The 57,671-nt window shown below is 63.1% G+C and carries 52 protein-coding genes (2 of these 52 running past the window's edge); 15 read left to right on the forward strand and 37 right to left on the reverse strand.

Features of this window, described 5'->3' with window-relative positions:
- The 8 genes from PYR64_RS09240 to PYR64_RS09275 all read right to left on the reverse strand — a co-directional run.
- A protein-coding gene (locus tag PYR64_RS09240; protein ID WP_018777740.1) for a shikimate dehydrogenase crosses the window boundary here: on the reverse strand, positions 1–753 show its 5' portion. Its footprint begins 102 nt before the window's first position; only the first 753 of its 855 coding nucleotides appear in the window; the start codon lies at positions 751–753; its stop codon lies off the left edge, out of view.
- On the reverse strand, positions 750–2,567 hold the full coding sequence (gene mltG, locus PYR64_RS09245; protein WP_275779533.1) for an endolytic transglycosylase MltG: 1,818 nt from the start codon (positions 2,565–2,567) through the stop codon (positions 750–752). Before mltG ends, PYR64_RS09240 begins: the two co-directional genes overlap by 4 nt.
- Positions 2,564–3,154 carry a Holliday junction resolvase RuvX gene (ruvX, locus tag PYR64_RS09250; RefSeq protein WP_275779534.1) on the reverse strand — a complete coding sequence of 197 codons (591 nt, stop codon included), beginning with the start codon at positions 3,152–3,154 and terminating at the stop codon, positions 2,564–2,566. Before ruvX ends, mltG begins: the two co-directional genes overlap by 4 nt.
- A gap of 2 nt (positions 3,155–3,156) precedes the next feature.
- Complete coding sequence (gene alaS / locus PYR64_RS09255) at positions 3,157–5,835, reverse strand: alanine--tRNA ligase (RefSeq protein ID WP_018777743.1); 2,679 nt, start codon at positions 5,833–5,835, stop codon at positions 3,157–3,159.
- 114 nt (positions 5,836–5,949) lie between these two features.
- Positions 5,950–6,180, reverse strand: a complete 231-nt coding sequence (locus PYR64_RS09260) for a hypothetical protein (RefSeq protein WP_026267164.1) — start codon at positions 6,178–6,180, stop codon at positions 5,950–5,952.
- Positions 6,181–6,202: 22 nt separating this feature from the next.
- A complete protein-coding gene (locus tag PYR64_RS09265) occupies positions 6,203–6,577 on the reverse strand; it encodes a DUF948 domain-containing protein (protein WP_018777745.1) in 375 nt (124 codons plus the stop codon).
- 158 nt (positions 6,578–6,735) lie between these two features.
- On the reverse strand, positions 6,736–7,356 hold the full coding sequence (gene rpsD / locus PYR64_RS09270) for a 30S ribosomal protein S4 (RefSeq protein ID WP_018777746.1): 621 nt from the start codon (positions 7,354–7,356) through the stop codon (positions 6,736–6,738).
- Positions 7,357–7,546: 190 nt separating this feature from the next.
- Positions 7,547–8,989 (reverse strand): replication-associated recombination protein A, encoded by a 1,443-nt coding sequence (locus PYR64_RS09275; protein ID WP_275779535.1) that lies wholly within the window; start codon positions 8,987–8,989, stop codon positions 7,547–7,549.
- A gap of 41 nt (positions 8,990–9,030) precedes the next feature.
- Here PYR64_RS09275 and PYR64_RS09280 point away from each other — a divergent pair, with 41 nt between their 5' ends.
- On the forward strand, positions 9,031–9,675 hold the full coding sequence (locus tag PYR64_RS09280) for a Vms1/Ankzf1 family peptidyl-tRNA hydrolase (RefSeq protein ID WP_275779537.1): 645 nt from the start codon (positions 9,031–9,033) through the stop codon (positions 9,673–9,675).
- On the opposite strand, the gene PYR64_RS09285 is transcribed toward PYR64_RS09280, so the two are convergent.
- From PYR64_RS09285 to hisS, 3 genes are all read right to left on the reverse strand, one after another.
- Positions 9,639–10,415: a GNAT family N-acetyltransferase gene (locus PYR64_RS09285; RefSeq protein WP_275779539.1), complete on the reverse strand. Its 777-nt coding sequence runs from the start codon at positions 10,413–10,415 to the stop codon at positions 9,639–9,641. The two genes, PYR64_RS09280 and PYR64_RS09285, sit on opposite strands and share 37 nt — an antisense overlap.
- A gap of 86 nt (positions 10,416–10,501) precedes the next feature.
- Entirely contained in the window at positions 10,502–12,295 is a 1,794-nt protein-coding gene (gene aspS, locus PYR64_RS09290; RefSeq protein ID WP_018777750.1) for an aspartate--tRNA ligase, read from the reverse strand.
- 110 nt (positions 12,296–12,405) lie between these two features.
- A complete protein-coding gene (gene hisS, locus PYR64_RS09295) occupies positions 12,406–13,761 on the reverse strand; it encodes a histidine--tRNA ligase (RefSeq protein WP_018777751.1) in 1,356 nt (451 codons plus the stop codon).
- Positions 13,762–13,967: 206 nt separating this feature from the next.
- Here hisS and PYR64_RS09300 point away from each other — a divergent pair, with 206 nt between their 5' ends.
- The 3 genes from PYR64_RS09300 (at position 13,968) to PYR64_RS09310 (ending at position 17,021) form a co-directional block, all read left to right on the forward strand.
- Positions 13,968–14,762, forward strand: coding sequence for a peptidylprolyl isomerase (locus tag PYR64_RS09300; protein ID WP_275779543.1), 795 nt, complete (start codon positions 13,968–13,970; stop codon positions 14,760–14,762).
- A 66-nt stretch (positions 14,763–14,828) separates the two neighbouring features.
- Positions 14,829–16,316, forward strand: a complete 1,488-nt coding sequence (locus tag PYR64_RS09305; protein WP_055975953.1) for a DUF349 domain-containing protein — start codon at positions 14,829–14,831, stop codon at positions 16,314–16,316.
- Positions 16,317–16,409: 93 nt separating this feature from the next.
- Positions 16,410–17,021 carry a hypothetical protein gene (locus PYR64_RS09310; RefSeq protein WP_110504694.1) on the forward strand — a complete coding sequence of 204 codons (612 nt, stop codon included), beginning with the start codon at positions 16,410–16,412 and terminating at the stop codon, positions 17,019–17,021.
- A 10-nt stretch (positions 17,022–17,031) separates the two neighbouring features.
- Here PYR64_RS09310 and PYR64_RS09315 read toward each other — a convergent pair whose 3' ends face one another.
- The 9 genes from PYR64_RS09315 to pdxT form a co-directional block, all read right to left on the reverse strand.
- On the reverse strand, positions 17,032–19,425 hold the full coding sequence (locus tag PYR64_RS09315) for a bifunctional (p)ppGpp synthetase/guanosine-3',5'-bis(diphosphate) 3'-pyrophosphohydrolase (RefSeq protein WP_018777755.1): 2,394 nt from the start codon (positions 19,423–19,425) through the stop codon (positions 17,032–17,034).
- A gap of 162 nt (positions 19,426–19,587) precedes the next feature.
- Complete coding sequence (secF, locus tag PYR64_RS09320; protein WP_018777756.1) at positions 19,588–20,577, reverse strand: protein translocase subunit SecF; 990 nt, start codon at positions 20,575–20,577, stop codon at positions 19,588–19,590.
- Positions 20,577–22,328, reverse strand: a complete 1,752-nt coding sequence (gene secD, locus PYR64_RS09325) for a protein translocase subunit SecD (RefSeq protein ID WP_275779545.1) — start codon at positions 22,326–22,328, stop codon at positions 20,577–20,579. Before secD ends, secF begins: the two co-directional genes overlap by 1 nt.
- A 114-nt stretch (positions 22,329–22,442) precedes the next feature.
- The gene (yajC, locus tag PYR64_RS09330; protein WP_018777758.1) at positions 22,443–22,826 is read right to left on the reverse strand and encodes a preprotein translocase subunit YajC; all 384 of its coding nucleotides are present in this window, start codon (positions 22,824–22,826) and stop codon (positions 22,443–22,445) included.
- 145 nt (positions 22,827–22,971) lie between these two features.
- Positions 22,972–24,048, reverse strand: a complete 1,077-nt coding sequence (ruvB, locus tag PYR64_RS09335) for a Holliday junction branch migration DNA helicase RuvB (protein ID WP_018777759.1) — start codon at positions 24,046–24,048, stop codon at positions 22,972–22,974.
- On the reverse strand, positions 24,041–24,685 hold the full coding sequence (gene ruvA, locus PYR64_RS09340; RefSeq protein ID WP_110504696.1) for a Holliday junction branch migration protein RuvA: 645 nt from the start codon (positions 24,683–24,685) through the stop codon (positions 24,041–24,043). Before ruvA ends, ruvB begins: the two co-directional genes overlap by 8 nt.
- A gap of 90 nt (positions 24,686–24,775) precedes the next feature.
- Positions 24,776–25,345, reverse strand: coding sequence for a crossover junction endodeoxyribonuclease RuvC (gene ruvC / locus PYR64_RS09345; protein ID WP_275779926.1), 570 nt, complete (start codon positions 25,343–25,345; stop codon positions 24,776–24,778).
- Positions 25,346–25,389: 44 nt separating this feature from the next.
- Positions 25,390–26,145 (reverse strand): YebC/PmpR family DNA-binding transcriptional regulator, encoded by a 756-nt coding sequence (locus PYR64_RS09350; protein ID WP_018777762.1) that lies wholly within the window; start codon positions 26,143–26,145, stop codon positions 25,390–25,392.
- 3 nt (positions 26,146–26,148) lie between these two features.
- Positions 26,149–26,850: a pyridoxal 5'-phosphate synthase glutaminase subunit PdxT gene (pdxT, locus tag PYR64_RS09355; RefSeq protein ID WP_275779548.1), complete on the reverse strand. Its 702-nt coding sequence runs from the start codon at positions 26,848–26,850 to the stop codon at positions 26,149–26,151.
- 102 nt (positions 26,851–26,952) lie between these two features.
- On the opposite strand from pdxT, the gene PYR64_RS09360 reads away from it, so the two are divergent.
- A complete protein-coding gene (locus tag PYR64_RS09360) occupies positions 26,953–28,281 on the forward strand; it encodes a Mur ligase family protein (RefSeq protein ID WP_275779550.1) in 1,329 nt (442 codons plus the stop codon).
- Positions 28,278–29,051, forward strand: a complete 774-nt coding sequence (locus PYR64_RS09365; RefSeq protein WP_039241699.1) for a glutamine amidotransferase — start codon at positions 28,278–28,280, stop codon at positions 29,049–29,051. The genes PYR64_RS09360 and PYR64_RS09365 overlap by 4 nt, the downstream gene beginning before the upstream one ends.
- Before the next feature lie 3 nt (positions 29,052–29,054).
- Here the strand turns inward: PYR64_RS09365 and PYR64_RS09370 are convergent, their stop codons facing one another.
- The gene (locus PYR64_RS09370; protein WP_275779552.1) at positions 29,055–30,320 is read right to left on the reverse strand and encodes a CapA family protein; all 1,266 of its coding nucleotides are present in this window, start codon (positions 30,318–30,320) and stop codon (positions 29,055–29,057) included.
- A gap of 72 nt (positions 30,321–30,392) precedes the next feature.
- On the opposite strand from PYR64_RS09370, the gene PYR64_RS09375 reads away from it, so the two are divergent.
- Positions 30,393–32,405, forward strand: coding sequence for a M3 family metallopeptidase (locus PYR64_RS09375; RefSeq protein WP_275779554.1), 2,013 nt, complete (start codon positions 30,393–30,395; stop codon positions 32,403–32,405).
- A gap of 58 nt (positions 32,406–32,463) precedes the next feature.
- On the opposite strand, the gene pdxS is transcribed toward PYR64_RS09375, so the two are convergent.
- The 7 genes from pdxS to PYR64_RS09410 all read right to left on the reverse strand — a co-directional run bounded on the left by pdxS (position 32,464) and on the right by PYR64_RS09410 (position 41,943).
- A complete protein-coding gene (gene pdxS / locus PYR64_RS09380) occupies positions 32,464–33,390 on the reverse strand; it encodes a pyridoxal 5'-phosphate synthase lyase subunit PdxS (RefSeq protein WP_020608520.1) in 927 nt (308 codons plus the stop codon).
- A gap of 213 nt (positions 33,391–33,603) precedes the next feature.
- A complete protein-coding gene (pgsA, locus tag PYR64_RS09385) occupies positions 33,604–34,230 on the reverse strand; it encodes a phosphatidylinositol phosphate synthase (RefSeq protein ID WP_275779557.1) in 627 nt (208 codons plus the stop codon).
- Complete coding sequence (locus PYR64_RS09390; protein WP_026267169.1) at positions 34,220–34,813, reverse strand: HIT domain-containing protein; 594 nt, start codon at positions 34,811–34,813, stop codon at positions 34,220–34,222. Before PYR64_RS09390 ends, pgsA begins: the two co-directional genes overlap by 11 nt.
- Before the next feature lie 18 nt (positions 34,814–34,831).
- The gene (thrS, locus tag PYR64_RS09395) at positions 34,832–36,841 is read right to left on the reverse strand and encodes a threonine--tRNA ligase (RefSeq protein ID WP_018777771.1); all 2,010 of its coding nucleotides are present in this window, start codon (positions 36,839–36,841) and stop codon (positions 34,832–34,834) included.
- A 128-nt stretch (positions 36,842–36,969) separates the two neighbouring features.
- On the reverse strand, positions 36,970–40,470 hold the full coding sequence (dnaE, locus tag PYR64_RS09400; RefSeq protein WP_275779560.1) for a DNA polymerase III subunit alpha: 3,501 nt from the start codon (positions 40,468–40,470) through the stop codon (positions 36,970–36,972).
- Between the two features lie 3 nt (positions 40,471–40,473).
- Positions 40,474–40,806: a DUF6504 family protein gene (locus PYR64_RS09405; RefSeq protein WP_275779562.1), complete on the reverse strand. Its 333-nt coding sequence runs from the start codon at positions 40,804–40,806 to the stop codon at positions 40,474–40,476.
- Between the two features lie 81 nt (positions 40,807–40,887).
- The gene (locus PYR64_RS09410; RefSeq protein WP_275779564.1) at positions 40,888–41,943 is read right to left on the reverse strand and encodes an FAD-dependent monooxygenase; all 1,056 of its coding nucleotides are present in this window, start codon (positions 41,941–41,943) and stop codon (positions 40,888–40,890) included.
- Positions 41,944–42,001: 58 nt separating this feature from the next.
- On the opposite strand from PYR64_RS09410, the gene PYR64_RS09415 reads away from it, so the two are divergent.
- Positions 42,002–42,538, forward strand: coding sequence for a TetR family transcriptional regulator (locus PYR64_RS09415; RefSeq protein ID WP_275779566.1), 537 nt, complete (start codon positions 42,002–42,004; stop codon positions 42,536–42,538).
- A gap of 59 nt (positions 42,539–42,597) precedes the next feature.
- Positions 42,598–42,987: a hypothetical protein gene (locus PYR64_RS09420; RefSeq protein ID WP_018777776.1), complete on the forward strand. Its 390-nt coding sequence runs from the start codon at positions 42,598–42,600 to the stop codon at positions 42,985–42,987.
- Between the two features lie 3 nt (positions 42,988–42,990).
- On the opposite strand, the gene PYR64_RS09425 is transcribed toward PYR64_RS09420, so the two are convergent.
- Complete coding sequence (locus PYR64_RS09425) at positions 42,991–43,737, reverse strand: SOS response-associated peptidase (RefSeq protein ID WP_018777777.1); 747 nt, start codon at positions 43,735–43,737, stop codon at positions 42,991–42,993.
- A gap of 168 nt (positions 43,738–43,905) precedes the next feature.
- On the opposite strand from PYR64_RS09425, the gene PYR64_RS09430 reads away from it, so the two are divergent.
- The 3 genes from PYR64_RS09430 to PYR64_RS09440 all read left to right on the forward strand — a co-directional run bounded on the left by PYR64_RS09430 (position 43,906) and on the right by PYR64_RS09440 (position 46,026).
- Positions 43,906–44,163 (forward strand): mycoredoxin, encoded by a 258-nt coding sequence (locus tag PYR64_RS09430; protein ID WP_018777778.1) that lies wholly within the window; start codon positions 43,906–43,908, stop codon positions 44,161–44,163.
- A gap of 142 nt (positions 44,164–44,305) precedes the next feature.
- Positions 44,306–45,391: an S-(hydroxymethyl)mycothiol dehydrogenase gene (locus PYR64_RS09435; protein ID WP_018777779.1), complete on the forward strand. Its 1,086-nt coding sequence runs from the start codon at positions 44,306–44,308 to the stop codon at positions 45,389–45,391.
- Complete coding sequence (locus PYR64_RS09440; protein ID WP_275779569.1) at positions 45,388–46,026, forward strand: MBL fold metallo-hydrolase; 639 nt, start codon at positions 45,388–45,390, stop codon at positions 46,024–46,026. The genes PYR64_RS09435 and PYR64_RS09440 overlap by 4 nt, the downstream gene beginning before the upstream one ends.
- A gap of 9 nt (positions 46,027–46,035) precedes the next feature.
- Here PYR64_RS09440 and PYR64_RS09445 read toward each other — a convergent pair whose 3' ends face one another.
- The 4 genes from PYR64_RS09445 to PYR64_RS09460 form a co-directional block, all read right to left on the reverse strand.
- Positions 46,036–48,363 carry an FdhF/YdeP family oxidoreductase gene (locus PYR64_RS09445; protein WP_189075499.1) on the reverse strand — a complete coding sequence of 776 codons (2,328 nt, stop codon included), beginning with the start codon at positions 48,361–48,363 and terminating at the stop codon, positions 46,036–46,038.
- Between the two features lie 84 nt (positions 48,364–48,447).
- Entirely contained in the window at positions 48,448–49,197 is a 750-nt protein-coding gene (locus PYR64_RS09450) for a lipoate--protein ligase A (RefSeq protein WP_018777782.1), read from the reverse strand.
- Entirely contained in the window at positions 49,197–50,000 is an 804-nt protein-coding gene (locus tag PYR64_RS09455) for a thioesterase family protein (protein ID WP_189075498.1), read from the reverse strand. The genes PYR64_RS09450 and PYR64_RS09455 overlap by 1 nt, the downstream gene beginning before the upstream one ends.
- Before the next feature lie 31 nt (positions 50,001–50,031).
- On the reverse strand, positions 50,032–50,520 hold the full coding sequence (locus PYR64_RS09460; RefSeq protein ID WP_039241714.1) for a VTT domain-containing protein: 489 nt from the start codon (positions 50,518–50,520) through the stop codon (positions 50,032–50,034).
- 80 nt (positions 50,521–50,600) lie between these two features.
- On the opposite strand from PYR64_RS09460, the gene PYR64_RS09465 reads away from it, so the two are divergent.
- Positions 50,601–51,581 (forward strand): hypothetical protein, encoded by a 981-nt coding sequence (locus PYR64_RS09465; protein ID WP_189075497.1) that lies wholly within the window; start codon positions 50,601–50,603, stop codon positions 51,579–51,581.
- Here PYR64_RS09465 and PYR64_RS09470 read toward each other — a convergent pair.
- The gene (locus PYR64_RS09470; protein WP_189075496.1) at positions 51,578–53,083 is read right to left on the reverse strand and encodes an FAD-dependent oxidoreductase; all 1,506 of its coding nucleotides are present in this window, start codon (positions 53,081–53,083) and stop codon (positions 51,578–51,580) included. The two genes, PYR64_RS09465 and PYR64_RS09470, sit on opposite strands and share 4 nt — an antisense overlap.
- A gap of 67 nt (positions 53,084–53,150) precedes the next feature.
- Positions 53,151–53,642, reverse strand: coding sequence for a DNA alkylation repair protein (locus PYR64_RS09475; RefSeq protein ID WP_039241721.1), 492 nt, complete (start codon positions 53,640–53,642; stop codon positions 53,151–53,153).
- A 60-nt stretch (positions 53,643–53,702) separates the two neighbouring features.
- Here PYR64_RS09475 and PYR64_RS09480 point away from each other — a divergent pair, with 60 nt between their 5' ends.
- Positions 53,703–54,791: a PDDEXK nuclease domain-containing protein gene (locus PYR64_RS09480; protein ID WP_039241723.1), complete on the forward strand. Its 1,089-nt coding sequence runs from the start codon at positions 53,703–53,705 to the stop codon at positions 54,789–54,791.
- Between the two features lie 94 nt (positions 54,792–54,885).
- Positions 54,886–56,178, forward strand: coding sequence for an HNH endonuclease signature motif containing protein (locus tag PYR64_RS09485; protein ID WP_189075758.1), 1,293 nt, complete (start codon positions 54,886–54,888; stop codon positions 56,176–56,178).
- A gap of 5 nt (positions 56,179–56,183) precedes the next feature.
- On the opposite strand, the gene PYR64_RS09490 is transcribed toward PYR64_RS09485, so the two are convergent.
- A complete protein-coding gene (locus PYR64_RS09490; RefSeq protein WP_055976093.1) occupies positions 56,184–57,299 on the reverse strand; it encodes an ABC transporter ATP-binding protein in 1,116 nt (371 codons plus the stop codon).
- Between the two features lie 47 nt (positions 57,300–57,346).
- Positions 57,347–57,671, reverse strand: partial view of an iron ABC transporter permease gene (locus tag PYR64_RS09495; RefSeq protein ID WP_189075494.1) — the 3' end only. It continues 1,274 nt past the right edge of the window; 325 of the gene's 1,599 nt are visible here — the last part of the coding sequence; its start codon lies beyond the right edge, outside the window; its stop codon occupies positions 57,347–57,349.

The raw sequence follows: 57,671 nt of genomic DNA on the forward strand, positions 1-57,671 counted from the left end.
GTACATCAGCATCTCCAGCCCCGGGACTACTGCTCCCCCGTGGCCGCGCCAGGCTTCCGCAATGCGGCTTGGCCAAGGATCGTAGGCGACATCCAGCAGGACACCGGCCCCGGTTCCCGGCAGTGCCGCCAGTTCCCCGGCCAAATCGTCAGCTGCGCGGGGCGGGAAGGTCGATATCACCAGGTCCGTGCCCGCTACAGCCGTGGCGGCCTCCGTCAGCGGCCTGACGGAGAGGGAGATCCCGACGGCGGCCGCGGCGGCTTCGGCGTCACCGGCACGACCGGCGTCGCGGACGAAGACGTCCACGTGGTCCGCGCCAAGTTCATGGACGGCGGCGACCGCAGCAGCGGAAGTACCGCCACCACCGAGGATGGCGGCGTGCGGGGTGGTGGCAACGCCGGCATACCTGACCGACTCCACAATGCCCGCAACGTCGGTGTTGTATCCCGCCCGACGCACCGCGCCGCCGTCGTACTCGAAAACGACTGTGTTGATGACGCCCAACAGGGCGCCGGCGCCCCGGACCTCATCGACTTCACGGACCATGGCCGACTTCAGCGGCATGGTTACGGACAGGCCACACCAGGAGTCTTCTGCACGGAGCGATTCCATGAAGGCCGGAAGGCCGGCAACGGTGACATCGATGGCAGAGTACCCGATGTCCACACCCAGCTTGGCGTAGGCAGCAGTATGCAGCGCCGGAGACTTCGAGTGGGAGATCGGATGGCCAAGGACCGCAGCCCGACGACTCACACACACCGTCCCGCGTTGGCCTGGCACCATGCGTTGTATTGCTCAACATAGGTGTTGTGCTCAGCCAGCGTCTTGGAGAACTTGGTCTCCTTGGTATCCAGGTTGATCGTTACCCAGTACATGTAGTCGTTGGGCGTCGGCTTGGCCGCGGCATCGATCGCGGTCTTGCCCGGAGAACCGATGGGACCCACCGGCAGACCCACATTTGCGTATGTGTTGTACGGGTTGGACTTGTCAGCCTTTTCTTCTTCCGTGACATGGAAGGACTTCCTGCCCAGCCCGTAGGTTACCGTGGCGTCGGATTGGATGAGCCCGCTGGTTTCGACGTTGTTCGGCTTGAGCCTGTTGTAGATGGCGCCCGCGACGTTTCCGTAGTCCGCCTGTCCGCCCTCCGCCTGCACGATGCTGGCGATGGTCACGGTGTCGTACTGCTTGGCGGGATCGGTGATTCCCTGGGCTTTGAGTTCATCCAAAGTGGTGGTGACAAGCTTTTGGATGATGTCCTTGGCGGAAGTGCCGAGTTCAAAGCGATACTCCCCCGGTGCCAGGAAGCCTTCGAGGTTCTTGGCCTTGGCCGGAACGCCGAACTGTCCAGGAGCCTGGTTGAGGGCGTTGAGCTGCTCCATCGGAATGCCTGAGCCCTTGGAAATGGCTTCCAGGGACTCGGTGATACGCAATCCAGCGCTCAACGCGAAGTACATGACCTTGGACGTGTCCTTGTTCACCAGGACCGCAACGGCGTCCGAGTTCTTCATCTCGGTCCGGAACGTAAAGTCACCGGGCGACAACTCGCCGCCCTGGCTCGCGAACTCCTTGACGAACGAATCGGCGTCCGCCACAACATGTTTCTGCACAAGGTCGTTGGCTACAGCTTTGGGTCCAGAGCCTTGGGGCACCGTGACGACGACGGAACCCGTGCCGGGTCCCGGGTAGTCGGTAACCTTGTCCATTCCCAGCAACGGCTTCAGGAACTGCGCGCCAACGGCGATGGCAGCGACGAACACTCCCAGCGTCAGGAGGAGGGCAAGGACACGACGACGGCGGCGCGCCTTCTTCGCGGCGGCTTTGGCCGCCGCGGTGGTCACTGCAGGCGCCAACAACTCGTGGGGATGATCATCGTGGTGGAGTTCATCGTGGTGGAGCTCGTCGTGGTGGAGTTCATCGTGATGGAGCTCATCCGGGTGCAGCCCGTCGTGAAAGCCATCATGGGCTGCTACGCCGTAGTGCGCGTCATGCTCGGCGTACTCATGGGCTTCGAGGGGTAACGCGGAATGCTCAGCGTGGACCAGTTCCCCTTCACCATGCCCGGCATGGGGGTGGTCGAACCCGTCATGGTCGATCGACCCAGGCTCATGGTGCGGCGCAGGCTCGTGGTCCAGTGCAGGCTCGTGGTGCGGCGCGTGTTCTTGGGGCGCAGGGGCTGCTTCGGGGGTGACCGGCGCGTGCGCCACGTCATCATGCTCGACATTCCCGCGCTCATTCTGAAGCTCGGCTACCGGCTTCTGGGCGGGTACCGGCGGGGCGGCAGGTGCTGCCGGCGGGGCGGCTGCAGCCGGAGGGTTGGCGGCAGGCGGGGCTGCAGATGCCGGCGGCGCTTCGGGGACGCGTGGAGCTGGAACAGCAGGAACTGGACGTGGAAGTTCCGCCTCTGTTTCGACCGACAAGGAATCTTCGCCGGGGGTCGCTTCGGGGACGGGTACGACGTTGTGGTTCTGCGTGGCGAGGAATCGTTCCCGCGCCCGCAGCTCTTTGCGGGTCAGCGGCATGCCGCCGCCGGCGGTACCGCTGGAGGGGTCGTTGTTGACCGGGCTCACAGTTGCAGTCCCCTCGTTGAAGTATCGGGTTCACTGCCTGAGGCAGCCTGCAGCGTTGGGGCACTGCTGGGCTTTTCGGACTCCGCCGGTGCCTGCACTCGGCGGCCGATGTCCGTTCCTCTGGCTTTTTGCATGTCGATCGCGTGCTGGAGTATTCCAGCAGCAGCAACCTGATCAACCACTTTACGGTGATTCCTGCTGCTCATGCCAGCTTCGTGCAGGTTGCGGTGTGCCGTAACAGTGGAAAGCCGCTCATCGACGAGGTTCACGGGAATGTCCAGACCGGCGCGGGCCAGCTCTTCCACAAGGAGCAATGCGTACTCGGCAGCCATGGCCGCGGAGCCGCGTTCCTCCCCCTTCATGGTGCGGGGAAGGCCGACAAATATTTGCACCGCAGGCAGCTCAGCGGCGTGTTTGACCACCAAACGGACATCGGAGTTCCTTTTGGCATCGCGCCCTACCGTCTTGAACGGCGTGGCGAGGATGCCGTCAGGATCGCACTGGGCAAGGCCAACCCTGACGGTACCGACGTCTACCCCCAGCTTGATACCCCGGGGGTAGACGTCATCGTTAGTACGGGCGGACACCGTCAGCGCTTGGCAATCGCGTCCACCACCGCTGTGAGGGCCTCAGAGACCTTCGCAGCGTCGGTGCCACCGCCTTGGGCGACGTCGTCCTTGCCGCCACCACCGCCACCGAGGATGCCTGCAGCCAGGCGGACCAGCGCACCGGCCTTCACTCCGGCCTCGCGGGCGGCTTCGTTGGTGGCGATGAGGATGACCGGGCGATCGTTGCTGACCCCGGCAACGGCCACTGCGGCGGCGTCCGAACCGAGACGGCTGCGCAGGTCCAGGGCAAGGTTCCGCAGGTCATCTGCGCCGCCCACCTGGCCGGCGTCGTGGGCAACTACGCGCACGCCGGCTGCGTCCTTTGCCGTTCCGACGAGGTTGGCGGCCGCTGCCGTGAGCTGTTCCTTGCGGAGGCGGTCGAGTTCCTTCTCCGTGGCCTTGAGCTTGTTCAGCGTGCTCGAGATGCGATCGGCAAGCTGGCCGGACGGGACCTTCAAAAGCTCGGTCAGTTCAGTCACCAGTGCGCGCTCCGCGGCAAGGTGACGGAACGCGTCCAGGCCTACGAAGGCCTCGACGCGCCGGTTTCCCGAACCAACGGACTGCTCGCCCAGCAGCGAAAGGCTGCCGATGAGGGAGGTGTTGGATACGTGGGTGCCACCGCACAACTCACGTGACCAGGCGCCGTCGATCTCGACGACCCGTACCTCGCTGCCGTAGTTCTCGCCGAAGAGGGCCATGGCGCCCAGCGCCTTGGCCTCTGCCAGGCCCATCACCTTGGTGTCAACGCGATAGTTGTTCCGGATGGCGATGTTGGAGACTTCTTCAATCTCGGAACGCGTGGCGGGGCTGAGGCCCTCACCCCAGGCGAAGTCGAAGCGCAGATAGCCGGCCTTGTTGTAGGAGCCGCGCTGGGTAGCTTCGGGCCCAAGGATCTGGTGGAGGGCGGCATGGACAATGTGCGTTCCGGTGTGGGCCTGCTCTGCGGCGTGGCGGCGTTCACGGTCGACGGCGGCCCGCACCAGTGCGTCGGAGGCAATCTCACCCTCGCGGACGATGGCCTTGTGGACGCTCAGGCCCTTGATGGGACGCTGGACGTCAAGGACCTCCACCACGAAGCCGTCACCGGTGATGAGGCCGGTGTCTGCTGACTGGCCGCCTGCTTCGGCGTAGAACGGGGTTTCGTTGAGGACAAGCTCAATTTCGTCACCCGTGGAGGCATGTGCGACAGCACGGCCTGCGCTGACGATGCCCCGGACCTTTGCTTCGCCCTCAAGTTCGTCGTAGCCCGTAAAGACGGTCTCACCCTTGCCGAGAAGCTCCTGGTAGGCGCTGAGGTCGGCGTGGCCGCCCTTCTTGCCCTTGGCATCAGCCTGTGCGCGCTGGCGCTGTTCAAGCATGAGCGCGCGGAAGCCTGCCTCATCAACCTTGAGGCCGGCTTCTTCGGCCATTTCCAGGGTCAGGTCGATCGGGAAGCCGTACGTGTCGTGCAGCGCGAAGGCATCGGCGCCGGACAACGGAACTCCTGCAGCTTTCGATTCGGCCACAGCGTCTTCCAGGCGGGCCGTTCCCGAAGCAATGGTGCGGAGGAAGGCCTTCTCCTCGGCGTAAGCAATACGGCTGATGCGCGCGAAGTCGGTTTCCACCACCGGGTAAACGCCCTTCATGGCGTCGCGGGAGGCGGGAAGAAGGTCAGGAAGGCATGCCTTCTCGACACCGAGGAGGCGCATGGCGCGCACAGCCCGGCGGATGAGGCGGCGCAGCACGTAGCCACGGCCTTCGTTGGACGGCGCCACACCATCGGCAATGAGCATCAGGGCGGACCGGATGTGGTCCGCGACGACGCGCATGCGGACGTCATCGGTGTGGTGCGGGTCCTCCGGCGACTCGGCCGAGGTGTACTCGCGGCCGGACAGTTCGGCAGCCTTGTCGATGACCGGGCGGACCTGGTCGGTCTCGTACATGTTCTCGACGCCCTGGAGGATCATCGCCAGGCGCTCCATGCCCAGGCCGGTGTCGATGTTCTTCTTCGGCAGCTCGCCGACGATATCGAAGTCCACCTTGGAACGGACGTTTTCGATCTGGTACTGCATGAACACAAGGTTCCAGATTTCGATGTACCGGGTTTCGTCGGCCAGCGGGCCGCCTTCGATGCCGTACGCCGGGCCGCGGTCGTAGTAGATTTCCGAGCATGGGCCGGCGGGGCCGGGCTGCCCGGTGGACCAGTAGTTGTCAGCCTTGCCCATGCGCTGGATACGCTCAGCCGGGATGCCGGTGTTCTTGAGCCACAGTTCCTTGGCTTCGTCGTCCTCTTCGTAGACCGTCACCCAGAGGCGCTCGGCAGGCAGTCCGTAACCGCCGTCGTCCACGCTGGTGGTGAGCAGTTCGAAGGCGAACTTGATGGCATCTTCCTTGAAGTAATCACCAAAGGAGAAGTTGCCGCACATCTGGAAGAACGTTCCGTGGCGGGCAGTCTTGCCTACCTCCTCGATGTCACCGGTGCGGATGCACTTCTGGACGCTCGTGGCACGGCTGTAGGGCGGCTCTTCGCGGGCGGTCAGGTAGGGAATGAACGGCACCATTCCGGCCACAGTGAAGAGAAGTGACGGGTCGCTGGAAACGAGCGACGCGGAGGGAACGGCGGTGTGGCCCTTGCTGACAAAAAAGTCCACCCAGCGCTTGGTGATCTCCTGCGACTTCATTAGCTGATTACTTACCCTTCTCAATTCACTGCACACGATGTGCGCGGTACCGGCTGGTGCCGTTCCGCAGCTTTCCATTCTGCCCTGTTGAGGGCCTGGGAGCGAACCGCTCCGCTACCGTCCGCCTGCTACGGCGTCGTCAATTCCAAGCGCTGCGCGGAGATCCTCTTCCCGCTGGTGCATGCCGGACCGCACTGCGTCGGCGAAGTCGAACAGCCCGTCAGCCATCCGGCCAACCGCACGGTTCAAACCTTCGGGGCCCAGGTTTGCCTGTGCCTCGGTGATCTTACGGAAGGCGATGACGCCGATTGCGACGCCAATGCCCATCCAAACAATTCTCTTCATCGGCTTATGGTCTCCCGTTGATTCAGCGGCTGCGACGGCCGGAGGAAGGGGTCCTGCGTGCGGCGAAAGCCGAGCGGACTCCGTAGCTGAAAGCAGCCACCTTGATCAGCGGCGACCCAACCGTGGCGGCCACGAGCGAGGACAGCGCGGAGATGTTGGCTGACGCGTCCGAGACGTTGGAGGCGATGCCATCGACCTTCTTCAGCTGCTGGTTGGTGGTAGTGACCGTGGCAGTCACTTCGTCCATCAAAGGCGTGGCGCCGTCGCTGATCGAACGGATGGAGGTGCGGACCTCATCGAAAACGCCGCCCAACTTCAGAATGGGCACAGCCAACAGCAGAACCAGGAGCGCGAAGACTCCTGCTGCGATGAGGCCGGCAATGTCGCCACCAGACATAGAACACTTCTCCTAGGATCGTTGCGCTGCCTTGCACCAGCCGCATCGCGGCTTTGGCCAAGGCCTCCCCCAGTACCTTACCTATAGTGGCCCGGTACCTTATAGACAAAGAAGCCCGCGGCGGTTGCCACGGGCTTCTTTGTCTGTGCTGCTTGAATTTAGCGAGCGTAGAATTCGACGACGAGCTGCTCTTCGCAGATCACGGGGACCTCAGAGCGCTTCGGGCGACGAACCAGGCGTGCCTGCAGGGCGTCGATCTTGACGTCCAGGTATGCGGGCACGTTGTTCAGGACGTGTGCACCGGCAGCGGCGACCTGGAACGGTGCCATGACCTCGGAGCGGCTGTGAACGTGGATGAGCTGGCCTTCGCCAACGCGGAAGGACGGGCGGTCCACGCGGACGCCGTCAACCATGATGTGGCGGTGCACAACGAGCTGGCGTGCCTGTGCGATGGTGCGGGCAAAGCCTGCACGGAGCACGAGGGCGTCCAGACGCATTTCGAGCAGCTCGACCAGGTTTTCACCGGTCAGGCCCTTGGTGCGGCGTGCTTCTTCGAAGGCACGGGTCATCTGGGCTTCGCGGATGCCGTACTGGGCGCGCAGACGCTGCTTTTCGCGCAGACGTACGGCGTAGTCGGAGTCCTGCTTCTTGCGGGCACGGCCGTGCTCACCGGGGCCGTACGGGCGGCGCTCCATGTACTTGGCGGCCTTGGGGGTCAGAGCAATGCCGAGTGCACGAGAAAGGCGTGCGGTACGGCGAGCACGAGTGTTGTTAGCCACTTGTGTCCTTCCAATTACTGCGGTGTATCTGTGTTACTGGCCTCCATCAGGGAGAGCATCGGCCAACCGCTGCCTCTTGCTACTGGCCCGGGCGCGCAGCACCGTTGAAGAAATCTTCAAGGGATTTGGCGTCGGGTCATGCCAGACAAGGATCAATCCTACCACGGGCGTTGGAACCGCCCTGCCTCCGCTACTCGCCGCGGACGATCTTCCGGAGCCGCTCCAACCTGGCCGCAATATCCCGCTCCGCGCCGTTGTTGGTGGGCTGGTAGTAGTCCTTGCCGACGAGGTCGTCCGGCGGGTACTGCTGGGTGGCTATCCCGTGCGGCTCATCGTGGGCATATTTGTAGCTGGTGCCGTGGCCCAGTTGCTTGGCACCGGGATAGTGGGCATCCCGCAAATGCATCGGAATGCCGCCGCCATAGCCTGCACGCACATCCGCCACCGCTTTGTTCAAGCCCATGTAGGCGGCGTTGGATTTAGGCGCCGTTGCAAGGTGCACCACGGCCTCGGCCAGCACAATCCGGCCCTCAGGCATGCCGATCAACTGCACTGCCTGCGCCGCTGCCACGGCGGTCTGCAATGCGGTGGGGTCGGCCATGCCGATGTCCTCGGCGGCGGAGATCACGATCCGTCGAGCCACGAAGCGCGGGTCCTCCCCGGCTTCGAGCATCCGGGCCAGATAGTGCAGTGCCGCATCCACATCCGAGCCGCGGATGGACTTGATGAACGCGCTGGCGACGTCATAGTGCTGGTCCCCCGCGCGGTCATAGCGCACCGCCGCAGCGTCCAAGGCCCGTTCCGTGTGGCGGAGTTCCACCAGCACCGCGGCGTCCGGCACTTCGCCTTCGACGGCGGCCGGGTCGTCGACGGCGGTTGAGTCACCGAAAGCTACCCCGGCAGCGGCTTCCAATGCCGTCAACGCACGCCGGGCGTCGCCTCCGGACAGCCGCACGAGATGATCCAGCGCTTCCGGGCTGAGCTCAACGCGGCCCGCGAGTCCGCGGGCGTCGGACACTGCCCTCTGCAGCAGTCCCGAGATGTCATCGTCAGTCAGCGGCTTCAGCGTCAGCAGCAGCGAACGCGACAACAGGGGCGAGACCACCGAGAAGGACGGGTTTTCCGTGGTTGCTGCCACCAGCACGACCCAGCGGTTCTCAACCCCCGGCAGGAGGGCATCCTGTTGGGCCTTGTTGAAGCGGTGGATCTCGTCCAGGAACAGGACGGTGGTCTTCTTGTACAGGTCACGGGCCGTCAGGGCCTCGTCCATGACCCGGCGTACGTCTTTGACGCCGGCGGTGATCGCAGACAACTCAACAAACTTCCGGCCGGGACCGCGGGCGATCACATGCGCCAGGGTGGTCTTTCCTGTTCCAGGCGGCCCCCAAAGGATCACCGAGCTGGGGCCGGCCGGACCGGCAGCCTCTGCGCCGGCCGCCAGTTGCCGGAGCGGGGAACCATGACCGAGCAGGTGCTGCTGTCCCACAACGTCGTCCAAGGTCCGTGGCCGCATCCGCACTGCCAGCGGACTGCGTTGGGACGCCATCCAGTTGGCGTCCGAGGGTCCCCCTGCGGCAGGCTGCTCCTCCGACTCGTCGTCGTCCACTGCGCCGGCACCAAAGAGATCTTCCACATGGATAGGCTACTCATAGTTCCAGCAAAGGAGACATCGACGTGCACCGCCCAGCATCAGCCCCGCAACGCAGGGGCGGCAGCAGGACCGCCTTAGTGCCCGGGGAAAGGCTGCAAGGGTGGGTGGCCCGGTTCGCCTCAAGCCACGGCCCGGTTGAGGAAGACCTGGACGACGGCGGCTTGCTGCTGCGGGCGGCCGACGGAGGTGAGGCCCTGCTGCGACCGCCGTGGCCGGCTGACGGCAGGCCGGGGCGCGGGGCGACAGAGCTGGACCGGCTCGCCTCACTCGCCACCCAGGAGCGCGGTCTCGGGCTGCTGCTGGTCCGGAGGGGTGGCTACGCCCTGGCTGCTGCCAGCGGTTCCACCATCTTGGCCTCGAAAAGCGGTTCGCGCTTTATCGACGCCAAGACCACGGCGGAACACGCCGCACGGATCTTCTCCGGCCACAGGATTGAGTACATCGTTCCCGGTGGTGACCGGACATTGGTGGACCAGGTCCTCGCCCACGCATCCCTCAAGGCAGTTGCCGCCCGGACAAGGCTCGCCTTCCTGGATGTCCAGGAACCGAAGTCAGCCGTACTGCCAAAAGCTGCAGCTGACGCCTGCTCCGTCCGGATTACGGTGTCGGATGCACCTGTTCAGCAACCGCCTCAGCAGCCGCCGGGCGCTCGTTTCAGCGGCGCCTGACGATAAAGATAGCCACCCTGGTCAGTAAAACCCGCCTGCAAGTAGAGGTCCCGGGCTCCTAGATTGGCCGCGGTAACCAGCAGCCAGAACCCTTCGAGTCGCCGTTGGCTTCCGGCGCGCAACAACGCATCCAGAATCCTTGTAGCGTATCCACGCCTGCGGTGCGCCGGCGATGTCGCCATGCTGTAGATACCGCCCCAGCCGTCCACCAAGGCGAGACGCCCGACGGCGGCGGGAACGCCGTCGTCGTCCCTCAGCAGGGCGTAGAGCGAGGGGCACGCGGCAAGGATTCTGTGGGCGACCGACAGCTCTGCCTCGCCGCCGCGGCCATCCACCGACCACCACAGGTCCAACCATTCCCGGTTGGGATGGTCGTGGAGTTCCACGCCAGGCCCGGGGGCAGCCGCGGATGTCCCGGCAGCGTCCCTGACCATGATCCTGGTTTCTGACTGCCGGGTGAAGCGCTGCTCGTCCAGGACGGTATTGAGGGCTTCGCTGCGGGGATCGTTGAAGACCTGGAAGATCAGGGGAAGCCGCCGGTCCCGGTACCAGCGCGCGGCGGCCTGGACCGACCGGCTGATGCCGTCGTGTCCGGTCTGGTGGGACACCCTGGGCCACACTGAGTTTGCCCGTTGCGTCACTCCCTCCGAAGCGCGCAGCACCCACGCCCCCGTCTCCTCCCGGTCAAGGGCAGGCCAGGCCTTATCCATGAGGTCTTCAAGGAGTGCTTGCTCCATCATCTGCGGCACCTCTCATATGCGGGAAATTATGTGGCACGAACACCAAAAGGCCCCCCACCATGGTGGAGAGCCTTTTGGCCAGGACTTTACTCGGACGCCGTTGCCGGCTTGGCCGCAGGTTTGGCCTCCGGCTTGAAGTCGACGCCTGCCTCCTTGCGCTGCTGCGCCGTGATCGGAGCAGGCGCCGCAGTCAGCGGGTCATAGCCGTTGCCCGACTTCGGGAAGGCGATGACGTCGCGGATGGACTCCACACCGGCGAGCAACGCGACGACGCGGTCCCAGCCGAGCGCCATTCCGCCGTGGGGAGGTGCGCCGTACTTGAAGCCCTCCAGGAGGAAGCCGAACTTCGTCTCAGCGTCTTCCTTGTCCAGGCCCATGAGCTGGAACACCCGTTCCTGCACGGCCCGGTCGTGGATACGGATGGAACCGCCGCCGATTTCGTTGCCGTTGCAGACGATGTCGTAGGCGTAGGACAGGGCCGACTCCGGGTCCTTGTCGAACGTGTCCAGGAATTCGGGCTTGGGCGAGGTGAAGGCGTGGTGCACTGCTGTCCACTGGCCACCGCCAACTGCCACGTCACCGGAAGCGACGGCAGCGGCGGCCGGCTCGAACATCGGGGCGTCCACGATCCATACGAAAGCCCAGTCGTTGGGATCGATGAGGCCGGTACGGTGACCGATCTCAACGCGCGCGGCACCGAGCAGTGCCCGGGCGGCAGACTTCTCGCCGGCTGCGAAGAAGATGCAGTCTCCCGGTTTCGCACCAACAGCGTCCGCCAGGCCTGCACGCTCGGTTTCGGTGAGGTTCTTGGCGACCGGACCGGCCAGTTCGCCGTCTTCCTTGTAGAGCACGTAGGCCAAGCCCTTGTGACCGCGCTGCTTGGCAAATTCCTGCCAGCCGTCCAGTGTACGGCGTGGCTGGGAAGCGCCGCCCGGCATCACGACAGCACCAACGTAAGGGGCCTTGAAGACGCCGAAGTTGGTGTCCTTGAAGAAGTCGGTCAGTTCAGTCAGCTCAACACCGAAACGCAGGTCCGGCTTGTCGGAGCCGTACTTGGCCATGGCGTCCAGGTACGTCATGCGGCGGATCGGCGTAGGGATTTCGACGTCGATCAGCTGCCACAGCGCTTTGACGATTGCCTCGCCGAGTTCAATGACGTCGTCCTGGTCCACGAAGCTGGCTTCGATGTCCAGCTGGGTGAACTCCGGCTGGCGGTCTGCGCGGAAGTCCTCATCGCGGTAACAGCGGGCGATTTGGTAGTACTTCTCGAAGCCACCCACCTGGAGAAGCTGTTTGAAAAGCTGCGGCGACTGCGGGAGGGCGTACCAGGAACCCGGGGCCAAGCGGGCCGGAACAACGAAGTCACGGGCGCCTTCCGGCGTCGAACGCGTCAGCGTGGGCGTTTCGATCTCGACGTAACCACGCTGGTGGAGGAGCTCACGCGCTACGCGGTTGGCTTCCGAACGGAGGCGCATGTTGCGGGCCGGGCCGGGGCGGCGAAGGTCGAGGTAGCGGTGCTTGAGACGTGCTTCCTCGCCAACCTCAACGTGCTCGTCGATCTGGAACGGAAGGGGCTCGGAAGTGTTGAGGATAACCACGTTGTCGGCGATGACCTCAATTTCACCCGTCGCCAGGGCAGGGTTTTCGTTGCCTTCGGGACGCTTGTTGACCGTGCCCGTCACCTGGAGGACGTACTCGTTCCGGAGGCCGTGGAAGACCTCCTCCTCACGGACAACCACCTGGGCAACGCCGGACGCGTCGCGCAGGTCAACGAATGCAACGCCACCGTGATCACGGCGCCGGCCCACCCAGCCGGCAAGGGTAACGGTTTGTCCAATGTGCTCGGAACGAAGTGATCCGAGGTCATGTGTGCGCAGCACAGCATTCCTTTCAGCATGAAATTTAGAAGGACCGCTGCAAAGGCGGTCCCGTCCGAGTTTACCCGCCCCGGCCGCGGCTCCCGCCAAGGGCGGGAGAAGCTATGGTCGGATCAGGCCGTGGTCACCCGGACATGGAGGTCTTCCTCCGGAGGAGTCCAGGTCGTGGGATCGGCATCAACCTGCTCGCCGGAACGGATGTCCTTGACCTGGTGTTTTCCGTCGTCATCGGTGAACCAGACGAAGGGGATGCCGCGCCGGTCGGCGAACTTGATCTGCTTGCCGAACTTCTCGGCCTTGGCTGCGACCTCGGTAGCGATGCCGCGGCCACGCAACTGGGCCGCGATGTCCTGGGCCGCAGACCAGCTGTCGTCGCTATTCAAAGCAACCAGCACTGCAGTCGGCACAGCGCGTGAGGCCGTGGCAAGTTCCTGGCTGAGGATGCGGGACACCAGGCGCGTCACGCCGATCGAAAGCCCGACGCCGGGGAACTTGCGGTTGCCCTTGCTGGCCAGGGCATCGTATCGGCCGCCGGAACAGATCGAACCGAGCTGCTCGTGTCCCACAAGGACGGTCTCGACGACGGTGCCGGTGTAGTAATCCAGGCCGCGGGCAATGCTCAGGTCAGCGACCACCTTGCCCGGGGCACGCTGAACGGCTGCTTCGATAACCTGCTGAAGCTCGCTCAGGCCTTCTTCGAGGAGGTCATCCTTCACCCCGAGTGCGCGGACCTGTTCGACGAAGGAGGTGTCCTCGGTGCGGATCGTGGCGAGTTGCAGGGCCAGGGCCGCCTGCTCATCCGTGGCGCCGAGCTCAGACTTGAGCAAACCAGCTACCTTGTCGGCACCGATTTTTTCCAGTTTGTCGATGCTGCGCAGCACGCCGGCGGTGTCCGTCAGGCCAATGCCGCGATAGAAACCCTCGGCCAGCTTCCTGTTGTTGATCCGGAGCCGGAAGTCCGGAATGGGAAGGGCGCTCAGGGCCTCAGCGATGACCAGCGCAATCTCAACGTCATAGCGGAACGGCAGTTCGCCGTCGCCTACCACATCGATATCAGCCTGGGTGAACTCGCGGGCCCTGCCTTCCTGGGGGCGTTCACCGCGCCACACTTTCTGGATCTGGTAGCGGCGGAACGGGAAAGCCAGATACCCGGCGTTTTCCACGACATAGCGCGCAAACGGAACGGTCAGATCGAAGTGCAGTGCAAGCGCGTTGGGGTCGGACTTATCGGAACTGCCCTGCTTCGCAGCCTCGCCCTCATCATCCTGGAGACGGCTCAGGCCATAGACCTCTTTATCGATCTCGCCCTTGCGGAGCAACTGGCCGACCGTTTCGACCGCGCGTGTCTCAATGGAAGAGAAACCATGCAACTCGAATGTCTTCCGGAGCGTATCCAGCACATGGAGTTCCACCAACCGTTCCTGGGGAAGCCACTCGGGGAATCCGGACAGGGAGGCGGTACGTGCCATGGTGGAATTGTCTCCTCAAAGAAAGCTGACCCGGGCCTCGGCGCCATGCTTTAAACGCCCGTTCGGCGTTTAGAGGGCGGGCGTCCAGCCGGTCATGCATAAACTATGTGCGGCAGCCAGTTTATGCTTTCCGCGCGTGCACATCTAATGCAGCATGCCGGGTTCCTGTCGGCAGCCATCCGAAGCGGACACAATCAGGAGGACTCTTGGCAACAAGGTCGCGGGATGACCGCGAAGCGAAACGTCGCATCAGGCAAATGGAAGCCAAGCGCGCCCTGCGGCAGGAACAGGGAAAGCGCCGCAAACGCGACAACATCATTGCCATCGGCGCCGGTGCTGCCTCCGTGGTCCTTGCCGTGGTGCTCCAGCTGACCGTCTTCAGCTCCAACCCCACGGAAGACGAGTTCGCTGCCGCAGAGGCGGGCCTGAATTCGCCGTCGGCATCCCCAGCAGCGTCCAACGGTGCCGACATTCCCAGCCCGGATACAGCAGCCGGCAAAACGTTCACGGGCGAGCTTGCCTTGAACAGCGGCGTCGTGGGAGTCGAATTGAACGGTACAGCGGCACCACAGGCGGCTGCTGTCCTGAAGTCGCTCGCTGATGCCGGTTACTACACAGGGGCCAACTGCCACCGGCTGACCACCTCCGAGACCTTTGGCCTCCTGCAGTGCGGCGCTAAATCCGAGGACGGCGCAGACGACCCCAACTATCGCTGGGGTCCACTCGAAAACACGCCGGCAGACAACAAGTACCCTGCCGGAACCATCGCCGTCGCCCGTACGGGCAACAATGCCTACGGCAACGGGCACCAGTTCTTCATTGTCTATAAGGACACCACCATCCCGGCCGACACGGCTGGCGGATACACCGCTGTTGGCAAGGTCACCAGCGGGTTGGACGTCGTGACGAAGATCGCCGCTGCCGGCCTCAAAGCCGGCGGAAACAGCAGCGACGGCGCCCCTGTGGCACCTGTCACGATAGACTCGTTTTCTCTGAAGTAACCAGCCCCGGGCCCAGGCCCGGGGTGCATTGCCTTAGCAGTCCCTCCAAGCGAAAGACTTTTAGCGGTGACAGACAGTCAGAAATCCGACGAAACAGCAGCAGTGGCCAACGATGAAGCGGTCGAGGTGATCGAAGCCACGGATGCCGGCGCTTCCCCCGAAGCATCCCCCGCTTCGGCTCCCAATGAACCCGCGGCACCCCGCCCCGCGCCGTCGGCAGCGCCGTCGCCCGCGGCTTTTGCGGCACGCCCCAAGGCACCCGCTGCTGTTGTTCCTGCCGCACCCGCAGTATCTGCCGCGTCGCTGGCAGAAGCAGCAAAGTGGGGACGGGCAGAAGGCGACGGCCACGTCTTCCTCACGCTCGATGGTGAGGAAATCGCCGTCGGACAGTACCCGGGAGTCAGCCCCGACGAAGCCCTGGGCTATTTCGCCCGGAAGTTCGACGACGTCATCGCCCAGGTAGTCCTCCTGGAGCACCGGGTGGAGTCCAAGGCGCCGGCAACAGACATGCAGAAGACGGTCACGCACTTGCGCGAGCAATTGGCCGAGCGCAACATGGTGGGCGATATCCGTTCCGCCGAGGCCCGCCTGGATGCCCTGTCAACGCAGATCGTGGAATTGGAGAAGTCTGAGAAGGCTGCCCACGAGGCCGTTCGGGCCAGTGAGCTTGCCGCGCGGGAGGCCATCGTGGCCGAGGCGGAGACCATTGCCGGTCAGGATCCTGCGCAGATCCAATGGAAGACCTCCAGCGCGCGCATGAACGAGCTGTTCGAATCCTGGAAGTCCGCACAGAAGAGCGGCGTCCGGCTCGGCCGCAGCAACGAGGACGCACTTTGGAAGCGCTTCCGCTCGGCCCGCACCGTTTTCGACCGCCACCGCCGCGCCTACTTCTCCCAGTTGGACAGCAACAATTCTGCTGCCAAGTCTGCCAAAGAGGCCCTGATCGCAGAGGCCGAGGCTCTTTCCTCGTCCACTGACTGGGGCTACGCCGCGGGTGAATACCGCAGGCTGATGGACCAGTGGAAGGCCACCCCGCGCGCCAGCCGCAAGGATGACGACGCCCTGTGGGGCCGCTTCCGTGCCGCCCAGGATGTCTTCTTCAGCAATCGCCAGGCCGCCAATGACCAGATTGACCAGGAATACACAGCGAATCTGGCCGTCAAGGAACAACTCGTGGTCGAGGCCCAGGGCTTGCTGCCCATCAAGGACCTCAACGCCGCCAAGAAGGCCCTCCAGTCCATCCGTGATCGCTGGGAAGATGCCGGCAAGGTCCCGCGTGCTGACATGGGCCGGATCGAGGCAGGCCTTCGCAAGGTGGAGGATGCTGTCCGTGAAGCCGAGGAAGAGAAGTGGCGCCGGAGCAACCCGGAAACCAAGGCACGCACGAACAGTGCCCTGACGCAGCTCGAAGCAGCCATCGCGGGCCTCAAGGACGACCTTGACAAGGCTGAAAAGGCCGGCGACCAGCGACGCATCAAGGCTGCTCGTGAAGCTTTGGAAGCACGCCAGGCCTGGCTCGACCAGATCCAGCGTTCGGCCAGCGACCTCGCATAATTCCTTCTGACGCTGTTGCAGGCTCCGATCCGGTTATCCACATAGCCGGATCGGAGCCTGTACTCGTAGGGGGCCCCACGAAATGATCGGTGGATGGTCCCCGCTCTCACATCCCCGCAATTGCTGGACCCGGTTATTCCGGAGCTCTATGCCCCTGGCCGCATCTTCACGTGGAATGAACTGCAGGGCATGGCGTTCGACGGCATCCTGATGCCCCTCTACGGCAAGAACTATTCCTCCCCTGGTGTGGCCATCACCCACCGGCTGCGCGCCCGCGCAGCCGCACTGAGCGTGCCTGAACGTATCCGCACCAAAGTTGTGGCCGGCAGGCTCACTGCCGCCTGGATCTATGGCTGTGCCAAACCGCCGGAGAAGTTGTCCCTGCTTGTGGATGCCAAGCACCGCATTTCCAGCCTTCGCGGCACCCTGCCCTGCAGCCTCCATGAAGTACGGCTGGGGCAGATGGATGTCGTCAGTCTCGGCGGGATGCTGGTGAGCACCCCGCTGCGTACCGCGGCGGACATTGCGCTCCACGTCGAGTCTGAACGTGCCCTGCCGGTGCTGCGTCGGCTCCTGGACAGACAGGAACTGGGCGTACGGCTAAGACTTCTTGTCCTGGCAGTCGAGGCAGCTCCCCGGGTCCCCCACAAGAAGCGCGCCCTGGCCACCCTGGCACAGTTGATGCCGGCAAATGCTATCGGCTAGCAGCAAACCGCTAGCTCCGGCGGCGGTTACCCGTGGTGCGGTAGACGTCGAAAACACCGTCAATGCGGCGCACAGCATTCAACACGTGGTGAAGGTACTTGGGATCACCCATCTCGAAGGCAAACTTCGAGATCGCCACCCTGTCGCTGGACGTGTGGACCGATGCAGCAAGGATGTTGACGTGGTTCTCCGAGAGGATCCGCGTCACATCCGAAAGGAGCGATTTGCGGTCCAGTGCTTCGACCTGGATCTCCACCAGGAACACGCTGGACTGCGTAGGTGCCCATTCGACGTCGACGATCCTGTCAGGCTGGTCACGCAGCCCCGAGACATTGGTGCAGTCTGTCCGGTGCACGGAGACACCGGAACCGCGCGTCACGAAGCCAAGGATGGGATCCGGAGGCACAGGTGTGCAGCACCGGGCCAGCTTGACCCATACGTCGCCCACGCCCCTGACGATGACGCCAGAGTCCGAGAATTTGGACTTCGCTACCTGGGTCGGGATGCTGACTTCGTCAAGATCCTCATCCGGAGTCTCATGGCCGCCCAACTGCTCCATGAGCTTTTCCATGACTGACTGGGCCGAGGTATGACCGTCACCAACGCCCGCATACAGTCCGGAGATGTCGACGTAGTGGAAATCCTCGGCGACGGAAGACAAAGCATCATGGGTCATGAGCCTTTGCAGGGGAAGGTTCTGCTTCCGCATGGCGCGGGTGAGCATGTCCTTGCCGCGGTCGATCGCTTCTTCGCGACGCTCCTTGGTGAACCACTGCCTGATCTTGTTGCGGGCACGCGCGGATTTGACGAAGTGCTGCCAATCCTGGCTCGGACCGGCACCTTCGGCCTTGGAGGTGAAGATCTCCACCCAGTCGCCATGGTTCAGTTCACTGTTCAGCGGCACCAGTTTGCCGTTAACCCGTGCACCGATGGTGCGGTGTCCCACTTCCGTGTGGACGGCGTACGCAAAGTCCACAGGGGTTGAACCCGCTGGCAGCGCCATGACTTCGCCCTTGGGTGTGAAAACGAAGACTTCGCGGGCGTTGATCTCGTAACGCAGGGAATCCAGGAACTCGCCCGGATCGGAGGTCTCCTGCTGCCAGTCCACCAGGGAACGAAGCCAGCCCATGTCGCCGTCGCGCGGGCTGCCCGGGCCCTGTGCCGTCCGGTTGGGCTGGTCCTTGTACTTCCAGTGGGCGGCCACGCCATACTCTGCGCGGCGGTGCATCTCGTGCGTGCGGATCTGGATCTCAACAGGCTTGCCGCCCGGACCGATCACCGTGGTGTGCAGAGATTGGTACATGTTGAACTTCGGCATCGCGATGTAGTCCTTGAACCTGCCTGGCAGCGGGTTCCAGCGCGAATGCAGGGTGCCAAGGGCCGCGTAACAGTCGCGGACGGAGTCCACCAGCACCCGGACGCCCATGAGGTCGTTGATGTCGTCGAAATCCTTATCCCTGACGATCATCTTCTGGTAGATGGAGTAGTAGTGCTTGGGACGGCCCGTGATGGTCGCTTTGATCCTGGCAGTCCGGAGATCGTCGGCGATCTGGTTCCGGATGACGCTCAGGCTCTTCTCGCGCTCCGGCGTGCGGTCCCCCACCATCCGGACGATTTCCTCGTACACCTTGGGGTAGAGGGCTGCGAACGACAGGTCCTCAAGCTCCCACTTGATGGTGTTCATGCCCAGGCGATGAGCCAGCGGGGCAAAGATCTCCAGCGTTTCACGTGCCTTGCGGGAGGAAGACTCGGCTGAAACGAAGCGCCAAGTGCGTGCATTGTGCAGGCGGTCGGCCAGCTTGATCATGAGGACCCGAATGTCCTTGGCCATGGCCACGACCATTTTGCGGACGGTCTCAGACTGGGCTGCCTCGCCAAAGCTGACCTTGTCCAACTTGGTAACGCCGTCCACCAGCATGGCAACCTCAGGGCCAAAATCCCGTGTCAGGTCCGCCAGGGTGTATGGAGTGTCCTCCACGGTGTCATGGAGGAGGGCAGCGGCCAACGTGGTGCCTGTCATGCCAAGTTCAGCCAGGATGGTCGCCACGGCCACCGGGTGGGTGATGTAAGGATCACCGCTCTTGCGCTTCTGTCCCTGGTGGCTGCGCTCGGCGACTGCGAACGCCCGTTGGATCAGGTCAAAATCTTCTTTGGGGTTGTTGGCCCTGACGGTCCGCAACAGCGGCTCGAGGATCGGAGAGTACGGAGCTACGCCCCGCCCGGTCAGGCGCGCGAGGCGCGAACGCGTGCGTTCCCGCCGGCCCGGAAACGTGGGACGGGCTCCCGGCATGTCCACCGGCACTGCTCCGGAGGCCCGGGCGGGCACGCCCGTTACAGGGACCGCCACAGCTTTGCGGTCGTCTTCCCCGCCCGCCGGTGGTGCCGACGTCGCACGTTCTTCCACAGAAGTACCCCTCACAACCGATTTAATTCTCCCAGTCTATTCCCGGAAGCGAATGCTTCTGCAACTGGACAGCACATGACGATCGGGCCGGCAAGTCAAAGAGCCGGCCACCGCACTGTGGCGGTGACCGGCTCCCTTGGACAAATACAGCTCCGTTGCCGCCTAAACGGTGGCTTCGGCGCGTCGGTGGGCTACCTTCTTGGCCTGCTTGACGAGCTCGGGCTCACCCTGGCGCAGCCAGGCGTAGAGCGGGGCCGCGATGAAGATGGTTGCCGCGGTGCCAATGAGGATACCCACAAACAAGGCCAGCGACAGGTCGCGCAGGGTGCCCGCGCCCAGGAGTCCTGCCCCAATGAAGAGGATCGCGGCCACCGGAAGGACAGCCACCATCATGGTGTTGATGGATCGGACCAGGGTTTGGTTGACGGCCAGGTTGACCTCTTCGCCGAAGGTACGGCGGGTGGACGTTGTGATGTCCGACGTGTTTTCGCGGATCTTGTCGAAGACCACGACGGTGTCGTAGAGCGAGTAGCTCAGGACGGTGAGGAAGCCGATAATCGCCGACGGCGTCACTTCGAAATCGCTCAGGGCGTAGACGCCCGCAGTGGTGAACATCGTGACGAGCATGCCGACGAGGGCCGACAAGGACATCTTCCAGGTCCTGAAATACAGGGCCATGAGGACCGCGGCCAATCCGACGAAGACCACCAGACCGATGAGGGCCTGACGGGTCACATCCTGGCCCCAGGTCGGTCCGACGAAGTTGGAGGTGACTTCGTTCTCCGTCACACCATAGGCGCTTGTGAGCCCGTCCTTGATGCGGTTGGTCTCGTCATCGGTCAGCTGGTCCGTCTGGATGCGCATGGTGTTGCCCGCCACGTTTGCGACACGCGGAATGGCATCAGGCACGACCTCGTGGACTGCCCGCTCCCCCAGCGCTGCGTCTGTGGTGCTCACGTTTGAAACCGTGAACTCCGAACCGCCGCGGAATTCGATACCGAGGTTGAAGCCACCCTTGACCACCGGGATCAGGATGGACAACGCCACGGCGACGGCCGCGATGATGAACCAGATCTTCTTTGAATTGACAAAGTTGTAGGAACGTTTGCCCGTGTAGAGCTCATGGCCGAAGGTTGCGAAGCTCGTAGTCATTACTTCTCCTCCTTGCTGCCGTTGGAAGAACCAGTCAGTTGGCCCTTCGCGGCAAGCCGCCGTTCGGCGATGGTCATGCGTCGTTCCGCTTCAGCGGCCGCCCCGGCGTTGCGGGGGCGGACCGGCGTCGGCTTGTCATCCGGGGTCCGGAGCCGTCCGGCCCCCCGGTACAGCGGTACCGCACCCAGACGGTCGGGCGACAGTCCGGAGAACCGGTGTCCTTCGCCGAAGAACTTGGTACGGGCCAGGACCTGCAGCATCGGGTGCGTGAACATGAACACAACAAGGAGGTCGGCAAGGGCCGTCAGGCCCAAGGTAAAGGCAAAGCCACGGACGTTTCCGACAGCCACGAAGTACAGGACCAGCGCGGCCAGAAGGTTGACGGCTTTGGAAGCCAGGACCGTGCGCTTGGCGCGCTTCCAGCCGTTCTCGACGGCGGACACCAGTCCGCGCCCGTCGCGCAGTTCGTCACGGATACGTTCGAAGTAGACGATGAACGAGTCGGCGGTCTGACCGATAGCCACAATCAGACCTGCGACACCTGCCAGGGACAACCTGTAGTTCTCGGTCCAGCCGAGGATTGCGATGGCAAGGTACGTCAGCAACCCGGCCACTACCAGGGAAGCGATGGTAACGAGTCCCAAAGCCCGGTACTGGAAGAGCGAGTAGACAACCACCAGCAGCAAGCCGATCATGCCGGCAAGCAAGCCAAGACGGAGCTGGTCCCCGCCAAGGGTGGCCGAGATTTGCTCCTGGGACTGGATCTCGAAACTGATCGGGAGGGCACCGTAGCGCAGCTGGTCGGACAGGGCCTTGGCACTGGCTTGGGTGAAGTTGCCGGTGATCTGCGGCTTTCCGTCGGTGATGACGGCAAGGGCACGCGGTGCTGAAATCACTTTGTCATCGAGGACAATGGCGAACTGGGACTTCGGGTCTTCCGTGCCTTGCGCCTGTGCGGCCACATAGAACTGGTTGAGTCGTTCGGTGACTGCCTTGAACTTCGCAGTGGCGTCACCGTTGAAGACGATGTTCACACCCCAGGAGTTGGTCACCGAACCCTGTGCACCCTGAACCTGGGAGAAGGTGGAATCGCTGATGTCCTGGCCCTTGACCTCTACCGGGCCAAGAATGTACTTGACGGCGGGAGTCTTATCCGTGGCAGGCTCACAGGCCACCAGCGGCTTGGCTGGATCGGAGCGGTCGCGCTTCTCCGTGGAGGGATTGACGCAATCCAGCGCTTCGAATTCCTTGACGACATCGCCCGTGACCCAGTTGTTGTCGCTGGCGTTGGCCGGCTCTGCGGTCGGCTTGGGCAGCTTGTCATCCGGTGTCCGCTGTTCTGCGGGAACGGCGGCGGGGTCACCAGCGGCGATAACGGGGCGGAAGTTCATGTCCGCGGATGCCTGGATGAGGTCCCGGGTCTCCTTTGAGGGAGTGCCCGGCAGGCTGACCACCACATTGCGGCCGGACTGCGTGCTGATCTCGGCCTCGGCGACGCCGGAACCGTCAACACGCTGGCGGATGATCGCCACAGCCTGATTCAGCTGCTCCTCATTGATGTCGCTTGCACCCTCCACCCGGGGTGCCAGGATCATCTGGGTTCCACCTTCGAGGTCCAATGCGAGCTTGGGCGCCCAGCTCGCATGGCCGGTCATCACCCCGCCAGCCAGGACAGCGGTGAGTACAACGAAAATTGCTCCAAGCCAGGTCAGCACCCTGCGGGCTGTGTTTTTGGGGCCGGTCCGTGCCATTATCGATCTTCCTGTTATCGCCGGACAGCCGCCGGCAGACGCTGGTAAGCGTCTGCCGGCGGCTCTCCGCTGCCGTAGAAGTTTCCTTGCGCGGTGATGCCGCGACTGACGGTGCTAGTTGTCCTTCTTGTCCTCTTTGTTGAGGCGCGCGATGGTCTCTTCCGGAGTCTCGACTGCCGAAGGGGTTTCAGTACCCGCAACGGTCAAGGAAGAAGCGTCATCAGGAACCACCGGGGCTTCCTCAGGAGCAGCCTCAACCACCTTGGTGACAGCCTGGCGGTGGACTGTGGCCTGGTTGCCCGGCGAAAGCTCGATAACGACCTTGTTTTCCGCTTCGTCGATGGACACGATCCGGCCGAAAAGGCCGAAGCTGGTCATGACGTCGACGCCCGGAGCGAACTTGGACTGCATCTCAGCCTGCTGCTGCTGGGTCTTCTTGTTGCGGCGGAACATCATGAAGACAAAAAGTCCAAGCATGACGAACAGCAATATGGTCATTGGATCCACAGGGAAGTTCCGTTCTGTACTTACGTTTTGGTCCACGGCAACGTCCCTGGCAGATCCCCGAGGCTGGCGCATGGATCAAGGACTCGAACGTGCCGAGCGTCATACCAGTCTAGAGGGAAAAGCTGAACACAGCGTGTTAACCGGCTGTATCGATGCTTTCGGCGTGGTTTTCGTCCTCGTCAAAGAGCGCAAGCGTCTCTTGTCCGAACACGCCGGTCGGTACCGCGTACCCCAGGTGGGTCCAGGCCGAAGCCATGGCGATCCGGCCCCGCGGCGTCCGCCCCAGCAGTCCTTCCCGCACCAGGAACGGCTCCGCCACTGTCTCGACAGTCTCCGGTTCTTCACCAACAGCGATCGCCAAGGTGGACAGTCCCACGGGGCCGCCGTTGAACTTGGTGATCAGGGCTTCCAGGACGGAACGGTCCAAGCGGTCAAGGCCGCGCTGGTCCACCTCATACATATCCAATGCAGCGGACGCTGACCGGGCGTCGATCTGATCAATACCGTGGACCAAAGCCCAGTCGCGGACCCGGCGAAGCAGCCGGTTGGCGATACGCGGTGTACCGCGTGACCTGCCTGCTATTTCCGTGAACCCGGCCGAATTGACCTTGAGGTCCAGCAAACCGGCCGACCGGCGGAGGACAAGCTCAAGTTCAGCCACGGAATAGAACTCGAGGTGCCCGGTGAAACCGAAACGGTCCCTCAACGGGCCGGGGAGAAGCCCGGCCCGCGTGGTGGCACCCACCAGGGTGAAGGGCGGCAGCTCCAGAGGGATGGCGGTAGCGCCGGCACCCTTTCCGACCACGATGTCCACACGAAAATCCTCCATGGCCATGTAGAGCATTTCTTCTGCTGGCCTGGACATACGGTGGATTTCGTCAAGGAACAGCACCTCGCCCTCCGACAATGAGGAAAGGATGGCCGCCAGGTCACCTGCATGCTGAATGGCCGGACCGCTGCTGATACGCAGCGGCGCGTTCATTTCCGCCGCGATGATCATGGCCAAGGTGGTCTTGCCCAGGCCCGGTGGACCGGACATGAGCACGTGATCGGCACTGCGTCCACGCATTTTGGACGCCTCGAGTACCAAGGCAAGTTGTTTGCGGACCCGGTGCTGGCCCACGAAGTCATGCAGGTTCTTCGGACGGAGCGCGGCCTCAATGACCCGCTCTTCCGGCTCCTCTCCCCCGCTGACCAGTGACTGCTCAGCCACGGGAACCTACGCGGTTACCGGCGCGTGCACCGTCCTGGCCAAGCCAACGCAGGGTGGCCCGGAGGATCTGCGCGACGTTGCCGGCCTCCACAAGTTCGGGCGAATCAGCCATGGCTTTGTCGATGCTTCCGGTGGCGTCCTTCTCCGACCATCCCAGGCTGGTCATCGCAGCAACAACCTGCGGCTTCCACTCAGCCTTGATGGCGGTTTCCGGAGCAGCACCACTTCCGGTACCGTGCGGGACCAGCTTCCCGGCAAGTTCAAGGACAATCCTGCCCGCAACCTTGGGTCCGATGCCCGGCACCTTGGTGAAGGCCTTGCTATCGCCGGTATGTGCCGCGACGCGGATGGCTTCGGGCTCGTGCACCGCCAGAACAGCGAGGGCCAAACGCGGGCCGACCCCGCTGACACTAAGCAGGACATCGAAAACTTCGCGTTCGTCGTCGTCCGCGAAGCCGAACAACGTGAGGGAGTCTTCCCGGACGATCATGGAGGTAAAAAGCTTGGCTTCAGTGCCCACGTGGAGGTGGCTCAAGGTCTGTGGTGTGGCGTAGACGCTCATGCCGGCACCGTTGAGGTCAATGACGGCGGTGGACAAACCAACGTGGGCAACGGTTCCACGAAGAAAACTGATCAAGACCCGGCTCCTGAGTTATTGCAGCGTTATTGCGGCTAAAGCGGACTATCCGAACATATCTACGAATACCCTAGCAAGCGCAGCCGACAATCACCGCTTGCGGCGCGCTTTCGCTTCGGCGTCTGCCCAGGCTTTTTGCGCCGGCGTCAGGGATCCGGCGCCGGAGGCAGCACCCATTCCGTTGCCTGCACGCCAGGCATGCGTCAAAGCCAACGCGAGTGCGTCCGCGGCGTCTGCCGGCTTGGGCGGGGCGTCCAGGCGCAGGATCTTGGTCACCAGCTTGGTCACTGCGTCCTTGTTGGCCGTACCGCTGCCGGTCACCGCAGCTTTTACTTCCGACGGGGTGTGCAACGCCACAGGGATGCCGCGGCGGGCCGCGGCGGCAATGACGACCCCGGAGGCCTGCGCAACGCCCATGACAGTGCTGACGTTCATCTGGGAGAAAACCCGTTCGACGGCGACGACGTCCGGCTTGTGCAGGTCAAGCCACTCATCGATGGCGTGGGCTATGACCAGCAGGCGCTTGTCCAGCGTTAGTTCAGCGGACGTACCCACCACTCCGACGGCGACCATGGTGGCCCGCCGGTTCCGCTCGATGTCCACTACACCGATGCCGCAACGGGTAAGGCCCGGATCGACTCCCAATACGCGAAGAGTCAAGTCCGGGCCTTCCTGTTTGTCATCAAAATCGGGTGCTGCCACGCCTACTCGGCGTCGAGGGCAGCCTGCACTTCCTCGCTGAAGTCCGCGTTGCTGTAGACGTTCTGGACATCGTCCAGGTCCTCGAGCGCGTCGACGAGCTTCATGAACTTCTTGGCACCATCGACGTCCAGCTCCACCTGCATGGAGGGAACGAACTCTGCTTCGTCGGTTTCGTAGTCGATCCCGGCTTCCTTGAGGGCATCACGGATGGCCTGGAGGTCCGAGGGTTCGGAATGGATCTCCCAGTTGTCCCCGCTGTCCTTGACCTCCTCCGCACCGGCGTCCAGGACGGCCATCAGGATGTCGTCTTCGCTGAGACCGTTCTTCGGCAGAACCACCACGCCCTTGCGGGCGAACAAGTAGCTGACGGATCCGGGGTCGGCGATGGTCCCGCCGTTGCGCGAGATGGCCAGGCGCACCTCGGAGGCCGCACGGTTCTTGTTGTCGGTAAGGCACTCGATCAACAAGGCCGAGCCCTGCGGTCCGCGGGCTTCGTACATGATCTCGGTGTAGTCGACGACCTCGCCGGTGAGGCCGGCGCCACGCTTGATGGCGCGGTCGATGTTGTCGTTGGGCACCGATGTCTTCTTGGCCTTGGTAACGGCGAGTTCCAGGCCCGGGTTGCCGGCCAGGTCCGGTCCACCCATGCGGGCAGCAACTTCGATGTTCTTGATCAGTTTTGCGAACGACTTTGCACGCCTGCTGTCAATGATGGCTTTTTTGTGCTTGGTGGTCGCCCATTTGGAGTGGCCTGACATGCTTTACGCTTCTCCTCTGATCATTCGAATAAAGAGTTCATGCACACGCTTCTCCCCTGTCACTTCCGGGTGGAAGGAGGTGGCCAGCAAATGGCCGGAGCGCACTGCAACAATTCTAGCCACTCCATGCAAAGCGGCGGTGTGGCTGGCATGGTCAGGATCGACCTGTGCCAGGACGTCTACTCCAGGACCTACCCGCTCAACCCAAGGTCCGCGGATGAACACGGCATGGACAGGTTCCACTCCGTCCTCGTCGGCGCTGAACTCCAGTCCTTTGAAATCGAGGTCCGTTTCGAAGGATTCCCGTTGCCGTCCGAAAGCGTTGCGGCGAACGGTGATATCCAGGCCGCCAAACGTCTGTTGCGGGGTTCCCTGCAAGTCGGTGGCAGGGTCTGCGATCTCTTCGGCCAGCAGAATCATGCCCGCGCAGGAGCCGTAGACCGGAAGGCCGTCGGCTATACGCTTTTGGATGGGATCACGGAGTTCAAAGATCCGGGACAGTTTGTCGATGGTGGTGGATTCGCCACCGGGGATGATCAGGCCGTCGATCCCGTCCAGCTCGGCAGGCCGGCGGATACCCACGCCTACAGCTCCAGCGGACTCGACGGCATGAATGTGCTCACGGAAATCGCCCTGGAGTGCCAGGACGCCGATCCGGAGGCCTGTACCCACGCGTGACGAAGCGTCAGAAAGGGGGTTGGTCATTGGACCATCATAGTGCTCCCGCCCGCACGGCCGGCTTCGGTCAGTGCTCTGCGACCTGAGGCGACCCGGGTTCCATGCCGCGTCTGGGATATATTACAGAGCATGCTTTCCTTCAGCGTTCCCCTCGGCAAGCTGGTCCGCACTCTGTCCCGGCTGCGGGGCGGCGGGTCGGCGTTTCCCGGGCTTGTGGTCGAGAAGATCGACCCCCGGTTCATGCAGCGAACGCTGGCGTCACTGCCGCACGGTGTCGCCGTTGTCAGCGGCACCAATGGCAAGACCACAACTACCAAGATGGTGGTGGAACTCCTCGAAAGCCAGGGCCTGAAGGTCTTCACGAACCGTTCGGGCAGCAACTTCACCCGCGGAGTAGCTGCGTCCCTGCTCGGAGAGGTCGATTGGCGGGGACGGCTTGACGCCGATGTCGCCATTCTTGAACTCGACGAAGCACATGCCGTCCACTTCGTTAACAAGGTTCCTCCCCGTTACAGCCTGCTGCTGAATGTCCTCAGGGATCAGCTGGACCGGTTCGGCGAGATCGACAAAACGGCCCGGCTCCTGGAGCACATTGCATCCAAGACCACCGACACCGTCGTCCTGAACCGGGAAGACCCCCGCGTTGCGCGGATAGCCAACATCGTCAACAGCCTCGATGCCGTTCATCACCCCGAGGTGCGGTACTTCGGTCTGGACGAGTCACTCCGCAGCACCTTCCCGAACGACGACGAAATGCGAACAGGCAGTGGACCCTCACCGTCCGGCACGTCCGTGGCCGCAGCGTCCGGTGAGGCAGTCGACTTGCCGGATGCCGACGTCGTGCTTCGCCGGGTAGGTGCCCAGGACGCAGACTTTGAGTTCGACGGCAAGACCGTGACCACAACCATGAAGCTGCGCGGCGTTTACAACATCTTCAACGCTGCCGCGGCGTTGTCGCTGACCCGCGCAGTTCTGGGAACCGGCCCCATTGACACCCCAAAGCTCGTCAAAGCCCTTGGCGACGTCGCCCCGGCATTCGGACGCGGTGAAAGCCTCACGGTGGATGGCCAACCGCTCGAACTCGTGCTGGTAAAGAATCCCAGCGGTTTCCGGCTCGGCCTGAAGTCGTTCCCGGCCGGCGGCTACGCAACCATGATCGCGATCAACGACAACTATGCCGACGGCAGGGACATGTCGTGGCTGTGGGACGTGGAGTTCGAGTCCCTGCGCGAAGGCGGAGTAGAGGTCCTTACGGGGGTCAGGGCCTACGACATGGCCCTCCGGCTGCAGTACGACGACGTGCCCTTCGGCACCGTGGAGCCGGATATAACAGCAGCACTTCGGACCTTTATCGACGGCTCCCGCGGCAAGCCCAAGCGCATTTTCTGCACGTACACATCAATGCTGGCCATCCGCCGCGAACTCGCCAAAATCACCATAGTTGAGGTGGTCTCATGACCTCGGAAACCCAGCCCACCGCCCATTCACCGGAGGAGCGTGCCCAGTCCACCAAGGGCACTATCCGCGTCCTCCAGCTGTACCCGCGCGAAATGAACATCTACGGCGACTGGGGCAACGCCCTGGTGCTGAAGCAACGGATCAAGTGGCATGGCTACACGCCGGAGCTGCTGGAGTACAACGTGGGAGATGATTTCCCGGACGACGTCGACATCATTGTGGGCGGCGGCGGGCAGGACAGCGGCCAACTTGTCATCCAGGACGACCTTCAGGCGCGCGCGGAGCAGTTGAGGGAGCTGGCCGACAACGGCGCCCCAATGTTGGTGATCTGCGGCCTTTACCAGCTCTTTGGAAAGTTCTTCAAGACCAGCACCGGACCCACTATCCCCGGGATCGGGATTCTGGATGTCGAAACCCAGGGTACGGATGAACGCCTCATCGGCAACGTGATCATGAAGTCCGCCGAGTTCGGCGACATCATGGGCTACGAGAACCACAGCGGTCAGACCACCTTGGGTCCTGGCGTACAACCTCTGGGGACAGTGACCAAAGGTGCGGGCAACAACAGCAAGGACGGCCATGAGGGCGCCAGGTACAACAACGTCGTGGCCAGCTACCTGCACGGTTCATTGCTGCCAAAGAACCCGGCCATCGCCGACTTCCTGATCCGCACCGCTGCGGAGCGCAAGTTCGGCACTTTCGTGCCGGGATCGCCCGACGACGACTACGCCCGCCTCGCGCGGGAACACGCCGCCCGCCGTCCCCGCTAGGGGCTATCTCTCCTTGGTGATCAGCAGTTCATGTGCGCCTGCACTGGCTGCGCCCATGGATTCGACAACGGTTTGGGTCCTCTGGTGGGTTTCGGCGTCGGCCGCGGGTGTGGCACACACGCCTTGCGGGGCATCGCTGGCCACTGAACACCAACGGTAGGGGTCCCGGACAATCACCGAGGGCGCCCACGCGAGGTCGGAGGCAGTCCAGGTGCCTGCAGCGTTTTGGCTGAACTGTGCCCTGACCAGCAGCCCTTCGTTGTTGACCACGTACCACGGTGACAATTCCGTGATGCCGTTGCCTAGCCCGTACACGATCCAGGTGCCTTTGTAGTTCTCGATGGGCAGCACGGAGTGGGTGTGATGCCCGTAAATCATGGTGAACTGCCCGCTGTCCACGAGTGCATGCGCCACATCCTGCTGTTGGGCATTGGGTTCGCTCGCGTATTCGTCACCCGCGTGCATGACTCCCAGGACAATGTCAGCACCGAGGGCCCTGGCTTGGGTTGCCTTGGCAATCATGGTTGCAGGGTCGAGTTCGTCCACAAGCCAAGGGTATTCCGGAATCTGTCCGTTGTGGCCATAGGTTCCCATGATGACCGCGACCTTGGCCGCGTCGGTCTGGAGCATCAGGATTTCCTTGGAGGCAGCCTCCGTCCGGTAGGAGCCGGTGTGCTTCAGCCCTGCGGCATCGAGGGCATCAAGGGTCCTGAGCAGACCCTCCGTGCCGCGGTCAATGGTGTGGTTGCTCGCGGTGGTGCAGGCCTGGTAGCCAATGTCCTTCGAAGCGGTGACAATCTGCGGCGGTACATTGAACGACGGGTAGGCCGAGAAAGGCCCTTCGGGCGTGGCCACCGGAGTCTCCTGGTGGCAGATGGCGAGGTCGCTGCTGTTGACGTAGCGCCGCTGTCCTTCGAGGAGCGGGACGAAGGTGTAACCGGGCAAGCCAGCGGCGGCGGCGTCTGTCCTTGCCTGCTGCCATAACTGGGTGTGGACCAGCATGTCGCCCGTCACGGTGATGGAGGTACAGCGGAGTTCAGGGCAGGCAGGTCCCTTGCCTGGAGTTGGATTCGGAGCGGGAGTACGTGTGGGCATAGGCGACTCCGCCGCGGGAGACGTTGCTGCGGTGCTCCGGTCCGGATCTGTGTTCTCGGCTACGACGCCGCAGGCGCCAAGGGTCATCGCAAGGGCGACCACTATGGCAGGCGCTGCCGATCGGCGAAGCCGGATCCATCTCGTCGCAGATGTGAGATTCCCCATGATTTTCATCCTACGGCGAAGTCGTGCCGAAGCAGGCGTGCCGCTCTTGAGGACACGATTCTTACGTGAAAGAGTCACTTCATGACCAATCCCCTGCTTGACCCCAGCCCCCTGCCGTACGGACTGCCGCCCTTTGCGCACATCTCTGCGGCCCACTATGCCGAGGCAGTGGAGGCCGGGCTGGCAGCTCACCTGGAGGAGATAGACGCGATCACCGGCAATCCGGACCCTGCCACCTTCCTGAACACAGCGGTGGCAATGGAGCGCTCCGGCCTTCTCCTGAACAGGGCAGCAGCGGCCTTCTTCACCCTTGTCTCAGCGGATGCGGGCGATGACATCAAGGCGCTTGAAACTAAACTTTCCCCCAGGTTTTCGGCCCACCAGGACGCCGTATATATGAACCGCGGCCTCTACGAACGCTTCTCTGCCATCGACGTCGACGGCCTCGATGCTGAGTCTGTCCGGCTGGTGCAGGAATACCTCAAGGAGTTCCGCCAATCCGGCATCCAGCTCGATGACGCCGGACAGGACCGGCTCCGTACAGTCAACGCCGAACTCTCCCGGCTGGGCACTGAATTCGGCCAGCGGACCAAGGAAGCCATGAAAGACTCCGCCCTGCTTCTCGACGACCCGGCCGACCTTGCCGGCTTGCCGGATGAGGACGTCGCAGGAGCCGCTGAAGCTGCGAAGGCCGCCGGTCACGACGGCAAGTACCTCCTCACCTTGATCCAACCCAGCAACCAGCCCGCTCTCGCGTCTCTCGAAAACCGGACCATCCGCCGTCGTTTGTTTGAAGCGTCCCTGTCGCGCGGCACTGATGGCAGACCACTGGACGTGCGGGAAATTGTGACGGCGACCGTGCGGTTGCGTGCGGAAAAGGCAGCCCTGCTCGGCTTCGCCAACTTTGCCGAACTGGTGGTGGACCAACAGACCGCGCCGGACTTCAGCGATGTCCAGGCCATGCTGCGCCGGTTGGCACCCGCAGCCGTCCGCAACGCACAAGCCGAGGCCGATGCCCTGGCCGGAACCGCGGGACATCACCTCGAGCCGTGGGACTGGGCCTACTACTCAGCCCGGGTCCGGAAGGAAAAATTCCAGGTGGACGAGCAGGCGATCCGCCCCTACTTCGCCCTGGAAAGCGTGCTGAACGACGGCGTCTTCCACGCTGCGACCCAGTTGTATGGCATTACGTTCCATGAACGCGAAGACCTCGAGGGATACCATCCCGACGTGCGCGTGTGGGAAGTCCGCGACGAAGACGGGACTGGCCTCGGCCTCTTCCTTGGCGACTACTACACCAGGGAGAGCAAACGTGGCGGGGCGTGGATGAACTCCCTCGTTGAACAATCCAGCCTCCTGGGTACGCGCCCCGTGGTGATCAACAACCTCAACATCACCAAGCCCGCTCCAGGCGAGCCCACGCTGTTGTCCCTGGATGAGGTCCGGACAGTGTTCCACGAATTCGGCCATGCACTGCACGGCCTGTTCTCCAGTGTTACGTACCCGCGCTTCTCCGGGACATCCGTGCCTCGGGACTTTGTGGAATACCCTTCGCAGGTCAACGAAATGTGGATCATGTGGCCCGAGGTCCTGGCCAACTACGCCCGGCACCACAGCAGCGGGGAAGCGCTCCCCCAAGTCATCGTGGATAAGCTCAACGACTCATTGTTGTGGGGCGAAGGCTTCGCGACGACAGAATACCTGGGCGCCGCCTTGCTTGACCTTTCCTGGCATGTGCTTTCCCAAGCCGACGTACCCGGGGATGTCCTGGCGTTCGAAGCCAAGGCACTTGCCGAGGCATCCATTGCCCACCCTTTGATCCCGCCGCGTTACCGCAGCGGCTATTTCCAGCACATCTTCGCCGGAGCGGGCTACGCAGCCGGGTACTACTCGTACATCTGGAGTGAGGTCCTCGATGCGGACACGGTGGAATGGTTCAAGGAAAACGGCGGGTTGACCCGCGCCAACGGTGACCGGTTCAGGTCCGAACTGCTCTCCCGGGGCAACAGCCGTGACCCTCTGGAGTCATTCCGCTTGTTCCGCGGACGCGACGCCGAACTGGCACCACTCCTGAAGCGCCGCGGCCTCGACTAGGAACGACGGCGGCCGACCACCCTTGGGGGGTGGCCGGCCGCCGCCGTACGGTTAGCTGTTACCAGCCGCGCTCTGCGAGGCGGTGGGGCTGCGGGATTTCGTCGACGTTGATGCCGACCATCGCTTCGCCCAGGCCGCGGGACACCTTGGCGATGACATCGGGGTCATCGTAGAACGTGGTGGCCTTGACGACGGCGGCGGCACGCTCTGCCGGGTTGCCGGACTTGAAGATACCGGAACCGACGAACACGCCATCGGCGCCGAGCTGCATCATCATCGCAGCATCAGCCGGGGTCGCGATGCCACCGGCAGTGAACAACACCACCGGAAGCTTGCCCGTGGCAGCGATCTCCTTAACCAGCTCATACGGGGCCTGCAGCTCCTTGGCCGCAACATACAGCTCGTCCTCGGGCAGGGCGGCGAGCTTGGCGATCTCCGAACGGATCTTGCGCATGTGACCGGTAGCGTTGGAAACATCCCCGGTACCGGCTTCGCCCTTGGACCGGATCATCGCCGCGCCCTCGTTGATACGGCGCAACGCCTCACCCAGGTTGGTGGCACCACAGACGAACGGGACGGTGAAGTTCCACTTGTCGATGTGGTTGATGTAGTCCGCCGGGGTCAGGACCTCGGACTCATCGATGTAGTCAACACCGAGGGACTGCAGGACCTGGGCTTCGACGAAGTGGCCGATACGGGCCTTGGCCATCACCGGGATGGACACGGCAGCGATGATCTGATCGATCATGTCCGGATCGGACATGCGGGACACGCCACCCTGGGCGCGGATATCAGCCGGGACACGCTCAAGCGCCATCACGGCGACCGCACCGGCATCCTCGGCGATGCGGGCCTGCTCGACGTTAACGACGTCCATGATGACGCCGCCCTTGAGCATCTCAGCCATGCCCCGCTTAACGCGGCTGCTGCCCGTGACGCTGTTCGCGGACGAACCGGCTTCGTTGCTTACATCTGGTGTAGACACAAAAACCCCTATGGGTAGATAAACGACCTTCTTGCCGGAGGCACGCGCAGCACACGACCGCGTTCAGCGCACACCGGGTTTCAGGTCAAGGTGACCAAGTACTAGTAATAGTAGTCGCACGTTGCATGGCGGCAGTACATTCATTACCGCCTTGCAGGGCAACAAACAGGGGTGTGGTAGGACACCTGCACAATCGGCGGGAGCCGACTCTGGTCAGATGCCAGTTCCCTCGGCCTCTGCCATGGCCTGCTTGCGGACCGTAGCCATTCTTTGGACTACCGTGACAACGCTGGCCAGTGCCAGCAGGACCAGGGTTGCAAACAGCACCACGGGTGGAATTCCCAGGCCCGTGAGCCCGGCAATCAACAGGACCGATGCGAGTCGTTCGGCCCGTTCTGCAATCCCAACGCTGGCGTGGTAGCCAAGTGATTCGGCTTTGGCCCTCGCGTAAGAGACAACCATGCCGAGGACAAGGCAGACGACGGCGGCCGTCCCTATTGCGGTGTCCTTGCCTCCGGTGAAGAACCAGATAGTGAGGCCCGCGAAAATGGCGCCGTCGGCCAGGCGGTCCAACGTGGAATCAAGAAAGTTTCCCCAACCGCCGCTTCTGCCTTGCAGCCGGGCCATGATGCCGTCCACGACGTCCGAGAAAGCGAAGAACGCAACCACCACAGAACCCCACCACAAGTGGCCCAAGGGGTAGAGGATGAGTCCGCCCAGGATGACGCCGGCGGTGCCCGCAATAGTGACCGCGTCAGGTGACACGCCGATCCTCAGGAGCCAGCGCGCCAAAGGGGTAAAGAGTGAAGTGAAGAAGCCGCGCGCATGCCTATTGAGCATTCGACTCCCCCGGCCAGGCTTCGGCCACTAGTTTGCGGACCTCGTCCAAGGTCTGCGTGATGGCTTTGGTCTGGGCGATGATGGGAAAGAAATTGCCGTCCCCGCCCCAGCGCGGAACTACGTGCTGGTGAAGATGGGCAGCGATGCCCGCCCCGCCGGTAACACCTTGGTTCATGCCCAGGTTGAAACCGCTGGGATTCGAAACCTTCCGGAGCACACGCATGGCGGTCTGGGTAAGATCAGCGAACTCCGCTGTCTCTTCCACCGTAATATCCGTGTAGTCGGGGACGTGGCGGTAGGGGCAGATCAGCAGGTGGCCCGGGTTGTACGGGAACAGGTTGAGCACGACATAGCAGGTCTTTCCCCGGTGGACGATGAGCGATTCCTCGTCAGAGCGGGTCGGTCCTACACAGAACGGGCAGTCATCCTTGTTCTTGAATTGATCCTGCCCGCCCTTGATGTAGGCCATGCGGTGGGGAGTCCACAGGCGCTGAAACGCATCCGGAACGCCTGCGAGTCCGAAATCATCGGTTACGTCTGCGTCGCCCGGAAGGTCAGCTGCCGCGCCTGTGTTCTCCTGCACCGTCACTTTTCCGTTCCGTCAGCTCTCGCGGTTCTTTACGGCGTCGACTATCCTGCGGACCGCTTCTTCCACGGGAACGCCGTTATCCTGGCTGCCGTCCCTGAACCGGAATGACACGGCGCCCGCTTCGGCATCCTCACCGCCGGCAATCAATACAAAGGGAATCTTGTCCTTGCTGGCTGTACGGATCTTCTTCGGGAAGCGATCCGAGGAAATGTCCACCTCGGCACGGATGCCTGCAGCCTTGAGCTGCCCGACGACGTCAAACATGTAGTCGTTGAATGCCTCGGCCACGGGAATGCCAACTACCTGGACCGGAGCAAGCCAGGCCGGGAAGGCCCCGGCATAGTGTTCGGTGAGCACACCCATGAAGCGTTCAACAGAACCGAAGAGCGCCCGGTGGATCATGACGGGACGCTGGCGCGTTCCGTCGGCCGCCTGGTATTCCAGTTCGAAGCGTTCGGGAAGATTGAAGTCCAGCTGGATGGTGGACATTTGCCAGGTCCGGCCCAGCGCGTCCTTCGCCTGAACCGAAATCTTCGGGCCGTAGAACGCGGCTCCACCCGGATCCGGCACGAGTTCCAGCCCGGAAGCGGCTGCAACCTCGGAAAGAGTACGGGTGGCTTCTTCCCAGGCGGCGTCGTCACCAACGAACTTCTCTTCGTTCTTGGTGGACAGTTCCAGGTAGAAATCGTCCAGGCCGTAGTCCTTGAGCAGGCCGAGGACGAAGTTCAGCGTGGTAGTGAGCTCGTCCTTCATCTGCTCGCGGGTGCAGTAGATGTGGGCATCGTCCTGTGTCATGCCGCGAACACGTGTCAGTCCATGCACAACGCCGGACTTCTCGTACCGGTACACCGAACCGAACTCGAACAGGCGCAACGGAAGTTCACGGTATGACCGGCCGCGAGAGCGGAAGATCAGGTTGTGCATGGGGCAGTTCATCGGCTTCAGGTAGTAGTCCTGGGCCGGCTTGCGCACCGTGCCGTCCTCGTTGAATTCGGCGTCCACCTGCATGGCGGGGAACATGCCGTCCTTGTACCAGTCCAGGTGGCCTGAGACCTCGTACAGGTGACCCTTGGTGATGTGGGGTGTGTAGACAAATTCGTAGCCGGCGTCCACGTGGCGTTGGCGGGAGTAGTCCTCCATCGCCTTGCGGATGATCCCGCCCTTGGGGTGGAACACCGGGAGGCCTGAGCCCAGTTCATCCGGGAAGGAGAACAGATCCAACTCGACACCGAGCTTGCGGTGGTCGCGGCGCTCAGCTTCGGCGATGCGCTCCTGGTAGGCCTTCAGCGCTTCCTTGGTAGGCCACGCGGTTCCGTAGATACGCTGCAATTGCTGGTTGTTCTGGTTGCCCAGCCAGTAGGCGGCCGAAGAACGCGTCAGCGCAAAAGCGTTGGCGATGATCTTGGTGTTCGGAAGGTGCGGACCGCGGCACAGATCGCACCAAACGCTTTCGCCGCTCTTCCTGTCCACGTTGTCGTAGATGGTGATGTCACCGGCGCCGACTTCGACGTTGACGCCTTCAGCGGCGTCGGAGGCGTCGTTCTTCTTGCCGAGCAGTTCGAGCTTGTAGGGTTCGCCGGCCATGGCTTCGCGCGCTTCGTCTTCGGTGACCACGCGGCGGACGAACTTCTGGTTCTGGTTGATGATCTTCTGCATCATCTTTTCCAGCTGGCGCAGGTCTTCCGGAGTGAAGGGCTCGGAGACATCGAAATCGAAATAGAAGCCGTCAGTGATGTACGGGCCGATGCCAAGCTTGGCATCAGGGCGCAGTTGCTGCACGGCCTGGGCCATGACGTGCGCGGTGGAGTGACGGAGGACGTTGAGGCCATCGGGAGATTCGATGGTGACACCTTCGACGTCGGCGTCGGCGGGGAGGACCTGGTCGAGGTCCTTGAGTTCGCCGTTGACACGGGCTACAACGACGTCGCGGCGCTCGAAGAAGAGTTCCGCGCCGGTAGTCCCTTCCGTCACCTTTGTCTCTTCGCCATCGACGATGAGGGTGATCTGTTGGGCATCTGACACGGGTGTCTCCTATTCATAGTTAAGGCTTCATAGCTTGTGGCGTACGGGGACCACAGCCAGCCACCGTCAATCGTATCCGCTCCGGCGAGGGCGGCCAAAGCAGCACGCCGGGCCGGGATTCAGGGTGTTCAGCTTCCCAGCCCGGTAATGGCAAGGTTCCGTGAAATGCCGTGGAGGGGGCCGGGAATCGTGTATTCGTCCGTCGGCACTTCACCGCCGCTGATGATTTCCGGATAAGGAAGCGATTCGGGCCGGCCAAGGTCCCAGGCCTTGCTCGCGCTCAGGCTGATTCCCCTGGGACCTGTCCTCCTGGTGGTTCCCCGGATCAGCAGCAAGCGAGTGCCGAACAGCAACGGTCCCGATTCTTCCTGGGCTTCGTGGAAGAAAACCGAATCCACACATCCAGTGCCGTCATCGATACTGATGAAGACCACCCGCCGCCCACCGCGCATGGGAGGGGTTTGGGTGGCAACGCGCACCCCGGCCACCAAGACCTCCGTTCCGTTGCGCAAGCCAAGGAGTTGGTCGGCCGTCGTCACTCCCAATTTCGCCAGGAGGGGCCGGTGGCTTTCCATCAAGTGTTCGCTGACATCCACGGCCATGAGGTCAAGCTCTGCCCTGACATTTTCAATCATTGTGGTGGGAGGAAGTTCCGGGGCGAGGTTCTTCAGCTCGACATCCCCCAGTGCAAACGACAACTGCCCTTCGATGACACCGTTCGGTTTTTTTGAGGGATTGTTCTGCATGGCTTGGAGATGCTGGACAAGGTCAGCACGGTTCGCCTTTCCACCGGAGTCTTTGTGCAGGGCATCGAAGGCGCCGAGTTGGGCCAGTCTCTTGATGTTTGGCTTGCTCACCCTGGCCCGGGTCCTCAGATCGGCCAAAGAATCGAAGGGCTGCCCGGCAACGATCCTCTTCAGCTCAGCCTTTGAGAGCCCGTAAATACCCGACAGGCTCAACCGGATGCCGAGTTTGCCATGGTCAGGGCCTTCCACGATTTTCTCAACCCTGTACTCAGCCTGGCTCCGGTTGATGTCCAGCGGCAGGATGGGAATACCGAGCCTGCGGGCTTCAGCCACCAATAGCCGCTTGGGGTACATCCCGGGATCATGCTCCCACAGGCCCGCCAGGAAGGCTTCGGGGTGATGGGCTTTCAGCCAGGCCGACTGGTAGGTAGGAACAGCAAAGGCAGCCCCGTGTGCCTTGCAGAACCCAAAGCTGCCAAAGGCCTTGAGCGTGCCCCAGACCTTGTCCACCACTTCAGGGGTGTAGTTCCTGATCGCTTCCCTACGGAAGTACTTCTCCACCTCGGGTTCACGGACTTCATCACCGAGTGCCCGCCGGAATTCATCAGCCCTTGCCAGTCCGCACCCGGTCATGACATCGAAGGTCTTCAGGATCTGCTCATGGAACACCGTCACACCATGGGTTTCTTCCAAAACTGGTTTGAGGTCCTGATGCGGGTACACCTCAGGTGCAAAACCGTGCCTGTGCTCCAGGAAGGGACGCACCATATCCGACTTCATGGGCCCGGGCCGGAACAAAGAAATATCAATGATGAGGTCGTTGAATTCACGCGGGGCCATCTTCCCGATGAGTTCCCGTTGACCCGGCGACTCGATCTGGAAACACCCCAGTGTGTGGGTGCTCCGGATCAGTTCAAACGTTGGCTCGTCGTCGAAAGGAACGGCGTTGAGCTCAATCCTCCCGTCCTCGTCAATGAAGTCCGGCCCTGAGCCTTCCGGTCCTGCCGGGTGCCTTCCAGCAGCAACCACTTCGGCTTTGGAAGGATGCAGCCGGATTACCTCCCTTACGGCGAAGGCCATTGCGCTTTGCATCCGTACACCCAGGACATCCAGTTTGAGCATGCCCATGGGATCCATGTCGTGTTTGTCGAACTGGCTCATGGGCAAGCCAAGGCCGCTGGGCTGGACAGGGGTCCGGTCAAGGAGGGTGGCATCTCCCAGGATGACGCCGCAAGGGTGCATGGAAATGTGCCGGGGCAGCCGGTCCAGCCTTTCAGTCAGGTCCACCAGGAGGTCGAGTTGCTGGTTCTCCTCCATTCCTCCGCGTTCCACCCGGCCGGCAAAGTCACGAAGCTCAGGCTTTTCCACCAGCGCTTCGCGGAATTTCCTTGCGGAGAATCTCCAGAGCTGCTTGGCGATATCGCTGACTTCGCCCTCATCCATCCCCAACGCCATACCGGCATCCCTGACAGCACCACGTGCCCTGTACCCGTTCTGCATGCTCATGAGGGTCACCCGTTCAGACCCGAACCGATCAAAAATCTTCCGGTACACGTTGTGGCGTTCCGCGCTCTCGACGTCGATGTCAATGTCAGGAAGTGTTGACCGGCGTCCGGACAGAAACCGTTCAAAAATGAGGTCGTGGCGGATGGGATCAACCTGGCTGATGTCGATCAGGTAATTGACCAGGCTGGAGGCCCCTGAGCCACGTGCGGCAACCCTGACGCCCATGTCCAGGATCATCTTGGAAACCTCTGCCACGGTAAGGAAATAGGATCCGAAGCCGAGCCTGCCGATGATCCCTAGTTCGTGCTCCAACCGCGAGCGCACCCGGTTCTCCGCTTCTGCACTGATGCCGGGGAAACGTCTGGTGATTCCTGCTTCGCAGCGTTGGGTCAGTTCCACCATGGGGTGGTTGTCGATGCCAATGATGGAGGCCTCGGGCACGACGGGTTGTTTCCATCCCATGTCCGGAACGGGGTCAATACGGCATTTGTCGGCGAGCGCTTCAGTGTTCGCGAGCAGTTTGTTCAGGCCGGCTTGTCCCAGGCCCGCTGCGTTCATGATTTCTTTGCCGAGCTGGAGCATGTGGTGGCGGTTTTTCAGCCAGCCTTGCCCGGTGGGTTGGAGCATGGGTGCGGCGGAGAGCTCGGGGAGGGATTTCAGGGTGCGTGCTGAGTCCAGGACGTCGGCGGTTGCTGCCCCGTCCTGGGCGCAATAGCGCACGGCGTTGCTGAGGATGGCCGGGACGTTGTATTCGAGGGCGAGTTTGAGCATGCGGACGGCATGGGCTGTGCTGAGGGGTTCGCCCGGTGCGCTGAGGTGGGATACGGTTTCGGCGACGATGGTGCCTGGTGGCATGGCGTCGATCCATTGTTTGAAGAGGGTTCTGGGCCTCAGGTATTTTCGTCCGCCCATGGCCCTTCCGACATCGGAGTCCGGTCCGATCATGACCGTGAGGACGGGCTTGAGGGTTGTGGGGTCCAGGGTCCTGGAGGCAAGCTCTCCCCTGGTCACTGCTACGGGGACTGCTCCTCCGGCTTTTCCCGAGGTGCGTGCGTGGGCATCCGATACCAAGCGGCACAGTGCCCGGTATCCGGCACCGTTGTTATGGCCGTGGGCCAGTACGACGACGCGGCCCGCGACCTGGGTGCGGTGGTCGCCGTCGTCGTCGAAGACTGCCAGGTCAACGCCGACGATGGGGTCGATGCCTGCGTCCATGCAGGCTTTGAGGTGTTTGACGGTGCCGTAGAGGCCGTCCCTGTCTGTGCAGGCGAGCGCTGTTGCTCCGTCGGCTGCGGCTGTTTGGGCTAGTTCGTCGGGCCAGGAGACGCCGTAGTGCGCGCTGAAGGCGGTTGAGACGTGCAGGTGGGTAAAGCTCAAGGTTCACGCTGCTTCGTCTGGTTCGACGGATCGGGCCGGGGCGGCGTCGTGGATGCGGAGCAGTCTCCAACGGCCGCTGCCGAGGTGCCGAACCAGGTCCAGTGTGATGGCTTGGCCGCTCTGTTGTGGTTGAAGCTGGACCCGCCAGATCTCGTGGTCGACCAGGCCTGCGCCGGCGCCGATGGGTGCACGGTTTTCTTCGACCCACCATTGGCGGCGTTCGAACCAACGGACGGGCTCGTTGGTGACGGTGTAATCCGTGCCTTTCCATTGAACTTCCTGTGGCTGGCCTGTTTCCGTGCAGATCACTCCGACGGACTCGCTGAACAGCCCCATTTCACACCTCGTTACGCCGGCCCGGTTTGATTCGAAAGTATGTTCGAATAATTCCAGTTTACGCCGACGTACGGGCAAAACCTACTTCGAAGTTCCCGCCTGTGCAGAAGCCTTGGAGACACGCTTTCCAGCCCGCCTCAGCAGGCCATCACGCCACGGTTGCATTCCTTTCGCCAGCGCGACTCTTCCCATAAGGGCCGAGGCGAGCCTTAGCTGCTGGGTGCGGAGGACGCGCTTCCCGCCATAGGCGGCGAGCGCGGAATCCAGGGGTTGTTCGTTGAGCAGGTCCCCTAACGTCACGGCATCGATGAGCGCTTCGCAGGCGCCCCTGCCCAGGTTTGGTGTCATGGCGTGGGCAGCATCCCCCACCAACACCACGTTGCCCCGGGAGTAGCGGGCCAATGGCGGGGTTGTCCAGATGCGCTGGGCCAGGGAGGTTTCCGGTGACGCCTGGGCAAGAACAGCCTTTACGGCCTCCGAGTATCCGGCATAGCGGCGCCGGGTAACGTCCAGGGCTTCGAGGACATCCACCTTGTCCGGCCCAAGATCCGACCGGTAGGAGGCATACCAGTTGGTTCCGCCTACCGCTGGTGCCAGGCCGAAGATCTCTCCCCTGCCCCAGTACTCGCCGACATCACCGGCCTGGGGCGTGCTTGGGACCACTCCCCTGACGGCCAGGTACGGGGTTGGCCTGGCGGCGCTCCGTTGGCCCCAATGGCTTCGCCGGACCACACTGTTGACCCCGTCCGCACCCACGGTCAGCCACGCTCCACCCGGAACACTGTCAACCCTGCCCACCACGCGGCTTACCGATGACGGCACCGCCGTGTTCAACAGCCTCAGCAGCTCGGGCCGGGATATGCCCACCAGCCCTCCCCCTTCCATGGACAGCACCGCTTCTCCTTGGGGGCTGCGCAGGGCTCCGGCTGTGATGACGGATCCCCGGCTCCGCACAGGACCGAGGATTCCGATTTTCGACAAGGCATCCTGGGCTCCGGGCCACATGGCCAGTGTTGTCCCCACGGTTGGCAGCTGGGGCCTTTGTTCGTACACCGTGACGTCGAACGCGCCCGGGTCCAGTCTTGCTGCGAGCGCCAGGCCGGCAATGCCCCCACCGATGATGTTCACCTTTTTCATGCCCACACTGTACTACTACATTTGTAGTAACAACAGGGAGTGAAGCTAGACTTTGGCCATGGCCGACCGACGAACCCAGCTAGCCGACGCCGCGCTCGCCGTCGTCGCCGAGCAGGGCCTCAAAGGACTGACCCACCGTGCCGTCGATGCCCGGGCCGGCGTCGCCCTCGGAACCACGTCGAACTACTTCCGCAACCGCGCCGCCCTGGTGGGTGCCGCCGTCGACCGCGTTGAAGAACTGGACAGCCTCCTGCTGCAAGGTGACCAGAGGGAGCTTCCGACGACGACGACGGCCTTGGCGGAGCAGCTCGCCGCTGCGGTCATGGGACTCACCGATACGAACGCCCCGCTCACCAGGGCGCGATTCGTCTTCGCCCTCGACCAGCCCGAAACAGTGGCCGCCGGTCATGAGCGGCTGGTCTCCGCTTTGGCGCAGCTGCTCGAACGCCTGGGATTATCCGATCCCCGGGCCCGCGCCGAAGCGGTATCCGATTACAGCGACGGCCTGGCCTTGCACCTGCTCACCGCACGCAAGGGCAAAGGCGTCGACAAGGCAGCTGTCGCCAAAAACATCCAACTGCTCCTGGAAGGGTGAGCGGCCCCGGATGACCCGGAGGGGTGGACGGCAGCCGGTCCGCAGAGCAGGATTGTGGCATGAGCACCAATGACGCACTCCTGAAGCAGGTCAACATCTCCGCCGCGGACGACCACCTCGTGGCCCGATTCGAAATTGACGGCAACATACCAGGCTCCGGCGCTTACGTCGTGGGCCTTGTTGCTGCCAGCGAAGACTACTCCTCACAGCGCCGGCTCGGCATCGAGTTCATGAACGGCGAAGCGATTTCGTTCTATTCCTTCAACCACTCGCTCAGCGCGGAGGAAAACTACGACATCAAAGGCGTGGAGCATTCCGGCAACGTCATCACCGGGAACTTCCCCATGTCCGCCATCCACGGACTCAGCAAAGGCCACGTCATGACCGCCTTCAGCGAAGCTGACGGCCGGGAATTCCAGTCCGGCGTGCCGGTGAACGAAGCACTCTGACTCTCAGAAGAGTCCTTCCACCGGTTCGATAAGTTCCGGTGAGTTGTTGCGGACATTTCCGACGGCGGTCCCCACCGGGTCCAGCGTCCAGTCAGCAGCAGCATCGTGCGCCCTCGAACGGACCATGTCCACCAGCCCTGCGGCGTCCTTCTCCCGCGGATCCAGCCATGCCTCCATTGTCTCTGTGCTCATCGGCAACGGAACACGGTCATGGAGCGCAGTGAGTTCGTCGAACACGGAGGCGCTGCGCCGTGTTCGGGCCGAGTCCGCCGTCGGAGTGTCTGCGGTGAGGATGGACATCGACAGCAGCCAGCGGCCCGGATCGTCCGCCGGTGCCGCCTGGTCCCGCCACCACTCATACAAACCGGCAAACACCAGACCGTGCGCGTCGCCCGGATGAACATAATAGGGCTGCTTGTTCTTTCCCTCGCCCTTCTTCCACTCGTAGTAGCCGTCAGCCGGCACCGCACACCGGCGGGCCACAGCAGCCTTCTTGAAGGAAGGCTTTTCCAGAAGGGTCTCACTGCGGGCATTGATGAGCCGCGCCCCGCCCTTGGGATCCTTTGCCCAGGAAGGCACCAGCCCCCACTTGGCTACATGGAGCTGCCTCTTGACGTTGTCATCGACCAACCGCTCCAAAACGATCGGAACCGCGTCCGTCGGGGCAACATTCCAGGACTTCTCCAGGGCGATCTCGTTCTCAAGTTCGGCATCAAAATCGGCGAGCAGGTCTCCCACCGCACGGGCCATTACGTAACGTCCACACATGGCAACAGTCTGCCCTTTCCCGGGAAAACGCACCAGCGTGGGCGTGTGAGGCAACCCGTCTTCGTCGCCGGACGGGAATTATTCGGCACCGGGTTACCGTTGTTACGAACGAACCACTCCGTGCAAACGACAAATACTGAGGAGAGCTCTGTGGATTTCACTCCCGACTCCGGCACCATCACCATGTTCTCGACCACCTGGTGCGGCTACTGCAACCGCTTGAAGAAGCAGCTGGACGCCAAGGGCATCGGCTACACCGAGATCAACATCGAAGAAGTAGATGGCACGGCCGAACTCGTCGAGCAGCTCAACGGAGGCAACCGCACGGTACCCACCGTCCTCTTCCCGGACGGAACTGCCGCGACCAACCCCTCGGCGTCCGAGGTGGAAAGCCGCCTCGCCGCCTAGGTCCATCCGCATACGGCCGCTGGGCCCGCTCGGAACAATCCGCACACTGTCTGCCACCTGTGATAGACAGAATGGGAATCCGTAGCGGGCCCTGCTGCATTAACCGGGCCCGCCCTCCGCGAGCCCGAAGGGAACCACTCCAATGGTCCACGCAGTCAAAGGCGTCGTCGTCCGCTCCAAAGGCGCACCCGCAACCCTCGAAACCATCCTTGTGCCCGAACCCGGCCCCGGCGAAGCCCTGGTGGACATCCTCACAAGCGGCGTCTGCCACACCGATCTGCACTACAAGCTCGGCGGCATCAGCGACGACTTCCCCTTCCTGCTGGGCCACGAAGCAACCGGCGTGGTCAGCGCGGTCGGCCCTGACGTCACGGAGGTAGCCCCCGGTGACCGCGTTGTCCTGAACTGGCGTGCCGTCTGCGGCAACTGCCGCGCCTGCAAGCGCGGTCAGGCCCAGTACTGTTTCAACACCCATAACGCCACCCAGAAGATGACCCTCGAAGACGGCACCGAACTCTCCCCGGCGCTGGGCATCGGAGCCTTCATCGAAAAGACCTTGGTCGCCGCGGGCCAGTGCACCAAAGTAGACCCCGACGCCGACGCTGCCGCCGTTGGACTGCTCGGCTGCGGTGTCATGGCAGGGCTCGGCGCAGCCCTGAACACCGGCGGAGTCAAACGCGGCGATTCAGTCGCCGTCATCGGTTGCGGTGGCGTGGGTGTCGCAGCCATCGCCGGCGCCGCGCTCGCCGGCGCCACCACCATCATCGCCGTGGACATCGACGCCAAGAAGCTCGAACGCGCCAAGGACCTGGGCGCCACGCATACCGTTGATTCCTCCGCAGGGGACCCCGTCGAGGAAATCCGTGCTCTCACCGGCGGCTTCGGCGCAGATGTGGTGATCGACGCCGTCGGACGTCCCGAAACCTACAAGCAGGCCTTCTACGCACGCGACCTGGCCGGCACCGTCGTCCTTGTCGGCGTTCCCACGCCGGAGATGACCCTCGAACTGCCCTTGCTGGACGTTTTCGGCCGCGGCGGGTCCCTCAAATCCTCCTGGTACGGCGACTGCCTGCCGTCCCGCGATTTCCCCATGCTGGTGGACCTCTACAAACAAGGCAAGCTGGACCTGGATGCCTTCGTCACCGAACGCATCACCATCGACCAGGTGGAAGAGGCCTTCGACAAAATGCACCACGGCGCCGTCCTGCGATCGGTGGTTGAACTGTGAGCACCGATAGCCTCAGCATCAGCAACGTCGTCACTTCCGGAACCTTCTCCGTGGACGGTGGCACCTGGGACGTGGACAACAACGTCTGGATCATCGGCGACGACTCCGAATGCATCGTCATAGACCCCGCCCACAACCCTGCCGCGATCTTGGACGCCGTGAACGGCCGCACGGTCACAGCAATCCTGCTCACGCACGGACACGACGACCACATCAGCTCGGCAGGCGAATTCCGCGACCTGGTCAAAGCACCCATCCACCTGCACCAGGACGACTGGATGCTGTGGGAAACGGTGTTCCCCGGGCAGAACCCTGACGCTGCCATCACGGACGGCCAGGAGTTCACTGTGGCCGGTACACAGCTCACGGCAATCCACACGCCCGGTCATTCACCCGGCTCGGTGTCCTTCCACCTGCCCAGCGAAGGCACGCTCTTCAGCGGAGACACCCTTTTCCAGGGCGGACCAGGTGCAACAGGGCGTTCCTACAGCGACTTCCCCACCATCATCGAGTCCATCAGGACCAAACTCCTGACACTGCCCGAAGAGACCGTTGTCCGCACGGGCCATGGCGACACCACCACCATCGGCGCGGAGAAACCGCATCTGGATGAATGGATAGCTCGCGGCCACTGACACTGCGCCTCAACCCTCCTTGCCGGCCGCCCCCTCGAACTCCGGGGCGGCGGCCGGCTCAAGGCGAATAATCACCGACTTCGAAGCAGGTGTGTTGCTTTCGTCTGCTGTCGAGTCCAGCGGGACGAGAACGTTCGCTTCGGGGTAGTACGCAGCCGCGCAGCCCCTGGCGGTCGGGTACGCAACCACCCGCAGTTGACGGAGAACCCGGTCCACGCCGTCGTCGGCCTCGCTGTGAACGTCCACGTAGGAACCGTCCTCATGACCCAACTCCCCAAGGTCCTGGGGATTGACGAACAGAACCATGCGCCCCTTCCTGATACCCCTGTAGCGGTCGTTCAACGAATACATCGTGGTGTTGAACTGGTCATGGGACCGGATGGTCTGCAAAATCAGCCGCCCTTTCGGCAGCTCGATGGTCTCCAGATCATTGACCGTGAACATGGCCTTTCCGGAGGGGGTCGGGAACGTCCGGCTGTCCCTGGGTCCGTGCGGCAGAACAAAGCCATCTTTCTGGCGAATACGGTCATTGAAGCCGTCAAAACCTGGCACAACGTGCGCGATATGGTCGCGGATGGCGTCGTAGTCGGACCGCAAACCCGACCAATCAACCGGCACCTTGGCGCCAAGGACCGCTTCAGCCAAACGGGTAACAATGGCGACCTCGGACATCACGCCGGCAGCGATCGGCTCCAACGTACCGGCGGAGCTGTGCACCGCGCAGACCGTGTCCTCCACAGTGACGAACTGTGCAACCCCACCCTGCCGGTCTATCTCCGTGCGTCCCAAAGCGGGCAGGATCAGCGCCTGCTCACCAACCACCACATGTGACCGGTTCAGCTTGGTGGAGATCTGCACGGACAAGCGCGTCCGCCTGACGGCTTCCTCCGCCACTGCGGTGTCCGAAATCGCGTGGACGAGGTTGCCACCGAGCGCCACCAACACTTTGATCCTGCCGTCCCGCATACCGCGGATGCTGTCCACTGCGTCAACGCCGGGATTCCGGGGCGGATCGAAGCCGAACTCATCCCGCAGGGCGGCAAGGAACCGTGGTGGCATCTTTTCCCAAATGCCCATGGTCCGGTCGCCCTGGACATTGCTGTGGCCCCTGATGGGAGACGGACCGGCTCCCGGCTTGCCGATGTTACCGCGCAGCAGCAGGAGGTTAATGATCTCTTTGATGGTGGACACGGCCTTCTTATGCTGGGTCAGCCCCATGGCCCAGGTGATGATGACTTTTCCGGCGTGGAGGTAGCTTCCAGCGAGTTCATCGATTTCGTCACTGCTCAGCCCTGTCGCGGCAAGGACTTCGCTTTCGCCCAGTGTTGCCAGGTGCGCGGCAAAACCCACGAAACCCTGGCATTGGGTATCGATGAAGGCCCTGTCCAGGACTGTCCCGGGCGCCGCGCTTTCAGCATCAAGGACCCGCTTGGATACTGCTTGCAACAACGCCATGTCGCCGGCCAAGCGGATCTGCAGGAACTGGTCCGCCAGGTCCGTGCCCTTTCCAACCAGGCCCCGGGGACGCTGGGGGTTCCGGAAATTGATCAGGCCCGCTTCCGGCAGGGGATTCACGGCCACGATCTTCGCGCCCGCCTGTTTGGCCTCTTCCAACGCGGTCAGCATCCGTGGATGGCAGGTGCCCGGGTTCTGTCCCATGATGATGATCAAGTCCGATGCCGCGAAATCCTTGTACGTAATCGCTGATTTGCCTACACCGATCGTCTCGCCCATGGCAACGCCAGTGGACTCGTGGCACATATTTGAGCAGTCGGGAAGGTTGTTCGTCCCGAATGCCCGTACGAACAGTTGGTAGAGGAAGGCGGCCTCGTTGCTGGTCCGCCCGCTCGTATAGAACGTAGCCTGGTCCGGCGACTCAAGGGCGTTCAACTCCTGTGCGATGATTCCGAACGCCTCGTCCCAGCCAATGGGCACATACCGGTCCGCGCCTGCAGCTTTGTACACCGGTTCCACCAGACGGCCCTGCTGGCCGAGCCAATACTCCGGCCGGTGCGCCAACGAAGCCAAGGTATTTTCCGCCCAGAAAGCGGCAGGGATCCTGAGCGGCTCCGCCTCCCAGCCGATGGCTTTGGCGCCATTCTCACAAAATTCAGCGCGTTTGCGTTCGGGTGGATCGGGCCACGCACAGCTCATGCAGTCAAAGCCGTCTTTTTGGTTGACAGCCCGGAGTGTCTTCCAGGCCCTCACCGGCCCCATGGACGACATGGCGTGCGGCAGTGTCTCAGTCAAGCTCGGCAAACCACCAGCGGACCGTTTGGGTGTACCGACGCTCAGTTCCGCGTCGGAATCCTCTATGGGATGCTGTTTCCGGCCCATCGCTACACCGCGATTCGCGTGATTGGGTAACTGATCACCCCAGCCTAAACCCGGCGTGCAACAGGCTCAACGAAGCTGAGGCGGTCAACCCGCAAGACTGCGGAAGTCGCCGTCGACCACGTCCGCATAACCGCGGTAAGCCTCGACGACGGCGGCCTCCACGGTGGTGACATCCAGATGCGGCACCAGATCATTGGCAGCGCCGGCAGTTGCCGGGTCCCACTCCAGGCCGAGTGCGCCGTAACTGGCTGTGAGCACGTCCCGGATGGGCCCGGAGTTTTCCACCACGATCACCGAACTGAACAACCAGCCGCCGGAGACCACCCGCTGGGCGGTGCCGATGAGCTTGATCCGGTGGGCGGGAAAATCAGGGTCCTCGCCGTGCACGCTGAACTCACCCGGGCAGTACTCCCCCGGGATCTCGCCGACGGCGGCATGGACGCCAACGCTGCGAAGGGCACTGGCCAGCAGCTCCCCGAACTCCGCGAAGCGCGCCTTTGCACGGACAATGGCGTCCGGATGCGGCTCGATGTGGTCTATCACCAGGCTGCCTTGGTGATACGCGGCAGCACGGCCGCCTGCCTTGCGTATGAGTGGTTCGAAGCCCAGCTCCCGGCAGGCTGTTTCCGCAGCGGCGAATCCCGGCAGGTTGGCGTCCCGCTGGCCGAACGCGACCGTGGGTTCGGGACGGTACAAGCGAAGGGAAGGGCCCAGCTGGCCACCGCGGGCACGCTTCAACAGTTCCAGGGCAAAATCGAGGTCGCCGGCAGCTCCGAGGGATTCCTGTTGCCGGTAAACCGTGAGCTGCTTGCGGGTTTCGGCGGCTGCCTGCATCAGCTTTTCCTCAGCGTCAGGATCTGCTCGGCCCTGCCGAAGGGCCCGTGGACGTCATGAAGGACCGTGGAGGTCAACCCGATTCCATCGGCGCCAAACGAGACCTTGTTGTCCAGGCCCAGCCATTCGCCGGAGGGCGAGCGATACATGTGGATCTGCAGGTCAACGTTCGGGAAGATGTAGCTGTCTTCGCCAGGCGGAACACGTGCCGCAATACCGTTGGCAGTATCCACGAGGCCCATCAGCCTGGCCAGGTCCGTGCTGTCCGCCTGGTCCGTCAGCGGATGGGACGTCCGGATCCAGACCTTTCCCGAACCGGGTCGGTGCCCCTCGGCAAGACGCATCTCCAGGGACCGGATATACCCGCCTGGCCAAACACTGGCACCATCCCAGGGCTTGCATTCGTCCGGGGCAGGCAGGGGTTCGTCCTCCACCGCCGCAACCGCGCTGGTATCGCTGGTGATCATCCGCCAGGCCGCAGCCCGAATGGCCACGCGACCGGCTGCTGAAAGTTCAGCCTGAATCAGTTCGATGGTCTTTCCCGGCCTCAGCGTCGAGGTGGTGACCTGAAACTCGCCACCGGGGATGAGGCCCAGGATTTCATAGCTGATCCGGGCAAGACGGACATCGTCCCTGGGCTCATACCGAACCAGGGCATCGGCGAGGATGCCCGAGGCCGGTGCCATGTGTTGTTCGTGCGGATTCCAGGCGCCTTGGGCGTGGATCGTCGAGCGGAAACGGCCATCACCCAATGATTCGTAGTAGAAATCACCGTCCGCCAGTTCCGGTAATGCAGTAGTCAATCCGAGCCTTTCGCCGATCCAGCAGTAGAACTCAGACCACTGTATCCGCTGATTTGCGTGCCGCCCGACGCCTGCGGATCACAACTACCCAGACAACCGCGGCAGCCACCACAACCAAGCCGATGGCCGCTCCAAGCGGCGATGTTGCGGCGACAGCCAGCCATGCCTCAAGCGCTGCGAGCCCAATGGTCGCATAGAGGAAAGCCCAGATCACCGATCCCGCTATGGCGGCCGGCAGGTAACGCCTCAGTGGCATGCGCGCCACTCCGGCGGCCAGGTTGATGGCCGTCTGCAGGCCGATGGTCAGGAAAGAAAGAACGACGGCGTAGGGTCCCCATCGCTGTATGAGGGCTTGGGCGCGGGCCGCTTTGGGCCGCTCCAGCGATGCGCCGAAACGGGTATGGGAAAAGCCGGCAACCGCCCCACGACCAATCCAGTACGTGACATTGACACGGATCATGACGATGGCGAACAGCGCTGCCAAGGCGACGCCGAAGGGCAAACTCATGATCTGGTCCACTCGACTTAGGCTACCCTAAGCCCGGGCGCTTCGAAGATTCGCTCACGGCAACAGCAGTAACGGAACCCTAGGATGGATCCATGGATCTCCATGAGGCCGCCCAGGAGCTGTACGCCGTGCTGCCTCGCGACTTCACCTCCGCACGAACGTCGTTGGTGCGCGCGGCCAAAGAAGACGGTAACAAGGAACTCGCACAAGAGATTGGCCGCCTGCCCAAGCCGGCCGCCGGCGCCTGGGCCATCAACATGCTGGCGGCCCACAGGCCGGAGGTGATTGACGGCGTCGTGCGTTTCGGCGCATCCCTGCGCGCCGCCCAGGAAGAATCGGATGCCGCGGCGTTCCGCGAACTCAGCCAGCAGCGGCAGGGGCAATTGACGTCCGCCGTCCACGCCGCAAAGGATCTTGCCGATGAATTGGGCGCGCCACTGAGCGCGGCCGCGGCATCGGACGTGGAACAAACGCTCAGGGCAGCCATGGCCGACGCCGGAGCCGCGCGGGCCGTAGGCACGGGGAGACTGGTGCGCGGGCTGAGCGGAAGTGGCTTCGAGTCCGTAGACCTGACGGACGCCGTCGCAGCGGCCTCTGCGGAGGACATCGCTGGCTCCGGCAGCGCGGCGGGGACCGAAGCAGGGCCGGCCGCGGAGCCAGTCCGGAAGAAAGCAGCTGCTGCCAAGGAAGCGGCAAACAAGGAAAAGGAACCGAAGGAACAAGCACCCAAGGAACAAGCAACTTCCCTGGCCGATCGCCGCGCGGCAAAACGTCAGGCTGCCTTGAAGCAGGCCCAGGACGAATTCCAGGCCGCCGACAGGGAGGCACAGGACGCCGAGAAGAAAGCTTCCGAGGCTTGGGAGGCCGTTAACGAACTGGCTCGCCGCCGCGCGGACGTCGAGGCGGAAATTGCCGAGGTGAAGAAACGCCTGGCGTCGCTGGAAGCCGACCTCATTGGCCTTGCGCGTGATGCGGACTCCGCGGAGTCCGGCAAGAAGCTCGCAGTCAGGACAGCAACCCAACTCCGACGCAGCGCAGACCAGGCCCAGCGCCGCGTCGACCGGCTTGGCTAGTCCTTCGCTTTCTTGCCCACCGTCTTGTCCAGGTCATGGGTTGCCGGCCCCTCAAGATATGTCCCTTCGGGCGTGAACCTTGAACCGTGAAGCGGGCAGTCCCATGATTTCTCGGCGTCGTTCCAGGTCAGCAGGCCGCCCAAGTGGGCACAGCTGGCGGAGACCATGCAGACCTTGCCGTCGACGGTGGAAACCGCGGCGGGTTCGCCTTTGTACAACCCGACGACGCCGGTCCCTTCGGGCGGATGCGTCTCGTCTGTAATTTCGGGGTTCTTCCTGACTTTCGCCTTATCTTCGATCATTCGTTTCGCGGTACTGGCGTTGAGCCTCACGGCTTGAAAGGCCCCTTGGGGTGACGTCACCCGGTGATGGATGGTGGTGGCCCAGTCGGACTGGCCACCCAGAATGTCAGAGGTGATGGACAATGCTGCGGCGACGCCGTTGCTCATCCCCCACTTGTTGTAGCCGGTGCCGAAGAAGATCCTTCCGCGCCCCCGGGGCAGCTTGCCGAAGAACGGCATGAGGTTGGTTGCCTGATAGTCCTGTGCCGACCACCTGTGGGTGACCTCGGCGCCGGGGTAGTGCTGGTTGGCCCATCCCAGCAGGTCATCGAGATGCGACTGCGGCGACATCGCGCGGCCCGCAGTGTGGCCGTATCCGCCAACCAGCAGCAACTCGCCGTCAGGAGCGGGATAGGTACGCTGGGACCGGGTGGGCGCGTCAATGGACAGGTACATCCCTTGGGGTATGTGGCCTGGCATGCGAAGGGCGGCCGCGTAGGAACGGTTGGGTTCCAGCTTGGCGAAGTACAGGCCGCGGTCAAGGATGGGCGTTCCCGTGGCCACCACAACAGTGTCGGCCGTAAACGTGCCCCGGCTGGTGGAAACCCCAAGGGGCAGTTCTGAGCCCACATTCCGGACCTGCACGCCTTCGACGATCAGGCCACCGTGTTCCCGGATATCAGTGGCGAGGGTCTCCAGGACATCCATGGGGTGGATCTGGGCCTGGTCTTCCAGCTCCAGCGCCTCCACAACCGGGAACGGCAATCCGGGATCGCGGCTGAAATGGACATCCAAACCCGCGTCCCGCGAAACGGCAGCTTCCTTCCGGAGCCGCTGGCCGCCGTCGTCCGTGGTGGCGAAGGTGACCGCGGTCCGGCGCTGGAAGGGGACGCCCTGCTGCTCCATGTACTGGGTGAGCCACGCCTGCCCCGTCTTGTTGGCTTCGACATAGGCCCGGACCACTTTGAGCGGATATTGGCCGCGCAGGGCCGACAACGCCCCACCTTGCAGGAGGCTCACTTTGCCCGTGGTGTTGCCGGTGGTCACCGCCCCCAAGGTGCGCGCCTCGAAGACCACCACGCGCTGACCGGAACGGGACAACAACAATGCCGCCACCATGCCCGTCAACCCGGCACCCACAACTATCGTGTCAAAGTGCTTTTCTTCGGGGACGGCATCGGATGCAAAGCGGGACTCCCTGTCCAACCACAGCGATTTCATGGATCGACCTGCCTCTCAATTCCGCTGGCACGCGGTAGGGAAACGCTAGGCCGGTCTCTGATGCTTATCAAGGGGTGGCAGCACCTGAGGCCAATGCCGCTGCTCGCCGAAGCTCAGGGTCGGGATCTTCAGCCCAGCGCTCCAGCACGCGTTCAGCGCGTTCCCTTGCCCGGCCTTCCAGCCGTGCCAGCAGCGGACCCACCACATCAGTGGCAAGCGGGTTCACCAGCTCCCTGGTGCCGGACTGCCTGATAAAGCCTTCGATCCGGGTGAGGTCTGTGTTAATGAGGACACCTACTTTGCTCTGCAGCAACACCACCGCGGCCAGACGGCGCTCAAAGACCGGCTGTTCCCACAATTCGGAGCTGAGCGCCGTGATCTCGTCATGGCCGAGGTTCTTGTAACGCTTCAGCGCATCCCGGATTGTCCCGCGAACGGCCCCCACGGAGGCGCCATACACTTTCAAGGCTTCGCCGAGACGCGCACTGGCCTCTTCTGCCCGCTCCCACGTCGATTCCATCTGCAGGGTGTAGTCCACGAATTCGCCAGCTTCACTCACCCGTCTATTTTGTCAGTGCCCGGTCTTAGCGTGATGACACCAGCAATCGACAGGAGCAACATGCCGTCCAAAGAGCTCGCAACCGAGGCCTCGTTTCCAGGCGTGCCGGCTGCGTCCTCCATGCCCGATTGGTACCCCACACTGCTCAACACCGTGGCCCGGGAAATCCGGGTGGGCAGGACCCGCGCCCAGGCCGCTGCCAACTCGGAGTTGCTGAACTCGTACTGGAGCATCGGACGCCAGCTCGCCGAGCGTGAATCCGAGCAAGGCTGGGGAGCAAAGGTGGTCACCCGCTTGTCCGCCGACATCCGCACCAGATTCCCTGAAGCCAAGGGCTTCTCCCCCAGGAACCTGCGCTACATGAAGAGCTTCGCCCAGGCATGGCCCGACTTTCCAATGTTGCAAGCGCCGCTTGCAACATTGCCCTGGTACCACCAGATCGCCTTGCTCGAAAAGCTCGACGACGCCGCAACGCGGCTTTGGTACGCAGCGGCGGCTGCCCGGCATGGCTGGTCGCGCAACGTGCTGACGCACCAGATCTCCACCCGCCTGCACGAGCGGTCAGGGCAAGCGATCACCAACTTCAAGGCCACCATGGTCCCCGCGGACTCGGACCTCGCCCAGCAGGCAACCAAGGACCCCTATGTCTTTGACTTCCTATCCATGACTGACCGTCACACCGAACGGGACCTGGAGCTGCAGTTGGTGAAGCACGTGGAGAAATTCCTTTTGGAACTGGGCCAGGGTTTTGCTTTTGTGGGCGAGCAGGTCCGGCTGGAGATTGCCGGCGACGAGTTCTTCGCCGACTTGCTGTTCTACCACCTGAAACTGCGCTGCTACATGGTGATCGAGCTGAAGGCCGTGAAGTTCGAGCCCGGCTTCCTCGGCCAGTTGGGTATGTACATGGCAGCGGTGGATGACCTCATGGCACACCCTGACGACAAACCCACGATCGGGTTGCTGTTGTGCAAGGAGAAAAACAGCGTCGTGGCCGAGTACGCCTTACGCGGCTTCAGCGCACCTGTGGGCATCGCGGAGTGGCGGACTTCCCTGGCCGACTCGTTGCCCGAGGAGTTGGTTGCGAGCCTGCCCAGCATTGAGGCCTTGGAAGCCGAGCTGGCAAGTGAGGCTGCCCGGCTACGGGGTTAGCCCGTCGGCTAATAATGTCGGTGCCTCCTGTCAAAGTAGGAACATGGGACGAAAGCCGGAGAGACCAGTGGGTGCAGGAGTCAGCGCCGCGCTGATGCCGGTTCCGTCTGACCGGGAGTTCCCCGCCGTTCCAGGCTCAGCCACTCCCAGCTCGATAAGCAGGGATCTGATCAACCAACTGCGGGTACTGGAAGACATGAAGTCGGCCATCTCGGGACTTCAGGCCAAAATCACTGTGGCCTTCGACCTTGCCCAACGCGCTGAGCAGGCTGAGGCCGGAGTCCCGGCTTCCGAGCGTGGCAAGGGTGTAGGCGCGCAAGTGGCGCTCGCCCGGCGGGAATCCCCAAACCGTGGCTCCCGACTCCTTGGCTTGGCCCGGGCATTGGTCACGGAGATGCCACACACCATGGCCGCCGTGGATGCGGGACTGTTGAATGAGTGGAGAGCCACCCTACTCGTCAAGGAGACCGCCTGCTTGTCCGTTGAGGATCGGGCGGCCGTGGATGAAGAGCTCGCGCCGGATACCGGAACCTTCGAAGGCGCCGGGGACAAGGCCATCATTGCCGCTGCTAAAGCCGCAGCCTATCGCCGTGATCCGCGTTCGGTAACCCAGCGGGCTGCCGCGAATGAGAGGACCGTGAGTCTGCGGCCGGCACCTGACACGATGACCATCCTGACCGCCCTGCTTCCGGTAGCCCAAGGCGTCGCAGCCTACGCGGCACTCACGCGGGCCGCCGACTCAGCCCGGTCCCGTCCTGGTGGTGAGCAACGCGGTCGGGGCCAAGTTATGGCCGACACCCTGGTTGAGCGGATCACCGGTTCATCCGCCGGCTATTCCGGGATTGACCTGCAGCTGGTGATGACAGACCGCACCCTCCTGGCCAACGACTCCGAACCGGCGCGGCTGACCGGCTATGGGGTTGTCCCCGCCCAGTGGGCCAGAGACCTTGTATCCACAACGAAGACCCTCGGCGATCCCGACAGTGATTTCCATGTTTGGCTTCGCCGCCTCTACACAGCCCCCGGCACCGGGGAGCTCATCGCCGAGGACTCGAGGTCCCGCTTCTTTCCGCAGGGAATGCGCCGCTTCATAGAGGTTCGTGACAACCTGTGCCGGACACCGTACTGCGACGCGCCCATTCGGCACATCGACCACATAGTCCCCTGGCGTCGTGGCGGATCCACCTCGTTGGACAACGGCGCCGGACTTTGCGAAGCCTGCAACCACACTAAAGAAAACCCGGGTTGGAGCAGCAAAACAGAGCCGGGCCGGAACGACACCGACTCCGTCCATACCTTGGAAGTCCGGACGCCCACCGGGCATAGCTACCGTTCCCAGGCTCCTCCCTTGCCGGGCCACCTGCGTGTCACGGCAGGTGGCACCTGAGCTGGCTACTCCCCTACAGGGAAAGCCACTCCTTCACCCACCACACGGAGGCAAAGTTCCGTGCCCGGCCTGGTGATCGACGCGTTCCAGTGCCGGATGGTAATGATCTCGCCACCGCCCGGGTAGCGATGGCTTTGGCCCTGCCCGGCCCCATCCAGGGCCGTGTAAGCGCCCAGCTTGATTCGCACCGTTGTTTCGGGGCCGAAGTAGTCGGTATCGACCACAACGCCACGGATCGGGCCATCCGGGGCAATCCGGATTTGTTCCGGGCGCAGCATGAGCTGGACCTTCCCCTGGGCCGGTGGTCGCCGGACGGCAATGCCACCGAGGGAACACGTCGCCAGGGAGCCCTCCATCCAAGCGTCGAGAATGACTGCTTCGCCCAGGAATTCTGCCGTGGCCCGGTCTGCCGGACGGGTGTACACCACGAAGGGGTTGCCGATCTGGGCCAGCCGCCCGCCACGCATGATGGCCACTTGGTCGGCGAAGGACAAGGCCTCGGCCTGATCGTGGGTGACCAGGATGGTGGTCACCCCTGCGGCGTTGAGAACTTTCGCCACGGCACGGCGGGTGGCCACCCTCAGGCCTGCGTCGAGGGCCGAGAAGGGCTCGTCCAGGAGCATCAGTTCCGGTTCGCGTGCCAGCGCACGGGCCAAGGCGACGCGTTGCTGTTGCCCGCCGGAGAGCTGATGCGGACGTCGCTTTGCCATGGCGGGGTCCAAGGAGACCATGTCCAACAGTTCTTCCACACGGGCCCGCACAGCCCGGCGGCCGCCGTCGAGCTTGCCGGCATCCAAACCGAAGGCGACGTTCTGTCCAACGGTCAGGTGCGGGAACAGTGCACCGTCCTGGGCAACGTACCCGACGTGGCGTTTATGCGCCGGGACCTTGACTCCTTCTCCCGCCACGGGAAGGCCGTTCAAGCTGATGGAACCGGTGTTCGGATGTTCGAAGCCCGCGATGAGCCGAAGCAACGTGGTTTTACCGGAGCCGGACGGGCCAACGATGGCGGTGGTCCCGCCGCGGGCGACCGAGAGGTTCACTCCTTTAAGGACAGCCTGGGAACCGAAATTCTTGGTGACCTCGGAAATGTCCAGGTGTGAGTTCGTGGTCGGGGCCACGGAGGGTGCCACCCGGGGCGACGGAAGTCGGGAAGGGGCTTGTTCTGTCACTGTCCGGCTACTTTCTTGGACTGTTGGAAAAGCAGGTACGTCATGGGAGCCGAGAGCAGGATCATCAGCAAGGCATAGGGAGCTGCCCCGGTGTAGTCGATCTCGCTGCTTTTGCTCCAGAATTCGGTGGCTAGGGTCCGTGTACCGTTGGGCGCCAGGAGCAGCGTGGCCGTCAGTTCATTGACAATGGCCAGGAATACCAGGGCCGCTCCCCCGGCCGCGGCCGGGGCCGTGAGCCGCAGCGTCACCTTGAAGAACGACACCAAGGGGGCCTTGCCCAGGGATTGCGCAGCTTCGTCGAGTTCCTTGGGAGCCTGCGCG

It is taken from the genome of Paenarthrobacter sp. Y-19, from assembly GCF_029223985.1.
Classification (GTDB): Bacteria; Actinomycetota; Actinomycetes; order Actinomycetales; family Micrococcaceae; genus Arthrobacter; species Arthrobacter nicotinovorans.

Excerpts from the sequence above, each read along its gene's own strand:
- PYR64_RS09420 (WP_018777776.1), top strand. The coding sequence starts at position 42,598 with ATGAGCACCAATGACGCACTCCTGAAGCAGGTCAACATCTCCGCCGCG.
- PYR64_RS09450 (WP_018777782.1), bottom strand. The coding sequence starts at position 49,197 with ATGCAGGCAGCCGCCGAAACCCGCAAGCAGCTCACGGTTTACCGGCAA.
- PYR64_RS09485 (WP_189075758.1), top strand. The coding sequence starts at position 54,886 with ATGCCGGTTCCGTCTGACCGGGAGTTCCCCGCCGTTCCAGGCTCAGCC.
- PYR64_RS09480 (WP_039241723.1), top strand. The coding sequence starts at position 53,703 with ATGCCGTCCAAAGAGCTCGCAACCGAGGCCTCGTTTCCAGGCGTGCCG.
- PYR64_RS09260 (WP_026267164.1), bottom strand. The coding sequence starts at position 6,180 with ATGAAGAGAATTGTTTGGATGGGCATTGGCGTCGCAATCGGCGTCATC.
- hisS (WP_018777751.1), bottom strand. The coding sequence starts at position 13,761 with ATGGCACGTACCGCCTCCCTGTCCGGATTCCCCGAGTGGCTTCCCCAG.
- yajC (WP_018777758.1), bottom strand. The coding sequence starts at position 22,826 with ATGACCATATTGCTGTTCGTCATGCTTGGACTTTTTGTCTTCATGATG.
- PYR64_RS09310 (WP_110504694.1), top strand. The coding sequence starts at position 16,410 with ATGGTCCCCGCTCTCACATCCCCGCAATTGCTGGACCCGGTTATTCCG.
- PYR64_RS09445 (WP_189075499.1), bottom strand. The coding sequence starts at position 48,363 with ATGGGCCGGAAACAGCATCCCATAGAGGATTCCGACGCGGAACTGAGC.
- PYR64_RS09265 (WP_018777745.1), bottom strand. The coding sequence starts at position 6,577 with ATGTCTGGTGGCGACATTGCCGGCCTCATCGCAGCAGGAGTCTTCGCG.
- PYR64_RS09350 (WP_018777762.1), bottom strand. The coding sequence starts at position 26,145 with ATGTCAGGCCACTCCAAATGGGCGACCACCAAGCACAAAAAAGCCATC.
- secD (WP_275779545.1), bottom strand. The coding sequence starts at position 22,328 with ATGGCACGGACCGGCCCCAAAAACACAGCCCGCAGGGTGCTGACCTGG.
- PYR64_RS09470 (WP_189075496.1), bottom strand. The coding sequence starts at position 53,083 with ATGAAATCGCTGTGGTTGGACAGGGAGTCCCGCTTTGCATCCGATGCC.
- pgsA (WP_275779557.1), bottom strand. The coding sequence starts at position 34,230 with ATGCTCAATAGGCATGCGCGCGGCTTCTTCACTTCACTCTTTACCCCT.
- PYR64_RS09360 (WP_275779550.1), top strand. The coding sequence starts at position 26,953 with ATGCTTTCCTTCAGCGTTCCCCTCGGCAAGCTGGTCCGCACTCTGTCC.
- PYR64_RS09285 (WP_275779539.1), bottom strand. The coding sequence starts at position 10,415 with ATGATGGAGCAAGCACTCCTTGAAGACCTCATGGATAAGGCCTGGCCT.
- pdxT (WP_275779548.1), bottom strand. The coding sequence starts at position 26,850 with ATGACCAACCCCCTTTCTGACGCTTCGTCACGCGTGGGTACAGGCCTC.
- PYR64_RS09435 (WP_018777779.1), top strand. The coding sequence starts at position 44,306 with ATGGTCCACGCAGTCAAAGGCGTCGTCGTCCGCTCCAAAGGCGCACCC.
- PYR64_RS09415 (WP_275779566.1), top strand. The coding sequence starts at position 42,002 with ATGGCCGACCGACGAACCCAGCTAGCCGACGCCGCGCTCGCCGTCGTC.
- secF (WP_018777756.1), bottom strand. The coding sequence starts at position 20,577 with ATGACTACGAGCTTCGCAACCTTCGGCCATGAGCTCTACACGGGCAAA.
- PYR64_RS09370 (WP_275779552.1), bottom strand. The coding sequence starts at position 30,320 with ATGAAAATCATGGGGAATCTCACATCTGCGACGAGATGGATCCGGCTT.
- PYR64_RS09465 (WP_189075497.1), top strand. The coding sequence starts at position 50,601 with ATGGATCTCCATGAGGCCGCCCAGGAGCTGTACGCCGTGCTGCCTCGC.
- alaS (WP_018777743.1), bottom strand. The coding sequence starts at position 5,835 with ATGAAGTCGCAGGAGATCACCAAGCGCTGGGTGGACTTTTTTGTCAGC.
- PYR64_RS09425 (WP_018777777.1), bottom strand. The coding sequence starts at position 43,737 with ATGGCCCGTGCGGTGGGAGACCTGCTCGCCGATTTTGATGCCGAACTT.
- PYR64_RS09405 (WP_275779562.1), bottom strand. The coding sequence starts at position 40,806 with ATGGGGCTGTTCAGCGAGTCCGTCGGAGTGATCTGCACGGAAACAGGC.
- PYR64_RS09410 (WP_275779564.1), bottom strand. The coding sequence starts at position 41,943 with ATGAAAAAGGTGAACATCATCGGTGGGGGCATTGCCGGCCTGGCGCTC.
- PYR64_RS09375 (WP_275779554.1), top strand. The coding sequence starts at position 30,393 with ATGACCAATCCCCTGCTTGACCCCAGCCCCCTGCCGTACGGACTGCCG.
- PYR64_RS09365 (WP_039241699.1), top strand. The coding sequence starts at position 28,278 with ATGACCTCGGAAACCCAGCCCACCGCCCATTCACCGGAGGAGCGTGCC.